This window comes from Streptomyces sp. NPDC002490 (assembly GCF_040296045.1).
Lineage (GTDB): Bacteria > Actinomycetota > Actinomycetes > Streptomycetales > Streptomycetaceae > Streptomyces.
The window spans coordinates 1-43,245 of record NZ_JBEOWM010000047.1; the positions used below are offsets into that span (position 1 = coordinate 1).

Sequence of the window (43,245 nt, forward strand, 5' to 3'; positions counted from 1 at the left end):
GCCCCGCCCCCCGCGCGCCTCAACGCCCCCCCCCCCCGACATACGCGCCCCGGCGGGCCCCCCCCCGCCCCCGCCCCCGCCCCCCGCCGCGCGGTCACCGGTCCCGGGCGGTCAGCAGGGCGGCGGCCGTGGCGATCAGCGTGGCGTCCGTCCGCGCCGAACGGTGGGCGGCGACTCCCGAGCGGAACAGCGAGGCTCCCTCGACGAGCATCACGAAGACCTCGGCGCGGGCCCGGCACTCGTCCGCCGGCAGGTCGGGGCGTCGGCCGCCGAGGTGGGCGGCGACCTGGTCGCGGTAGGCGGTGTAGAAGGCGCGGACGGCGACGGCGACCGTCTCGTCCAGGGCCGCCAGCGCCCACAGTTCGGTGAACAGCCGTACCAGGGCGGGATCGTCCTGGTCCTCCAACAGTGCCGTCACCCATGTGCTCGGATCGGCTCCGGCCGGGTCGGCCGCCGTGGCCAGCAGGGGTTCCAGCCGGTCCAGGGAGCGCCTCAGGACACGGTCGAGGACGGCGGCCACCAGGTCGGACCGGGCCGGGAAGTAGTACTGGAGGTGGCCGAGCCGGACCCCGGCGGCGGTGGCGACGGCTCGCATGGACAGGTCCGCGTAGCCGGAGGCGAGCAGGACGTGTTCGGCCGCGTCGAGGAGTTCGCCGCGTTTGCGTGCGCCCTTGCCGGTGGCGCGGGGAGTCGGAGCGGGTGTGCCCGCTGGAGTGTCCGTCATGCCGCGCGGTCCTGCGTCCCGTGCGCCTCGACGGTCTTCTCCAGGGTGACGCCCTGCGCGGCGAGGCGGTCGGCCAACGCCGCCGGCAGCGGCGTCTGTTCGGGGAAGGCCACCGAGGCGGGGGCGGGCGCGCCGTCGGTGCCGAGCACCCGGTCGAGTGCGAGGAGGCCGCCGACGGCGGTGAGGTGGGCCTGGCCGGCGGGGTCGGTGACGGTGGCGCTCCCGGTGCGCCCGCGGTGGGTGACGTCGACGCGCAGGGCGGCGGTGCCGCCGTTGCCGGGGGCGTGGAGCAGGGAGCGGCGCAGGGGGGTGAAGCGTTCGCCCCGTGCCCAGCGGAAGAACCCGAGGCGCTTGGCGGCGAGCAGTGCCGAGGTGGAGAGGGCGGAGCTGAAGCCGATGCGGGTGGAGGCGGTGACGGTGCCGAGGGTGAGGGGCAGGGTGAACTGTTCCGGGGTGTCGATCCGGGCGACCCGGAGGTCGGTTCCGTCGATGTGTGCGGTGCGGCTGTCGGCGAGCGGCATCACGGTACGGCGCTGCCCGTCCTCGATCACTTCGAAGTCGAGGCCCAACCGGTCCATGAACTCGACCGAGTCGACGCCCGCGCGGTCGTTCTGGTCCCAGCGGATCGCCACGTCCACGCGGTCGGCGCCGCCGAGCGTCCGGGCGAGGTCGGCGACGACGAGGCTCGCCACGCCGCCCATCCACGCCGAGGACAGGAGGACCGGTGCGGTGGGACGCAGCAGCGCGGCGACGGTGGCCGCCCGCTGGAGCCGGGCGGTCCAGCGGGTGAGGTCGACGTAGGGCACTCCGCCGTGGACGGCGGCGCGCAGCACCCGGTCGTCGGGGTCGTTGACGACCGTGACCACGGCGCGGACGCGGGTGGACACGGGGCTGGGGTCGGCGAGGTCCCACGGCAGGAGGGCGGCGCCGGTCCGCCGGGCGAGGTCCTCGCCGCGGGTCACGGTCCGACCGGCCAGCAGCAGCGGCCAGCGGGGGGCCGCCATCCGGGCCAGTTCCGCGCCGACGGTGCCGTAGCCGCCGACGAGGAGGACCGGACCCTCGGGGTCGTGGATCAGTTCGTCTCGGGGTTCTTCGTTCACGCCCCCCACTGTAGGTCACTCGACCTATTTTTGTTCTCGCGCAGCCCGGACCCAGGAACACCGCGGGCAACGGGGCGGGGGCCGCCCCCGCCCGAAGGCGCGGACGACCCCCGTCGGGTCGACGTCGGCGATGGATCAGATGCGGGTCCAGAGCACGTAGACGCCGGGCTTCCCCTCGAAGGGGCGGCAGAGGTACAGCACGCCCCACAGGTGCCGGCCGGCGTCCCCCGCCGCCCTGCACTCGGCGAGCGAGGCGTGGTGGCTGCGCGGGAAGAAGAACGGGTCCGCCGCCGCGGACGGAGCGCTCGCGAAGAGGAGGCCGGCCGTCGCCACGGCGGTACCGACCATCACACCCAGACGCTTCAGCATCGAAACAACTCCCTTGTCACACAACAGAAGTGATGTCTCATCAGAAGAGGAGGCGCACGTCTCCCACGCCTCCTCCGATCAGGGGGAAACGTATCGGCGCCGTTCGAAGCCGCACAAGAGGTCTGGACCAGCAGGGAGTTCGGTCCGACGAAGGGGTGCTCCCCGCCCGGATGTCAGTCGTTCCATGAGGTCGGCCCGAGGTTTGGGGCCCGGATTCCGGTGGAAGGGCGTGCCCGGCACCCGGTCGTGACGGCGGTGTCGAGCGAGCGGGGCCGGGCATCCGGCGGGTCGGGGCGCACGGTGGACCCCGCCTGTGGGAGGGTCAGGCGCCGAGCCCCGCGTCCCGGGCCAGCAGTGCCGCCTGCACCCGGTTGTCACACTCCAGCTTGGCGAGGATGCGGCTCACGTACGTCTTCACGGTGGCCTCGCTCATGTGCAACCGCCGCCCGGTCTCCGCATTGGAGAGCCCCTCGCCGAGCAGGGCGAGCACCTCCCGTTCGCGGTCGCTCAGCGTGGCCACGCGCGCCCGGGCCGCCTCGCCTCGGGCCGCGGCCCGGCCCGAGGCGAGGCGGTCCACGACGTGCCGGGTGGCGGCCGGGGAGAGGTAGGCGTCCCCCGCGGCGGCGCGCACCGCGCCGATCAGCTCGGCCGGCGCGGTGTCCTTCAGCAGGAACCCCGCGCCACCCGACTCCAGGGCGCGCAGCACGTTGTCCCGCTCCCCGAAGGTCGTCAGGACGATGGCCCGGGTCGTGGGGGCAAGCGTGCGGAGCTCACCGAGCGCGCCGAGCCCGTCCAGGACCGGCATCTGGATGTCCAGGAGGACCACGTCGGGTGCGTGGGACAGGGTGAGGTCGACGGCCTCCCGCCCGTTCGACGCCTCCGCCACCACCTCGATCGCCGGATCCGAGGTGAGGATCAGGCGGATGCCCGCCCTGATGAGCGGCTCGTCGTCCGCGATGACGACCCGCACCCCCGACTCCACCATCACCGTCTCCCCCACTGCCGTGCCCCACCGCACTCCGGTGCGGTGGACGACTACAGCTCCACCTCGAACGACTTCTTCTCGATCAGTGTGCCGTCCCGGAAGCAGAACCGGAAAACGGCCTCGGTGCCCCAGGAGCTGCTCGTTCCGGACGAGGAGAGCGTGAGGCAGGTGGCGTCGGCGGGTTCTGCGGGGGCGCCGTCCCTCCCGCCCAGGCCGAGGTGGACGAAGTTGTCCTCGGACGGCAGACGGTCGCGCACCTCCTGTTCGGGCGTCCCCACCCGTATCTGCTGGTAGGTCGAGGGAGTGACCAGTTCCTCGTTGCCGATCCGCACCAGGAGCACGACGCCCACGACGACCGCGGCCAGCCCGGCCACCACGCACGCGACGGATATCCCGCAGCCCAGCCCGAAGCCGCTGAGCCGCCGCGCCGGAGGCGCAACGGGCCACGCCCGCGGGTGCCCGGCGGCCGGCAAGGGCGCCCCCGGGTGGGTCGGGAGGGGGCCGAGGGCCAGAACGCCGGAGGGCGCGTCCGGCTCGGTGGGCTCCGCCGTGCCGTAGGGGAAGACGCCGGCGACCCGGAAGCCGCCCCGGTCGGTGGGGCCCGCGTGCACGATGCCGCCGACCAGCCGCGCCCGCTCCCGCAACCCGGTCAGTCCCTGCCGCCCGCTGACGACCGGATCGGCGGGGGAACGCACGGCGGGCGCGCTGACCACTTCGACGACGAGGGAGTCCGGCTCGAAGCGCAACTCCACCGCGATCGCGGCGCCCGGCGCGTGTTTGAACGCGTTGGTGAGGGCTTCCTGGACGATCCGGTAGGCCGCGTGCCCCACGGCCGGGGCGACCGGGCGCGGTGGTCCGCTGCGCCGCAACCGGACGGTGCTGCCGGTCCGCCCGGCATCCGCCACCAGGGCGTCCAGCCCGGCGATGCCGCGGTTGGCGACGGTGTCGCACGGCGGGGCCTCGACGCCGTCGCGCAGGATGCCCACCACCTCGCGCAGTTCGTGCATCGCGCTCACCGAGGCGTTGCGCAGCACGCCGACCGCCTCCCGTTGCCGCGGGGTGAGTCCGGGATCGACCTCCAGGGCACCGGTGTGCACGGAGATCAGCGCCAGTTGGTGGCCGAGGCTGTCGTGCATGTCCTGCGCGATGCGCTGGCGTTCGAGCAGCCGGGCCTGCCCCGCGACCATCCGGTGCTCCCACAGCAGTTGCGCGTTGCGCTCCTGAAGGGCGTGCAGCAGGGTGCGGCGCTGGCTCCAGTACCGGCTGGCGAGGCCGGGCACGGCCGTGAGCGCGACGAAGGCCAGGGAACCGATGAGGACCAGCGCCACCGGGGACTTGACGGCCAGGACCTCCAGGTCGGTCAGCCCGATGCCGAGGTAGAGGACGTAGGCGAGACAGAAGGCGGCCAGGGCGCGGCCGGCGGCGACGATCCGGCGCCCCGCCGACCAGGCGATCAGGGGTTCCATCGCGGCGAAGCCGCCGAGGAGCGCGGCGAGCCCGGTCAGCACGACCAGGACCGTGGCGGGAAACCGTCGTCTGAGCAGCCACAGGGCGAAGGCGCCGGCCGCCGAGGCGGCCATCACGACCGTGCCGCTGTCCAGGACCTCCTCGACCCCGGCGACGAGCAGGGCCGTCGCCAGGGCGGTGAGCAGTTCCCGGGCGGCGCCCCGTTCCGCCACCTGCAACCCGGTGGACGCCGTCTCCCGCGGTTCGGGCGCGGCCAACCACCTCCAAGCGGCCTGGGCCATCGGTCGGGTCCTGCGCAACGTGTTCACAGCGGCACCCTAGAGCGGCCGCGGCACCGTTCACCTCCCCCTTTCGTTTCGCGCCGCAACGACCAAGGTCGCGCCCCGCCGCCCCGGCACCGGACTCAGTCCCGGAAGAAGTCCGCGTAGAAGGCCATCAGCTCGACGACCTTGTCGGGGACCGGCGGGCAGCGACGGGCGTCCGCGGCCAGGTGGGCGAAGCGCAGGGCGAGCGCGCGGCGGGCGACGTCCGGGCGGGACGGGGGGACGGGCGGGGCGTCCAGTTCGAAGGTGGGCCCGGCGGTGCGACCGTGGCGTCCGGAGTCCAGGGTGACCAGGAGCTCGCCGAGCGGACGCATCATCCCGGTCATGACGTCGATCGAGGCGTTCATGAGCTTGGAGCGGCGCAGGCTGGCGTCGGGGGTCTGGGTGAAGTGCTGCGCCATCAGGTGGAGCGCCAGGTGGTAGGAGCGGTTGAACAGCGTCGCCACGGACCGTGCGGTGGGGTCGGTGATCTCGGTGCGGATGCCGTCTCCGGGGCGCAGGCTGGGGTTGCGCAGGACGGGATAGGCCGGGTCCCAGGGGACGGGACGCCCGTGCGGGCCCGGCACGCGTTCGGAGGTGAGGGCGTCCTCGATGTTGAGGAAGGACTCGAAGTGGGAGGGTTCGGCCCCGTCGGACGGGCTGCCGTCGTCGACGGCGCCCTCCCCCTGTTCGGTGATGACGTCCACGGCGAACAGGGCGCTGCTCAGGTCGTCCACCTCCAACTGGTAGTCGGGGTGGACGGTGTTGGTCCTCTCCCGCAGGAACAGGTGGTGCTCGCCGCCGCCCCGGCCCTTGTCGACCAGGAAGAGGTCCGGGACCCGGGTGAGCCCCTCGCGGATGCCTGCGTACAGTTCGCTGATCGAGCCCCAGGTGAAGTGTGGCGGGCGGGTCCGTCCGGCGGGACCGGGAGCGATCCTCGGGGTGCGTGCCGCTGGTTGTTCGATGGCGAGGAAGCGCTGGACGCTGCCGAGGTTCAGCGGCTCCAGGGCGAAGTCGAGCCGGACCGGCAGTTCGGCGCTGATGGTCGTGAAGTCGATGTCGGGGATCCGGAACGGTTCGCCGATCGCCATGGTGATGTTGTTGACCAGCAGGAAGTGGATCATCTCTTCGCGGGCGACGGCGAGCAGGGTGCCCCGGATGCCGTCGTGGAGCTTCTCCCCGCCGGAGCCGCAGGCGAGGGCGAGTTGCCGGGTGGTCCAGTCCCCGCGTCGGACCAGGGTGAGCCCCGCGCCGTGGGTGGGCACGGAGTAGGCGGCGTAGAGGTACTGGAGCATGACGGAGAGTTCCAGCGCCGCGGCCTGGGCGAGCGCGGCCCGCAACTCGGTGCGGGTGGTGATCGCGGGTTCGGTGGGCAGCACGGCGGGCGCGGTGGGCGGAGGCGTGCTCCCGGCCTGTTGGTTGCGGAGGAAGGCGAGGAACAGCCGGGCCCTCGGATCGGAGAGGTCGCGTGTGGGCGGCATGTAGTAGGTCCGGGAGCGGTTGTCCGGATCGCACATCTGCCAGGCGAGTTGTGCGTAGGTCTCCATCTTGCACCGGTCGCTGAGCGAGAAGACCTCGGTCCGCATGAACGAGGACAGGTGCTCGTAGGGGGCGAGGACCTCGCGGTGGAGCAGGGCGAAGTCGACCTCCTCGCGGGGGATCCGGTCGAGGTGCCAGTCGTCGGGCAGCACCCGCACCGCGAGGTGGTCCACCCCGCCCCAGTACCCGAGGGCGTCCGCGTCGTCGTGGGCCGTCCAGGCGGAGCCGGCTGCCGTCGGATCGACGGGCGGGGCGTCGTCCAGCCGGGTGGCGAGCAGGACGCGACAGGTTCCGGCGCGTTCTCCGCGCAGGGTGAGCCGGCCGTGTCCGGCGGCGTCGGTGGTGACGCTGCACCCGGGCCCGTACGCCCCGTCCCCGCGGGTGCCGAGGAGCACGGCGTCGCCGCAGCGTGCCTGGGGGGCGCCCGCGACGGGGTCGCCGGGCAGGGCGCGCGGGTTGTGGTACTGGCGGACGTGGACGGTGGCGGAGGCCGGCCGCCCCCGGTGGTGGGTGCGCACTTCGACGACCTGCTCGTGGTCCTCCTCCCGGGTCGCGTCGCGGTGGTGCAGCACCAGGAAGGGGTCGTCCACGTGGACGACCGTCTCCCGTTCGGTGAGGAGGACCTCCGCGCCCCGGTCGGTCGCGCGGACGAGGTGCAGGGCCTCCTCGTCCGCGGCCCGCCACTGGTCGGTGGTGGGTACGGTGACCGGACCGTGGTGGTCCCGGGCGGCGTAGGCGGTGGCGGGGACCCGGGCGATGAGCCGGCCGGTCACGGCCGTGCGCAGTTCGAGGTCGCCGGCGTCGAGACGGGGGCCGGGGCGCCGTGTGCCGTCGGGGTGCGCGCTCCGCGAGGCCAGGGGGACCGCCGTGATCACGTTGAGGGCGGCGCGTCCCTCGGACACCTGCACGGTCAGCTGGCGCAGGGGGCCGTTCGGCACCGGGACCAGAAGCCGTCCCGCGGGGTGGGTGCGTGGTTCGTGAGCGCGCCAGGGGGCGATGGTGCCGCGGACCCGCCAGGTGGTGAAGGTGCCCGGACCGTGGGGCGGAACCATGCAGTCCAGGGCGAGTTGGACGACCAGCCCGGCGGTGTCGGAGCGCAGGGCGTGCAGTGCGGCGACGGCCGGCGAGTCCTCGGCCCCGGGGAGCCATGCGAGCGCGTCGTGCGCCACGGCGAACTGGTGCACCGCGCTGTAGCGCAGGTCGGCGGCGAGGTCGGCGAGCACGCCCTCGCCGATGTCCCGGACCTGCCGGAAGCCGACCCAGCGGGGTGGCTGGTAGCCCTCGACGCCGCCGGTGAGCAGGTAGCCCCCGTCGTGGGACCTGCCTCGGCGGCCGAGCCCGAACAGGCCGACCATCAGGGTGGCCGTCCAGCGGGAAGCGGGGTCGAGGTCGAAGATCCGCGCCCGGTTGACGGTGGTCTGGAGGTAGGGGTTGTAGTGGCCCCACAGGTCGACGCTCGTGCCCACGACGGGGTCCTCGGAGGGCTCCACCGGCGGGTGTGCCGGGTCGGCCGGCGCTCCGGTCTCCACGCCGACGACACGGGCGTCCAGCCAGAAGTGCCCGTTGCCGACGAAGTCCCACCCCTCGGCGACGCTGTGGGGGCCCTGCGGGTCGGGGCGGCCGTCCGCGGCGAACCGGGGGCCGCGGGCACGGAGGAAGTCCCGGTACTCGGCGGGCGGACGGTCCGGGGAGAACGGCCCGTCGTCGTCGTGGACCCGGTGCGTGGCGAGGTCGAACAGCCCGCAGCGCGGGCCGGTGGGCAACCGCGTGGTGGCGGTGCCGGCGAAGTGGAGCCGGGGCAGGTCGAACACGCTCATCCGACGGCCTCCGGCAGGGATCGGGGTGTGGGCGGGAGGTTCCCGGGGGCGGCCTCCGTCGGTGGGGACGGCGGTGGTGCCGGGAGCCCGGACGACGGCCGAGGAATGACAGAGGCACTGGTCAACACCCTTGCGCAGGGGCCGAGATGGTCGATCACCCGGGGAGCCTGCCCACACCGGGACGGTCCGCATCATCAGTACTTCTTTCGAGCTATAAGACCGCACCCCGGGCACACGCGCCCCGCCTTCGCCGTTACGTTCGGTAGCGATCCCTGTTCCCGGTTCCGCGAGGCGGGGGCGAGGGAGTGTCCGATCTGTTCTCGTACGCGAGGGACGAGGAGGGGAAGCGATGCGGACCAAGGTGACGGTCCTGGGCCTGGGACCGATGGGCGTGGCCCTGGCGGGCGCGTTCCTGACCACCGGTCATCCGACGACGGTGTGGAACCGCACCCCCGGCCGGGCGATCGACCTGGTCGAGGACGGTGCCCGGGAGGAACCCACGGCGGCGGCGGCCGTCATGACGAGTCCGGTCGTGGTGGTGTGCCTGGCGTCGTACGACGCCGTGGAGGAGGTGGTGAACCCGCTGGTGCCGCAGTTGCGGGGACGCACCGTCGTCAATCTGAGCTCGGGCTCCCCCGTGCAGGCCAGGGAGGTGGCGGCACTGGTCGACCGCGCCGGTGCCGCCTACCTGGACGGCGTGATCCTCACGACTCCCCCCGGGATCGGCCGCGCGGAGTCCCTGTTGCTGTACGGCGGTCCGCCGGAGGTCTTCGACGAGCACCACGAACTGCTCGCCGCGCTGGGCGAGCCCCTCCGGGTCGGTGCCGACCCCGCGTTGCCGTCCGTGTACGACACGGCCCTGCTCAGCCAGATGTGGGGCACGCTGACGGGTTGGCTGCACGCGGTGGCGCTGATCGGGGCGGACGGACCGGGCGGCGGGGTCAGCGCCCAGGCGTACACCAGGGTCGCCGACCGGTGGATGGGCTCGGTGCGGGCGTTCATGAACGCGTACGCCCCCCACATCGACGCGAAGAGCTACCCCGGTGAGGACTTCACCCTCGACCTCCATCTGCGCACGATGGAGGTCCTCACGCACGCGAGCGAGTTGCGCGGTGTCAGATCGGGTCTGCCCGAGGTCTTCGAGGGGCTGGCGCGGCGCGCGGTCGAGGCCGGTCACGGCGACGACAGCTACGCCCGTCTGGTCGAGTTCATCCGAGCGGGCAGCCCGGTGTGAGCGGCGACCCGGACGTGGTGGTGATCGGAGCCGGTCCGACCGGACTGGCGTTGGCGATCGCCCTGCGCACCTACGGCCTCGACACCCTGATCGTGGACAAGGGGGCGGGCACCAAGCACGAGCCGCGGGCCAGCGTGATCTGGCAGCGGGCCCAGGAAGCGCTTCGGGACCTCGGCTGCGCCACCCCGCTGGTGGAGCACGGACTGTGCCTGCGGCAGGGCGAGTTCCGGGTGGGAGGGAGGGTCGCGGGCATCCAGGAGATGGAGATGGAGCACACGGCCTTTCCCGGTCCCCTCGCCATCGAGCAGGACGCCATCGAGCGACTGCTGCGCAGTCGCCTCCAGGAGTTGGGCACCGATGTGCGGTGGTCCACCGAGGGCGTCGGCGTACGCCTGCGCACGGACGGGGCGGAAGTCGACCTCCGGGGCCCGGAGGGCCGGGTCGCCTCCGTGGGGTGCCGGTGGGTGGTGAGCTGTGAGGGCTCCCGAAGCCTGGTCCGCAAGGCACTGGGCATTCCCTTCGAGGGCAAGCGCCGCACCAACCTCCAGTGCGTGCAACTCAACGCCCGCCCCCGGTGGGGCCAGCCGTCCCGGCTCGACGTGACCCAGATCTTCATCAACCACCAGGTCACCCTGGTGGCGGGCCCGGTCCCCGGCGGCACCACCCGCTTCTACGCCTTCCTGCCCGATCCGGATCCCACGGTGGAGACCCCGCCCACCGTCCCGGAGATGGAAGCGGTGGTCGCGGCGGCCACCGGCGAACCGGAGGTGAGCCTGGAGCCCTCGCAACCGCGGTGGGCCAACCGAGCCCGGTTCCACGACCGCATCGCGGGCCGCCTACGGCAGGGGCGCGCCCTCCTGGTCGGTGACAGCGCCCATGTGTGGGCACCGATCGGCGGCCGGGGCCTCAACACCGGTCTGCTGGGCGCCCACAACCTCGGCTGGAAGCTCGCAGCGGTCCACCACGGGTGGGCCCCGGACGCACTGCTGGACAGCTACGACCAGGAGCAACGGCGGACCGCCGAAGCGGTGATGCGTGCCATGCGGCGCAATGTCGTGGAGTTGCCGCCGAACCGGGCGATGCTGGCCGCGATCCGGATGTTGATGCCCCCGTTGATGAGCAGCGACCGGGTGGTGCGCCGCGGAGCCGACCGCCTCAGCGACTTCTCCCGCAACCACCGGGGCAGCCCGCTGTCCACCGGGCGGCGTGGTGTGCTGGGCGGCCCGAGGCCGGGCGACCGCCTTCCCGACCTCCCCGTGACCACCGGCACCGGAGCCCCTCGATCGTTGCACGACCTGTTGTCGTACCGGCGCTGGACGCTGCTGCGCATCGGTCCGCAGGACGGGGGCGACGGCTCGACCGGCGGTCGGTTGCGGGCGCTCACGGACCGGTACGCCCTCCCGCTGGAGCACCACACGGTCTGCGCTGAGGGGCGAGCGCGCCGCACGCTTGCGGAGGGCACGCTGTTGTTGGTGCGGCCCGATGGCCACATCGGGCTGCGGACCGGGGTCGACGAGGTGGCGGTGGTGAGGAGGTACTTGGACCGCTGGTCCCGTCGCGTGTGATGTCCGTCACTTCACCAAGGGGCCAAAGCGGGTCATGAAGGCGGCCGGGACACGGCCACCGCCGGCGCCGGGCGGAGGACCCCCGAGACGCCCCGTCGCGTCGCCTAGGCTGGTGCCGCGCACGTCAGGGAGATGGCCGTCGGGCCACGGAGCGGACCGAGGACGAGGGGAGGGCATCGTGCGGCACTGTTCACCGCGTACGGCACGCATCGCACTCTCCGCCCTCCTGTGGGGCGTCCTGCTCGTCCTCGTCGGGACCGTTCCCGCCACCGCCTCCGGCGCCCCCGTCACCACGGCGGTCGTGGAGACGCGGACCGGCCACGGAGTTCCCGCCCCGGTGCGTTCCGAACCGCTGGACGACCCCGTCACCACCGCACTCCTCGTGGCGGTCGGGGAGCACGGCGGACGGCCCGTCCTGCTGCCGCCGGCGCCCGGGGGCCCCGTGGCCCTCGTCCACGAGCCGCCGGTGCTGTCCGGCGCCGTCCTCGCCGTACGGCGGGAGCGCGGTCCTCCGCCGCCGTCCTCCGACCCGCGCAGCACCCGCGCACCCCCTCCTCCCGGAGCAGTCGACGTCTGAGACGTCCGCCGTCCCGGTCTCCGGCCTGTCCCGGACCGGGGGACGACGTCTCCCGTCCCCGCGTGCGGTGCGGGTCCGTGCCGTGCGTGTCCTGCGTGTCCGCGGGCTCCACCGGTGCCCGTGTGACAGCCCGTGGAGCCTTCATGACCTCTCGTTCCCCCGCGCGGCGTCCCCGCGCCACCCTCTGGCGAGCTCTTGCCGCGTTCGCCGTGGTCGCCCTGTCCCTGCTCGCCGCCCTGACCACCGAGCCACGGCTCGGGCTGGACCTCCGGGGCGGTACGCGCATCGTGCTGGAGACCCGTGACTCCCCCACCGTCAAGGCGGATGCCGCAGCCACGGACCGCGCCCTCGAAGTGCTCCGGCAGCGCGTCGACGCGCTCGGGGTCGCCGAGCCGTCGCTGGCCCGCTCCGGTGAACGTCGGATCGTCGTCGAGCTGCCCGGGGTCCAGGACCCCCGCAAGGCCGCCGAGGTCATCGGCCGCACCGCGCAGCTGACCTTCCACCCGGTGGTGGGCGCGGCGGAGAAGGCATCCGGCGCCCCCGACGCGAGCGGCGCGCGGACCCTGCCGGACCCCGACGCCCCCGGCACCCATCTGGAGCTGGGACCGCAGGCGCTCAGCGGAGCGGGAGTCAAGGACGCCGAGCCCAGTCTCGACACCCAGGGCGCACGGGGCTGGACCGTCGCCCTGTCGTTCCACCGCGGTGCGGGCGAGGACTGGGCGCGGATCACCGGCGAAGCCGCCTGCAAGGCGCCGGGTGATCCGGCGCGCCGGGTGGCGATCGTGCTGGACGACGCGATCGTCTCGGCGCCGCAGATGGACCAGTCGGTGCCGTGCGGGGCGGGGATCACCGGGGGTACGGCGCAGATCACCGGAGGTTTCAGCGCGGACGAGGCACGGGATCTGGCGGCGCTGGTGAAGGGCGGGGCGCTGCCCGTGCCGGTGGCGACGGTGGAGCAGAGCACGGTCGGTCCGACGCTCGGTGCCGACGCGATCCGGGCGAGTGCCATGGCCGCGATCATCGGCCTGGTGTGCACGGGCGTGTTCATCACGGTCGTCTACCGGCTCCTGGGCTTCCTCGCGACGGTGGCCCTCGGCTTGTACGGCCTGATCTCGTACGCCGCGGTGGTGACGTTGGGGGCCACCCTCACCCTGCCGGGGCTGGCCGGATTCGTGCTCGCGATCGGCATCGCCGTGGATGCGAACGTGCTGGTCTTCGAGCGGGCGCGGGAGGAGTACCTGCGGCCCACCTCCCGGAAGTCCGATCTGCGCCGTCCGTTGCAGATCGGGTTCAGCAAGGCGTGGAGCGCGGTCACGGACTCCCATGTGACGACCCTGCTCGCGGCCGGGCTGCTGTTCGCCTTCGCGACGGGGCCGGTGAAGGGCTTCGGGGTGACCCTCGCCATCGGTGTGCTGGCCTCCCTGGTCTCGGCCATGCTCATCACCCGCTTGCTCGCCGATTGGGCGCTGGAGCGGGGGGCGGTGCGGCGGCGGCCCGGTTGGACGGGCATGACGCTGAAGGGCAGGGTCCGCACGCGCTTGGAGAAGCACCCGCCGCGGCTGATGCACCGCAGGCGCCGGTGGTTGGGCGTCTGCGGCGGGTTGCTGTTGGTGGCCCTCGCCGGGATCGGGGTGCGCGGCCTGGAGTTCGGGGTCGAGTTCACGGGCGGTCGCCTCGTGCAGTACGCCACCGAACGCACGGTGGACGCGGACACCGCGCGGCAGGCGGTCGCGGACGCCGGCTTCCCCCGGGCGGTGGTGCAGACCTCGGGCGACAGCGACATCACCGTGCGGACCGGGGAGTTGAGCGATGACGAGCAGCAGGAGGTGAAGGCGGCGCTCGCCGAGGTCGGTGGGGGTGCGGACGTGGTGCGCGACGACCAGATCGGCCCCAGCCTCGGGAGCGAGTTGCGCACCCATGCGTTGATCGCCCTGGCCGTCGCCGTCGCGGCTCAGCTCCTGTACCTCGCCGTGCGGTTCCGTTGGACGTTCGCGGTGGCGGCGGTCGCGTCGATGGTGCAGGACGTCCTGCTGGTGATCGGGCTGTTCGCCTGGCTCGGCAAGCCGGTGGACAGCGTGTTCCTGGCCGCGCTGTTGACCGTGGTCGGCTACTCGGTGAACGACACCGTGGTGGTGCTCGACCGGCTGCGGGAGTTGCGCCGTGCCGAACCCCGGGGGGCGTGGCCGGACCTGGCCGACCGGGCGGTGGCTCAGACCCTGCCGCGGACGGTGAACACCGGTATGGGTGCGCTGTTCGTGCTGGTCGCCCTCGCCGTGCTCGGAGGGGACTCGCTCGCCGACTTCTCCGTGGCGCTGCTCGCCGGGGTGATACTCGGGATCGGCTCGACGGTGTTCACCGCACTGCCCCTGTCGGTGATCCTCCAGACCCGACGCCCCGAGCAGCGGCGGGAACCGAGGGCGCGGCCACGGGACCGGGACCGCTCGGGCGCGGTGGTCTGAGCCGCCCCGGGCGCCGGGCTCCCCCGTGGGGCCCGGCGCCCGGCGTTCCCGGGCGGTGGGCGCCCGGGAACGGCGGGGACGCCGGGATGGCCAGATGCGCACTGGCCGGATTTGATGTTCACCCTACAAAGACTTAGGGTCCCCTTAGTTCCCCCGGCCCCGGACCGGGCGCGTCCGCGAGCCGTCGTTCCTCGACGCCGTGCCGGCGCGTCCGTCGCCGCGCCCTGCCGTCCGACAAGAGGAATCCCCCATGCTCTCCACCTCCGCCCGCTCGGGCCTGCGGGCGCTCGCCCTCGTCCCGGCCGCCGCCCTCGTCCTCGCCCTCACCGGGTGCTCCTCCTCCGAGGAGGAGGAGCCGAAGGCGTCCGGAGGGAAGCAGGGCGAGGGGGCGTTCCCGGTCAGCATCAAGAACGCGCTGGGCACCGCCGAGATCACCGAACGGCCCCGCCGGATCGTCACCCTCGGGCACGGTTCCACGGAGACGGCCATCGCCCTGGGCCACACCCCGGTCGGCATGGAACGGTACGAGTGGGGCAGCGACGGGACCGGGTACATGCCCTGGATCCACGAGGCCGTCAAGAAGAAGGGCGACACGCTCCCGAAGCAGTTCACCGGCGGGGAGAACCTCGACATCGAGGCCATCGCCGAGTTGGAGCCGGACGTGATCCTGGCGCCTTGGTCCGGGGTGACGCAGAAGCAGTACGACGTGCTCAAGGACATCGCCCCGACCGTCGCCTACCCGGGCAAGGCGTGGAGCACCAACTGGGACGAGCAGATCGAGATCGTCGCCCGGGCGCTCGGCGCGCCCGAGCGGAGCAAGGACCTCATCGGCGACATCGAGAAGACGTTCGCGAAGGCGGCGGCGAGCCGCCCGGAGTACAAGGACCACACCTTCTCGTACGTCTACAACACCGGCCCCGGCACGCTCGGCGTGTTCCGCACCGAGGAGCAGCGGGTCGCCGTGGTCTCCTCGCTGGGCCTGAAGGCCGACCCGGTGGCGGACACCTTCAAGGAGGTCGAGGGGACCGACTCCGCGCTCATCGGGTTGGAGAACGGGCACCAGCTGGCCGAGAGCGACCTGATCTTCACGTTCTACTCCGATGCGAAGAACCGCAAGGAGATCGAGGCGCAGAAGTTGTACCGGGCGATTCCGGCGATCAAGAAGGGTGCGGTCGTCGCGGGGGTGGACAACCCGTTCGTGACGGCCTCCTCGATGATCAACCCGCTGACCGTGCCGTGGAGCATCGAGCGCTACCTGCCGCTGATCGACGAGGCCATCGAGAAGTCCGGCAAGTAGGGCCGACTCGATGACGACCACGGCCCGACCTCCGGTCCGCCGTGCGGGCGCCCTGCGGTTGGCGTCCTGCTTGGTGGCGGGCGCTCTGCTGCTGGTGGCCGCGATGGCGGCCAGTGTGATGTTCGGCAGCATGCACACCAGTGCCGGCGACGTCCTCGACGTGCTGTCCGGGGACGCCGGGGAGCACGTGACGACCGTCGTGGAGAGCCGCTATCCGCGCACCCTGCTCGGGGTGCTGGTCGGGGTGTGCCTGGCGGTGTGCGGCACGCTGATGCAGGGCATCACCCGCAATCCGCTGGCGGAGCCGGGGTTGCTCGGGGTCAACACGGGGGCCGCGGCCGGGGTCGTCACCGCCACGGCCTTCCTCGGTGCCACGGGGGCCGCCTCCGCGATGTGGTGGGCGCTGCCCGGGGCCTTGGTGGCCGGACTGCTGGTGCACGCCATCGGCTTCAGCGGGGCGTCCGCCAGTCCGGTGCGCCTGGTGCTCGCCGGTGCGGTGCTCACCGCGGTGCTGATGGCGTACGTCCAGGCGATCACCCTGAGTCGGCCGGAGACCTTCGACGACTACCGCTACTGGGTGGTCGGGGCGCTCGGCGGCCGGGACTACGAGGTGCTGTGGACGGTGCTGCCGTTCGCGGGGGTCGGCCTGCTGATCGCGGTCCTGGTCGCACCCGGGCTCAACGCCCTGGCCCTCGGCGACGAGTCGGCCACCTCCCTGGGCGCCAACCCGGCGCTGACCCGGGCGTTCGGTTGGGGGGCCGCGGTGCTGCTCGCCGCGGCGGCCACGGCCGCGGCGGGGCCGATCGCGTTCGTGGGGCTCGCGGTCCCGCACGTGGTGCGGGGGTTGGTGGGAGCCGACCACCGCGGACAGATCGCACTCGCCGTGCTGGTGGGGCCGACGCTGCTGCTGGTGGCGGACGTGGTGGGCCGCGTGCTGCTGCGCCCCCAGGAGTTGATGGTCGGCGTGGTCACCGCGTTCGTGGGGGCGCCCGCGCTGCTGGTGACCCTGCGTCGGACGAGGCACGCGCTGTGAGCGGTCGGACGGACCTGCCGCACCCGCCCGGTCGTCCCGGGGCGGACGCGGGCACCGACGAGGAGTGGACGATGAAGGCCGATGGTCTGCCGAACGCGCCGGCCGGTCCGGTGAGCGTCGCGCCCGCGGCGCGCCCGACCGGTCTGCTCCGGGTCGGGCGGGTCGTCGCCCTCCCGGTGGACGGACGTGCGGTGCTGGTGGTGGCGGGCCTGTTGGCCCTGCTGGTGGTGGCGGGCACCGCGACGCTCTGCCTCGGGCGGCTCGGCATCCCCCTGGCGGACCTGCCGGCCGCGGTCACCGGCGGGGCCGAGGGCATGGACGGGTTGGTCGTGAACCGGCTGCGCGGGCCGCGGCTGGTGACCGCGATCGGTGCGGGAGCGGCGTTCGCGGTCGCGGGCACCCTGTTCCAGTCCGTGACCCGCAATCCCCTGGGCAGTCCCGATGTGATCGGGGTGAGCGGCGGCGCCGGGGCGGGAGCCGCGACCGTGGCGCTGTTGGCTCCCGCGACCCCGGTGTCGCTCGGTGCGTTGGTCGGCGCGGTGCTGGCCATGGTGGTGGTGTACCTGGCGACCGGGACGGGCTTCCGTGACCCGGGCCGTCTGGTGGTGGCCGGCATCGGGGTCGCGGCGCTGACGGCGGCCCTGACCCAGTACGTGGTGTACGCGGTGGAGCGCGACCAGGCGACGGTCCTGACTGCCTACCTCAACGGCAGCCTGGCCACTCGGAGTTGGACCGACGCCGGCACGGTGTGGGCCTTGCTGCTGGTGGTGGTCCCGGGGGCGCTGTTCCTCTCCCGGGGGCTCACCCTCGGGGAGATGGGCGACGAGTTGTCCACCGCCCTGGGCGCCGAACCGCGGCGCACCCGCACCGCCGCCGCCGTGTTGTCCACCGCCCTGGCCGCCGGCGCGGTGACCGTCGCGGGACCCATCGCGTTCATCGCGTTGACCGCCCCGCAGATCGCCCGCAGACTGGCGCCCGCACCAGGGCCCCGGATCGTGGTGTCCGCCGTCACCGGAGCGACCCTGCTGGTGCTGGCCGACCTCGCGGCCCAGCAACTGCCGCTCACCGACGACCTGCCCGTCGGCATCTACACCATGGCCCTGGGCGGGATCTACCTCGGCTACCTGCTCGTCCGCGAATGGAAGAAGGGCACCCTGTGACCTCCCAGCCCGCCGTCTCCGGGGCCACCGGGCCGGCCGCGACGTCCGTTCCCGGGCTGTCGGCCCGCGACCTCACCCTGTCCTACGAGGGCCGCCCCGTGGTGCGCGGAGTCGACGTGGACCTGCCGACCGACGGGCTGACCGCGATCATCGGGCCCAACGGGTCCGGCAAGTCGACGCTGCTCAAGGCCTTCGCGCGGGTCCTCAAGCCGGAGAGCGGCCGTCTCACCCTCGACGGGGTCGACGTCGGGGGCATGCGCGGCAAGCGGTTCGCGCGCCAGGTCGCCCTGCTGCCGCAGAACCCGCAGACACCGGCCGGGATCACGGTGCGGGCGCTCGTCCAACGGGGTCGCCATCCGCACCACACGCTGTTGCGCCAGTGGACGCCGGACGACGACCGGCACATCGAGGCGGCCTTGCGGGACACCGGGCTGACGGAGTTGGCGGACAGCCCGGCGGCGGCCCTCTCCGGTGGGCAGCGTCAACGGGCGTGGATCGCGATGATCCTGGCCCAGGACACCCGGCACGTCCTGCTGGACGAGCCGACGACGTATCTGGACGTGGCCCACCAGTACGACCTGTTGGAGCTGTGCGCCCGGCTCCATCGGCAGGGGCGAGCGATCACCGCCGTGCTGCACGACCTCAACCAAGCCGCGCACTACGCCACCCATCTGATCGTGCTCAAGGAAGGCGCGATCGTGGCGCAGGGTCCTCCCGGCGAGGTCCTCGACCCGGGCCTGGTCGCGGATGTGTTCGGCCTGACCTGCGACGTCATCCCGCACCCGCACACCGGCGCCCCGCACCTGATCCCCCGTCCACGACCGCGCACCGACGGGTGACGGCCCCACCGCGATGACCCGGCGGGTCATCGCGGCGCCGCTCGCGGCCGGACAGACTCCGTTCGGGGGCCGGGGAGTCGACCGTCCTCGGCCCCGACCGGATCCGTACGACCGATCGGAGTGCCCCGTGCCGCGCATGCGTTCCCTGCTCGTCGCCACCGCCGCCGCCACCCTGCTGTCCCTGGGCCCGGGGGCGGCCCACGCCTCCGCCCCCGAGTCGGCCTGCCCCGCCGTCACCGCCGCCGGCACGGCACGGGAGGCGCCCCTTCCCGCCGACGCCGAACGGTTCCTGCGGGCGTACTGCGCCTGGGGGGAGGACACCTCCGACATCGAGGCGTACATGAACCTGTTCGCCGAGGGCGGCACCCTGATGGACTCGGGTCTGGACCGACCGCTCACCGCGGTGGCCATCCGCGCGCAGATCACCCGGGTCACCCAGGTGGTCGACCGGTACCGCTTCGTCCCCGTCGACGCGCACGCCTCGGCGGACGGCCGGGTCCTGTTCGTGAAGGCCCGCAACACCGGGTACGTGGGTCCGTCCAGGACCCGGATCGACTACGTCACCACCCACCGGCTGGTCCTCCGGGGGGCCCTGGTGGCGGAGGGGCGACGGTTCTGGGACCAGTCCGAGCTGTTCCGTCCGCTGGAGCCGACGCTGCCCGACCTGTTCGCGGGCTTCGACACCGCGCCGACCACCGCGAGGGGCCCGCGGCACGGGCGACCGCTCTCCCCCGGGGAGCGGGCCCGGGCGTGGAACACCAGGGACGCGCATCGCCTCGTCGACGACGTGCGGGGTCCGCTGCGCCTGACGGGCCCCGGGCTCACGGCGCCCCTGACGGGGAGGGCCGAAGCCAGGGCCTACCTGGAGAGGTTCTTCAGCCGGGTGCACCGACTGGACCTCGCGCCGGGCGAGACCGTGCACCGTGGCGGCGCCACCTACCGCGAGTGGGTGGGTACGGCCCGGGTGAGCCCGGACGGGAGCGAGCCCGTGCCGATGACGTACGGGATCGTGGAGCGGTTCAGCCGCAACGCCACGGGCGGCACGGACTGGAACCTCGCGTTCGAGACGCTGGACCTGGTCGCCACCCAGGACCGGATCAGGGCGCTGCGGGGGCGCATCTTCGGCTGATCACCCGGATGTGCGCAGGGGGCTGCGGTCGGAGGGGCCCGGATCCCGGGCCGCACGCCGAAGACCCGGCGGCACGGAACGGGTCCGTGCCGCCGGGTCCGGTCGAACGGCGATCAGTCGGTGATCAGCAGGCGCCCAGGTCCTGCCAGACGCCCCACTGGCCGGTGGTGCCGGGCTCGTCGCCCTTCGTCCACCACTTGGACTTCCACTGCTTGCCCTGGTGGCTGACGGTGGTGCCGGTTCCGTACTCGGAGGCGGCGCTCCAGGCGGGAGCGGTGCAGGTGCCGCCGGTGGTGCTGCCACCGGTGCCGCCCGTGCCCCCAGTGCCACCCGTGCCACCGGTACCCCCGGTACCCCCGGTGCCGCCCGTGGTGGTACCGGTGCTCGGCTCGACGACCGTGGTGCCGCGGTTCAGGTCGCTCGCGATGCCGTAGGTCTTGTCACCGATCTTCACCGTCCAGTTGGACGGGGTGGAGACGGGGAGGTAGTACGTGAAGTCCAGCTCGACCGAGGCGCCCGGGGCCAGGGACTGCCAGGCCGGGAGCTTCATGGCGACCCGGTGGAAGTCGCCCTTGAGGCCGCCGACGTTCGGACCCGTGTGGTCGCTGCGGACGATCGAGGTGTTGAACCCGGACTGGTCCTTGGCGTTGTTCGGCGCCGAGGTCGCGTAGTCGAACTGGAACTCGGTGCCACCCGGCAGGGTCGCCGTGGTGTTGTTGGTGATCTTCACCTTGGGGGTGATGGGGTAGTTCTGGTCACCCAGCTTGAACCCGCCGAAGTCCACGTCCACCTTGACGGCCTCGGTGGGCATCGCGATGTTCGACTTCTTGGCGCCGTAGCCGCTGGCGGCCTTGAACTTGTTGTAGAGCAGGTTGGTCAGCGTGGAGCCCGGCTCGTACTGGCCCTTGGTGGCGTTCCAGTCGTAGTCGCCGGCCAGCTCCCAGATCATCGTGCCGCCGAGGCCCTTGTCGACCACGTAGTCGGCCTTCGCACCCACGGACTGCTCGTCCTCGGTGGAGATGAAGACCTTCTTCTCGGCGTTCCACAGCCACGGCGCGACGAGCGTCGAGTCGTACTTGCGGACGTACTGACCGGTGAGCTTGGTGTCGGCCGGGAGACCGAACTTGGAGAGGTAGTCCGGGACGATGCCCTTCTCCAGGTTCTTGGCGTGCCACATCGGGTTGAACCCGGCGGGCGACTCCTTGCCGTTGGTGTCCTTGTCGTGCCAGACGTTGTCGACGCCGACGGCGCCGTCACCGCACTTGGTCAGACCCGAACCGGGCGGGCAGGAGGTGGCGGCCGACTTGCCCCAGAGCCCGTCGGTGCCGCCCTGGACGTTCTTCCAACCGCGCGTGTAGTACGGCAGGCCGATGTTGATCCGGCCGGCCGGCATCGAGCCGCGGAAGTAGTGGTAGGCCCAGTCGGTGTTCAGGTAGCCGATGCCGCCGTACTGGGCGGTGCCGTAGATGTTGGCGCCGGCCAGCTCGGAGTCCTTGCCGTCGTCGTACAGGGCGGCCTGGGGACCGACGTGCTCGTTCCAGGTGCCGTGCAGGTCGTACGACATGATGTTCAGGTAGTCCAGGTACTTCTGCACCTGGAAGGTCTCCATGCCGCGCAGCAGGTAGCCGGAGGAGGGGGCGGCCACGGTCAGCATGTAGTGCTTGCCGTCCGCCGCGCCCGCGCGGTCCAGCTTCTCGCGCAGGACCTTCATGAGGACGGCGTAGCCCTTCATGAGGCCGGCGCGCCGGGCGTTGGCCTCGGGCCAGTCGCTCGGGTTGCCCGCGTCCTTCATCGAGGTCGGGTACTCGTAGTCGACGTCGACGCCGTTGAACCCGTACTTCTTGATGAAGTCGACGGCCGAGTCGGCGAAGGTGTTGATGCCCGCCTCGTTGACCGAACCGTCCGCGTTGGTCGCCGTCTTGTAGAAGCCGCCCGTGTCGGTCCAACCGCCCACGGAGATCAGCGTCTTCACGTTGGGGTGCAGCTTCTTGTACTTGTTGAGCAGGTTGAAGTGGCCCTTGTAGGGAAGCGACGGGTCCATCTCGGCACCCGCGACGCCCGGCCAGGTCATCCCGGTGGAGGAGTTCTCGGGTCCGTCGGCGCCCACGCTGATCTTGTTGTTGGCGTCGATGGCCGCGAAGGCGTAGTTGATGTGGGTGATCTTGTCCCACGGAATCTGGTGGGCGAGGAAGGCGGGTCGCCCGTCCTTGCCGGTACGCCAGTTGGCGAAGTAGCCGATGATGCGGCGCTGGTGGTCCGCGCCCATCTTCTCGCGGCCTTCGGTGTCGTACACCGAGCAGTACGGGACGTCCACGCCGGGCGTGGAGTACAGCCCCTCGGGGCGACAGTTCTCCTGGGAGGCGGCCTGCGAAACACCGGAAGTGAGGGTTCCGGCCAGCATGGCGCCGATCGCGACCGCACCGGCGGCGAACATCGCCGGTTTGGCCCGCTGGGAAGACAGCACGTTCAGATCCTCCTGGTGGGGGTCCGCGGCCGACGGGGGCCGCGGTCATGCGCAAAGCGCGTCTGGGGTGGACGCGTCGACCCCGTGACTGGATGTCACGGAGCCGGAGAAGAACGGAGGGAGTGCGTCGTTGGAAGCTGGGGTGACGCAGTGGCCAGACCTTAAAAGGACTAGACCAGGAGGGTCAATAGGTCTGGACCTTTATGGCGGTTTTGCTCAGGAGCACACCGGCCGAACACGGCGGTCCGGTGCGCGACCCCGGCACGGCGCTTCCCCTCCCCCATCCGTTCGACGGGCACCGCGCGGTGTGGCCTCGGTGACCATAACCCCGATGATCACTCCACGGAACACCGGCTGAGAGAAGTCTCATCGCGGGCGGCCCCACCGACCGGTGGGGCCGGCACCGGGAACCCACCCGGAATGCGGGCGCGGACCGGGGCCCGGGGGTGAGAACATGCGCGGGGAACCGTGCCCACCCCGTACCACTTTGAGGAAGCGGACCACACGCGCATGAACAGCCACCGTCACTGGACCACCCGCGTCGAGACCGAGGCGGACGCGGCCGCCGTCCGCGGAATCAACCTCGCGGCCTTCGAGACCTCCGCCGAGGCGGACCTCGTGGACGCGTTGCGCAACGACCCCGCCTGGATCGACGGGCTGTCGCTGGTCGCCGCGGAGGCCGACGGCCCGCCGGTCGGGCACGCACTGCTGACGCGGTGTCACATCGGGGCGGCCCCCGCCCTCTGCCTCGGCCCGGTGGCCGTGCTCCCCGACCTCCAGCGGAGCGGGGCGGGCGCCGCCGCGGTCCGTGCCGCACTGGCCGCTGCGGCCCGTCTGGACGAACGGTTCGTGGTGGTCCTCGGCCATCCGGAGTACTACCCGAGGTTCGGCTTCGAGCGGGCCTCCGCCCACGGGATCAGCGTGTCGATCGACGTTCCGGACGAGGCCCTGATGGCGCTCGCCCTCACCCCCGGCGACCCGCTGCCCGGCGGAGTGGTCCGCTATGCGGAGCCCTTCGGCATCTGAGGCCGATCGCTGCCGACCGCCACGGGCCGCGCCATCACCACGCGCGGCCACCGGTCGAGTCCCTGGGCGGTCTCGTGGGCCCGGATCTCCCGCAGACCGGGAGTCAACTCGTGCTCGGCGAGCACCCGGAAGCCGATCCTGGCGTAGTAGGGGGCGTTCCAGGGCACCTCGGCGAAGGTGGTCAGGGTCAGCGTCACGGCGCCCGAGACGGCGGCACGGGCCGCCGCATGGTCGATCAGGGCCCGGCCCACGCCCCGCCGCGCCGCCCTCGGATGGACGGACACCTGCTCGACGTGGAACAGACGGCCGTCCACCGGCTCCGCGATCAGGTACGCCACGGGGTCCCCGGTGCCGCGGGCGACCGCCACCCAGCAGGTGCCGCGCGCGGCGTGGCGGGCGAGGTCGTCGAGGGCCGGCGGGTCGTCCTCGGCGACCTCCGGCATGCCGACCTCCGCGAAGGGACGGCCGGCAGCGCGTTCGATCTCCTGGAGCGCCGGCAGTTCCGTCGACCGCACCGGTCGGATCGTGAAGGAGGACTCGTCGAAGGCGGGGAAGGCAGACATGCGGCGATCATCCGGCGGGGGCACCGGAGCCGGCAACCGGCTTCCCGGAGCGCCTCTGTCCCCGGGCGCCCCGTTCCCCCGAACCACGGCGTTCCGGTTGGCCGGCCCCGACGGGCCAACTACCCTGACCCGGGGACATCACCCGCTCGGAGGGGGAACGGTGGGCGCGCCCGGTGACATCATCGACGATCGGTTCGAACTGCTCGAACGCCTCGGCGCCGGCGGCATGGGAACCGTCTGGCGGGCGCGGGACGCGGTCCTGGGGCGCGAGGTCGCGCTGAAGGAGGTCCGGGCCTCCTCCCCGACCCTCTCCGCCCAGGGCAGCGCGGTGTCGCGCGAGCGGGTCCTGCGGGAGGCCCGGGCGCTCGCCCGCGTCCGCCATCCCCACGTGGTGACGATCCACCAGATCGTGCAACCCCTTCCAGCGCCCGGTACGGACGAGCTTCCGCAGCCGTGGCTGGTGATGGAACTCGTGCCGGGTCGGACCCTCCAGGACCGGACGGCGGACCGTCCGCTGGCCCCGGCCGAAGCCGCCCGCCTGGGCCGTCAGGTGCTGTCGGCCCTGTGCGCCGCGCATGCCGTCGGCATCCACCACCGGGACGTCAAGCCGGCGAACGTCATGCTGCGCGAGGACGGTTCGGCGGTGCTGACCGACTTCGGCATCGCCGCCCTGCCGGACGCGGGGACGCTCACCCTCACCGGTGAGGTCGTCGGCTCGCCCGAGTACATGGCCCCCGAACGCATCCGCGGCGCCGAGGACGCTCCGGCCGCCGACCTGTGGTCGCTGGGGCTGGTGCTGTACACGGCGGTGGAGGGAACGAGTCCGCTGCGTCGGACGACCACCCTCGCCACGCTCACCGCCGTGCTGGAGGACCCGGTGCCGCCGCCCGCGCGCGCCGGTCACCTGGCCCCGGTGCTCTCCGCGTTGTTGGTCCGTGACCCCGCCGAACGCCCCGACCCGACCCGTTTGGACGCCCTGCTCGCCGAGGTGGAGCGGGGTCGGGAGCCCCAGTGGGCGCAGGCCACCGTCACCGCCCGGCGGCCTGCCGACGTCTCGACGGTGGGCGGCCGGGAGGGGGCGACGGCGGCCCGGCACGAACCCCGCCCCGCCCGACGCTCCCGGGTGCCGCTGGTGGTGGCCACCGTGTCCCTGGGCGTGGCAGTGGCGGCCACCGCGGCCCTGGTGGTCGGCCTGCGCCCGGAGGACGGAGGGCGGCCCGAAGCGGCGGCGCGCCCGTCCGCCACCGCCGACGACGACCGCGTCCCCGCGCAGAACACGGTGCCGCCGCCCCGGACCCCGGCCCCCACCTCACCCCCCTCGCTGGGGTCGGGGCCGGCCGACACCTGGGTGGCGCAGCTCGCCTCGGTCGAGAAGACCCTCGGTGAGCAGGCCCGTGACCGACAGGCGGCCGAGTTGCGGGCCAAGGGGGTCACCGACGTCCGGTTCCTCGACAGCGACGCCTTCGCCTCGCTGCGCCCCGGCTACTGGGTGTTCTACCGGCCGGGCTTCGCCGACGGCCGGGAGGCGGTCGCCTACTGCCGGGAGAAGGGGCTCGTCACCCGGGACACCTGCGTGGGGCGGTACGTCAGCGACCGCACCTCGGACTTCGTCCTCCAGTGCTACCCGACCGACCGGGGCGTCCAACCGGGCAGCCGGTGCACCCGTGACCGAGCGGGGACGGGTCGTCAGTAGCGCAGGGCCCGCTCGACCCGGGTGCGCACCTCACCGGACAGGGTGCGGTTGCTGCGTGCGGTGGCCTCCCCGGTACCGCCGGCGGGCACGTCCGACACGGTGACCGCGACGGTGTCGAGGAGGTTGCCGTTCGCGTCGTCGAAGGTCACCTGCACCACGAAGGACCTCGTGCTCTGGGTGGTGTTGCGGGCGGTGACCCGTACGGTGGTGCGGCCGTCCGCGTCGGTGGCCTGGCCGGCGAGGTCCACCTCGTCGCGGGCGTCCACCCCGTCGGCGATCTCGTCGAACTGCCGCTCGACCGCGGCGCCCGCCGAAGCGGCGGCCTCGGCGGCCCGGGAGGCGAGGTCCGCCCCGGCGGAGGCCGCCTGGGAGACGGTGCTGGACGGTGAGCCCCCGTCCGAACAGCCGGCCGCGCCGCCGAGGACGCACCCGACCAGCAGGGCGGTTCCGATGACGCTCCGTCCGACGTGCCCGTTCACCTGTCGCCTCCCGACCGTGGGGGTGGTCCCGTCCCGTACACGGACAGTGAAGGCGGCGGGGGGTCGCCCCGCACCTCCACGGCCGCCGTACGGGCGAACGGGAGGCCGGCCGGGGCGGCGCGTCAGGGCTTGCGGCCGATTCCCCCGTAGGCGTCGATCCGCGGGTCCCCGTTGCTGCCGGGTTCCGGGCGCCAGCGGGTCACCGGCACGACGCCGGGTTCCAGCACCTCCAAGCCGTCGAAGTAGCCGGTGAGCTCCTCGGCGGACCGCACGTGGTAGGGCACGGCGCCGCTCGCGTTGTACGCCTCGGAGGCCGCGATCATGCCCGGGCTGGTGGCCGTGCTGTCGCAGATCACCAGATGGCTGCCGGAGGGCAGTCCGGCCAGCAGTCTGGTGACCAGGGACCGCGCCTCGTCGTACTCGGTGACGTGGCCGAGGGTGTTGAGGATCATCAGCGCGACCGGCTGGTCGAGGTCCAGCGTGGCCCGGGCCGCCTCCAGGACGGCCTCGGGCCGGTGGAGGTCGGCGTCGAGGTAGTCGGTGCGGCCCTCCTCGGTGCTGGTCAGCAGGGCACGGGCGTGCGTGAGCACCAGCGGGTCGTTGTCGACGTAGACGATCCGGGCCTCGGGGGCGACCCGCTGGGCCACCTCGTGGGTGTTGTTGGCGGTCGGCAGCCCGGTGCCGATGTCGAGGAACTGGCGCATCCCCAGCTCCCCGGCCAGATGGTGCACGGCCCGCTGGAGGAAGTGCCGGCTGGTGCGGGCCACGTCCTCCAGCTCCGGGAAGATGCCCTTGATCTGGTCGCCGATCTGCCGATCGACCTCGTAGTTGTCCTTGCCGCCCACGAAGTAGTTCCAGAAGCGTGCCGAGTGCGGCTTGGTGGTGTCGATCCGCGCACGTATCTCCGCTGCGGCGCGCATCGAATCACGGTCGGGCACGAAGTCCCCCTCCAGGAACGTGAGTCGACCGGTGAGGCGTTCGGCGCCGCCGCGCCGGGTGGGACACCGGCGTTCCACCGATCAAGTGGGCGTACGGGCTTGCGATTTGGCCAGTATGGCACGGTGCCGGGTCGTTCGCCGGTTCCGTGTGCGGGCCGGACCGCCCCCGGCGGGTGCGGATGGCGCCGGTCGGGGGCGTGGCAGGGTGAGGGCATGTCCTCCGCTTCTCCGGGCGGCCGAGCCGCCCCGTTCCGGTTGCACCCCGGCGCGCCGTCCTCGCCGGTGGTCCTGCACGTCCCGCACTCCTCGCGGGCGGTGCCGCCGGACGTCCGCGCGGACCTCCTCCTGGACGACGCGGAACTCGCGCGGGAACTCGACCGCATCACGGACGCGCACACGGCACGGATCGCGGCCCGCGCCGTGGCCGCCGGCGCCACCGCTCCGTGGCGGTTCGTGAACGGGCTGTCCCGGCTGGTGGTGGACCCGGAGCGGTTCCCCGACGAACGCGAGGAGATGGCGGCGGTCGGCATGGGCGCGGTCTACACCCGGACCACCCACCGCGCCGCGCTACGGGCCGAGGGGTTCGACCCGGCGCCGCTCCTCGACCGGTACTTCCACCCGTACGCGGAGGCGATGCGGGCCGCCGTGGCGGACCGGCTCGCCGCCACCGGCCGGGCCGTGATCATCGACGTCCACTCGTACCCGACCGCCGCGCTCCCCTACGAGTTGCACGGCGAGGGGCGGCGTCCGCCGGTCTGTCTGGGCACCGACGCCTTCCACACCCCGGGCGCCCTGACCGCGCTGGCCGGGACGGCTTTCGCGGGATTCGGCGGGTGCGGCCTGAACAGCCCCTTCGCCGGGACGTACGTGCCGATGGCGCACTACGGGCGGGACGCCCGGGTGAGCGCGCTCATGGTGGAGATCCGGCGGGACCTGTACATGACGGAGCCCGGGGGTGCGGCGGGCCCCGGGCTCGATGCGCTGGGCGGTGCGTTGGCCGCGTTGGTCGACGGGGTCCACGCGTGGGTCGCGGCCGGCGGCACTCAACTGCCGGGGGCTACCGGCGGTGCGTAGGAGGTGGGTCCGGGGCTGGTGCGGTCGTTGAAGATGACCCCCGGGGTGGCCGGTGCGTGGTTGAGCACCCACAACCCGGCCAGGGTGGCGAGCGCGAACACCACGGCGATCAGGACCGCGAGCAGCAGTCGGCGCCTTCGCTCGCGGCGCAGCCACGCGCCGCGCACGGTGCGGTAGGCGTCCGGGGCGGGGCGCACCTCGCGCGCCACGGCCTCCAGGGCCTCCCGCAGTCGCCGCTCGGTGTCGGGACCACTCATCTGCGGGCCTCCATGGCCTTGGTGAGGGCGGCGATCCCCCGTGCCGTGTGGGTCTTGACCGAACCCGGCGAGATGCCCATGGCGTCGGCGATCTCCGTCTCCTTCAACCCCATCCAGTGGCGCAGCACGAGTGCTTCGCGCTGACGGGTCGGCAGTTGCCGCACCGCGGCGATGAGCACGCGTTGGTCGTCCTGGAGCAGTGCGTGGTGTTCGGCCGAGGCCACCGGGTCCTTGCCGGGCACCGGGGTCTCGGTGTGCCTGCGCACGGTCTGGAGGTGCCGGATGCGCATCCGGGTGAGGTTGCAGACGACCGACCGCAGGTACGCCTCGGCGCGGTCCGCGTGGCGGAGCCGGCGCCAGCGGCGGTACAGCTGGTAGTACGCCTCCGCGACGATGTTCTCCGGGTCGTCGGCGCCCAGCAGGGTGGCCAGCCGCAGCATGGCGGTGTAGTGCTCCCCGAAGAGTCCGGCCAGGGCGAGGTCCCGGTCGCCGTCCCCGGGGTCGCCGCCGGGCGGCCCCGGTGGGCCGGACGCTGCCGGGCCGGCGGGTGGCACGGCCGGGTCCCTGCCCGTGGGCACCGCGGGCGGCGAAGCCGCGGTGGGGACCTCGACGGCCGGTCCGGGCTCGGCGAGGGTCAGGGCACGGTCGGATCGTCTCGTCCGTCTCATGGGCTAGCTCGCTCCTGTTCCGGGGCGGCGCCTGGAGGCCAGGCCGGGCGGGAGTGCGGTGGTGTCGCTGCCACGGGCGGCGCCGGACCGCTGGAGGACGCAGGTGGCCGCCACGGCGACCACCAGGTTGGGCAGGAGCGCGGCGAGGCCCGCGTAGATCTCCAGGGTGTGTCCGGTGGGGCCGAGCGGCACGACCGGGGAGAAGCCCTGGTCGACCACCAGCCAGGTGCCGAGGACCATGCCGACCGCCCAGCCGGTGAGCAGGGCCCGCGGATGGAGCCGGTTGGTGTACAGGCCCACCGCGACGGCGGGGAAGGTCTGGACGATCCACACGCCGCCGAGGAGTTGCAGGTTGACCGCGGCCTGGTCGCGCAGCCCGAAGACGAAGGCGACGGCCGCCACCTTGGCGATGAGGGAGACCCAACGGGCGATCCGCACTTGGCGTTTGGGGGTCGCGGTGGGGTGGACGTACTCCACGTACACGTTGCGGACGAAGGAGGTCGCCGCGGCGACCGACATCACCGCGGCCGGCACCAGGGCGCCCACGGTGAGGGCGCCGAAGACGAGCCCCGCGACCGGGGGTGGCATCAGCCGGTCCACCAGCAGGGGCACGGCCGCCTCGGCTCCCCCCGCGGTCACCCGGATCCGCTCGGCGGCGGCGGCGAGGCCCAGCAGCCCGAAGAGGGCGAGGACCGCGATCCACGCGGGCAGGGCGAGGGTCACCCGGCGCAGGGTGCCGGGGCTGCGGGCGGCGAAGACGGCGGTCAGCAGGTGCGGGTACATCAGGGCGGAGCAGGCGGAGCCGAGGGCGAGCGAGGCGAAGGCCGCCTGCTGGTGCGGGGCGAGGAGCAGGGCCGTGCTCCCGGTGCCCGGGGTCGGTTCCATGAAGCGGGCGGCCCGCTCGAAGAGTCCTCGCGGACCGCCGAGGTCGGCGAGGACCAGCCACACCGCGAGGACGACCGAAACGAAGACGGCGACCCCCTTCAGAGCGGCGATGACGGTCGGTGCGCGCAGCCCGTACCGGAAGGTGGCGAGGGCCAGCCCGGCGAAGAGGGCCACCATCACGAGGTCGACGGCGGGGTGCTCGGTGTCCACCCCGGTGGCGGCCAGGACGGCGCGGATGCCGAGGAGTTGCAGTGCCAGGTACGGCATGGTCGCGAGGATGCCGGTGAGGGCGACGGCGAGGGCAAGTCCGGGGGAACCGTACCGACCGCGGACGAAGTCGGCGACCGTGACGTACCCGTTGCGGGCGCACACGGCCCACAGGCGGGGCAGCAGCACGAAGGCGAGGGGGCAGGCGATGAGGGTGTAGGGCAGCGCGAAGAAGGCCGCCGCACCGTTGCCGTAGGCGAGTCCGGGCACCGCGGTGAAGGTGTAGGCGGTGAAGAAGGTGCCGCCGATCAGCAGCCAGGACCAACCGGTCCCCAAGCCCCGGTCGGCGAGCGCCCAGCCCTCCAGCGAGGGCAGCCGTCCCGAGGGACGGAAGCGGCGGGCGACGACGGCGAGCGACGAGGAGGCGCCGACGACGGCGAGGAACGCGACGAGCGTGCCGCCTTCCACCATCGTCCCTCGTTCCTGCCGAAATGCCGCACCCGTTCCCGGGAGGGGTGCGGTCGTCGTCGATCCCGGAACGCGGCGGGTCGCTGTGCCCCGGTTCCGTGCCGGCCGGTCCGCCCCTTCGCGTGCGCCGGTCCCCCGTCGCGGCGTTCGAACGATGTGCATGGCGGAAAATCGCGAGGGGAATCCGACCGAGATCCACCGCCGACAGCTGTCAACCGAACCGGGGGTGCCGGCAACTCTTCCACAGACCGACGCGGTACGGGAGCGGGGAACCGGGGGAACGAGGAGGAACCCGTGACAGACGAGGGACGGACGCAGCTTTCCGGCCGGGGCACGGCACGACGGGTCGTGGCGGCTTTCTGTCTCCTCGCTCCGGTCGTCGCATTGGTCTGGGTGCCCTGGTACGCGGGTGCGCAGCCGATGTGGGCGGGCGTGCCGTTCTTCTACTGGTACCAGTTGGCGTGGATCCCGGGATGCGCGGTGGCGTTGTCGATCGCTCACCTGTTGACCAGGGGCAGCCGCGGTTCGCCCGGGTCGTGAGCGACCCCGGGGGCGGACTCGGAGGTCGCATCGGTGGCGGTGCGCGGGGTGTTGTGTGAGTGCTTCACGCACGTTCCGTGAAATCCGTGACCGATGGGCCGGTTGCCCGGTACCCGTACGACTCGTTGTGTTCTCTCCCGCGAACCGAAGGATTCATCGTGTCCGGAACCCTCGCACCGCCGTCCCGGCTCCGCTGGAAATCCGTCTTCATCTGGTCCCTCGTCGCTCTGGCGGGTGCTGTCTCCTGGGGGGTGCTCGCCCTCTCCCGGGGTGAAGAGGTCTCCGCCGTCTGGCTGTTGGCCGCCGCACTCGGCTCCTTCGCGATCGCGTACCGCTTCTACGCGCGGTTCATCGCCCGCAAGGTGCTGCGCCTCGACGACACCCGGGCCACCCCGGCCGAACGCCTCGATGACGGCGTGGACTTCCAACCCACCGACCGCAGAGTGCTGTTGGGGCACCACTTCGCCGCCATCGCGGGCGCCGGGCCGTTGGTCGGCCCGGTGCTCGCCATGCAGATGGGCTATCTGCCGGGGACCCTGTGGATCGTCGCGGGCGTGATCTTCGCGGGGGCGGTGCAGGACATGGTGGTGCTGTTCCTGTCGATGCGACGCGACGGGAAGAGCCTGGGGCAGATGGCCCGGGAACAGTTGGGCCGGGTGGGCGGAACCGCGGCGCTGCTCGCGGTGTTCAGCATCATGATCATTCTGTTGGCGGTGCTGGCACTGGTCGTCGTGGGGGCGTTGGCGGAGTCGCCGTGGGGCACCTTCTCCGTGGCGATGACGATCCCCATCGCCCTGTTCATGGGCCTCTACCTGCACGTCCTGCGGCCGGGGCGGGTGTTGGAGACCAGTGTGATCGGGGTGGCACTGCTCCTGCTCGCGATCGTGGGCGGCGGCTGGATCGAGCACTCCTCCCTCGCGGAGGTCTTCACCCTGAGCCCGACCACGCTCGTCTTCTGTCTGGTGGGCTACGGGTTCGTGGCGTCGGTGCTGCCGGTGTGGATGCTGCTGGCGCCCCGTGACTACCTGTCGACGTTCATGAAGATCGGCACCATCGTGCTGCTGGCGGCCGGTGTGGTGATCGCCGCCCCTCGGTTGCAGGCCGACGCGGTGACGGAGTTCGCCTCCTCGGGGGCCGGACCGGTCTTCGCGGGCTCGCTGTTCCCGTTCCTGTTCATCACCATCGCGTGCGGCGCGCTGTCGGGGTTCCACGCCCTGGTGTCCTCGGGGACGACTCCGAAGCTGATCCAGAAGGAGTCGCAGGTCCGGATGATCGGGTACGGGGCGATGCTGATGGAGGCGTTCGTCGCCGTCATGGCGCTGATCGCCGCGGCGGTGCTCGATCCGGGGTTGTACTACGCGATGAACGCGCCGGCCGGTCTGCTGGGTCCGACCGTGGAGTCCGCCGCGCAGGCGGTCTCCGGCCTGGGCTTCACCATCTCGCCGGAGGAACTCGCCGCAGCCGCCAAGTCGGTGGAGGAGAGCAGCCTGGTCGCCCGCACCGGGGGCGCCCCGACCCTGGCGGTGGGGATGGCGCAGATCTTCTCGGAGGTGGTGGGCGGCGAGGGCATGAAGGCGTTCTGGTACCACTTCGCCATCATGTTCGAGGCCCTGTTCATCCTGACGACCGTGGACGCCGGCACCCGGGTCGGCCGGTTCATGCTCCAGGACATGCTGGGCAACGTGTGGAAGCCCATGGGCCGGGTGAACTGGAAGCCCGGCGCCTGGCTCGCCAGTGCCGCGGTCGTCGCCGGCTGGGGCTACTTCCTGTACGCCGGCGCCACCGACCCCTTGGGCGGGATCAACCAGCTCTTCCCCCTGTTCGGCATCGCCAACCAGTTGCTCGCCGCGGTGGCCCTCACCGTCGCGACGACCCTGCTCGTCACCTCGGGCCGGCTGCGCTGGGCCTGGGTGACCGGGGTGCCGCTCGCCTGGATCGTGACGGTCACCTTCACGGCGAGTTGGCAGAAGGTCTTCTCCGACGACCCCCGGGTCGGCTTCTTCGCCCAGCGCGAGCGGTTCGCCGACGCGATCGACGCCGGGGAGGTGCTGCGGCCCGCCACCTCGATGGACGACATGCACACCGTGGTCACCAACTCCACCGTCGACGGCGTGCTGATCGTGCTGTTCGTGCTCCTGGTGCTCACGGTGATCGGCAATGCCGGCGTGGTGTGCTTCAGGGCGGTCCGCCGTCCCGAACGCGTCGTCTCCACGGAGACCCCGCACGTCCCGTCCGCCATCGTCGCACCGCCGCGCCGCGAGAAGACCCCTGCGGGCACCGGTCCGGCCGCAGGACCGGGGAACGGCTCGTGAGCGCGGGCGGAACCGTCCTGCGGGCCCTGCGCTGGACCCTGTGGTACCTCAGGGAGGTGACCGGGGACTCCGCCTACGAGCAGTACTGCGCCCGGCACCGCGAACGACATCCCGGGGAGCCCGTGCCCACCGCGCGGCAGTACCAACGGCTCCGGGCCGAACGCGGGGAGGCCGCCTCCCCGTCCAGGTGCTGCTGACGACGTCCCCCTCACCCTCACCGCCCCGATCAGTACGGGCGCCGCGCGCCACGCGCGGCGCCCTCCCTCCCCCACAGAGGACGTGTGATGATGCGAAGAAGCACAACGGTGCGCATCCGCCCGGAGTTGGACGACCGCGAGCTGCGCCAAGTGATCACCGACATCCGCCCCATCCCCCCGTTCCCGGCGCTCGGAGTGGACCGCATCCGCCCCGCCTGGCAACCGGTCGCCGACCTGCTGGACGCCACCGGCCCGGACTGGGACCGCCGCACCCATCGGGTGTCGGTGCTCTCCCGCGTGCTGTCCCCGGCCGCTGCGGACCACTGGGTCGACTACGCACCGGACAGCCCGGACGCCGTGGTGATGCAGGCGTGCGTGGAGGCCTTGCGCGCCGCCTCGGGAACGCACCGGGTGGTGGACCGGGCGCAGACCCTCTGCGTGCGGGCCGCGCACGCCCATCCCCGGGACCCCACGCCGCTGATCGCCCTCCTGGACCTGATGCGGGCCTGCCGGGTCCCGTCCCGACGGGCGGCCGCCATCTGGCGGGAGATCATCAGCCGGGACCCGGACAACCGCGCGGCCCATCACGTGGTGCTGCGCTACCTGTCCCCCCGCGGCTACGGTTCGGTGAGCGACATGACCACCTTCGCCTGGCACTCCGCCTCCCGGGCCCCGGTGGGTTCACCGCTGGTGCTGCTGCCGCTGACCGCCCGTGCCGAGCACTTCGCCCACGTCGTCGAGGCCGGCGGCACCAGGGCGCTCGGTGCCCATCGCATCTGGCACGAGAAGGCGGCGGCCAGCGAACTGGAACTCGCCCTGAACAACTGGTTCCACACCTCGGCGCCACCGCACGCCGAGGCCATCTCGGACCTCAACCTCCTGGCGTTCGCGCTGGTCCGGGCGCGTTGGCTGACCGAGGCCACCGAGGTCTTCCAGCGCATCGGGCGGCACATGACGATGTTCCCCTGGGACGCGTTGGAGGATCCGGTGAAGGCCTTCACCTACTGGCGCGACCGAACGGGCGCGGCCTGATCGACCCGTTCCCGGACCATGACGGCGGTGGGACCACGACCCCGCCGCTCCCCCGTCACCGTCCGCGGACCCCACCGGCGACTCGGAACCGCTCCCGCCGACCGGTTCCCCCCACCTCGCCCTCCCGCCGGCGCGAGCGCCGCGACCCGCCCGTGCACGGGTCAGAATCCCCGCCCCGTCCCGCCGTGATCCGGGGCGACAGCCGTGCACCGCCGTGTCAGTGGCCTCTCCTAGGCTCGCGCCATGAGTTCTTCCCTGAGCCTCTACCTGCTCGACGCGACGGCCACCCGCGCCCTGATCGGATGCCGCGACGACCGATTGCTGGACGTGCTGCGCGAGCGCTTCGCCCACGACCTGACCCGCGACGACGAGTACCACCGCGACGCGATCGAGCGGGGCGCCCCGACGGCGGAGGCGGCGCTGCACGCGGTCGTCCACGGCGGACCCTTCAGCAAGGACCGCAGCCATGCCTTCCAGTACGGCTACGCCTACGAGCGGCTGTGCTCGTTCGACGGCGCCTTCCTGCCCAACGACTGGTTCACGCCGCACCGCGGCGACTGGCTGTCCGTCGTCGACCGGGGACTGGGCGCGCTGGGCATCACCGCCGTGTCCGTGGAGTCCTTCGGCCACGGCGGACCGCCCGCTCCGCTGCCGTCCTCCTTCACCCCGGCCTGCGGCGAGTGGACGCCCGACGACATCGCCCGGGCCCTGGAGCAGTACGAGGCCGCCGGGTCGCACCGGACGCCCCCGCAGGATCCGGAGGTCGCACAGGCCGTCGCACAGTGCCTCGGCTGGATGCGGCGCGCGAAGGCGCTGCCCGGCTTCGGCGTGGTCGGCTTCCGGTCCTGATCGAGGACCGGGCGGACGGAAGCCGCTCCGGCCCCGGGACGACGCCCGCCCGAGGGGTGCTCGCCGTGGACGGGTGGGGCCGGGGCGCTCATGCGAACTCCCCTTCGGTCAGCCGGGCCAGGGTGCGCCGCCCCCGTGCGACGATCTCGGCATCTCCCTGCTGGGCGCCCCACACCAGGGCTCCGGCGGCGTCGAGGGCGGCGAAGCAGCGCAGTGCGTGGCGCTCGACGGGGCCGGGCCGCCGGCCGTAGCCGGCCAGGAACGCGGACCGCAGTGCCGGACGGTCGGCCCAGGGGCCGGCGGCCAGGCGGACGAAGTCCTGGACGGCGGGGGCGAACCGAGCCCGCTCGAAGTCGATCCAGGCGGCGCGCCCCGCGGCGGACCACATCAGGTTGCGGGGCTGGGCGTCTCCGTGCACGAAGGCGATCGGCAGCGGCCCGAGGTGCGGGAGCTCCGCCACCAGGGCCCGCAGCAGAGCGCGTTCGCGGCTGCCGACACGGTCCCCGCAGACGTGGAGGAGGCGTTCCAGCCGCTGCGGCGCCCGGTCCAGGACCTCCTGCACCGCCGCCCGGCGTTGGGGCGTCAACTCCCCCGCCGTGTGGATCCGTGCCAGGAGGGCGCCCGCACGCCGGTACGCCTCCCGCTCCTCGGTCGGGGGCAGCCGCAGCTCCCGCAGGGGGTGGCCGGGCACGGCGGTGAGCAGCAGGGCGAGGTGGGCGGGTTCGGAGTCCAGCAACAGCGGAGCGCCCCCCACCGGGACGGCGGGCACGGCGTGGCGGTAGGCGAAGGTCTCGGTGCGGTAGGCGGTGGCGTTGCGGGCGACCTTGACGATGAAGCGGGTGGACCGGTCCGGCCGGGTCAGTTCCCACACCCGGCAGGTGCCCGGTGCCCGCCGGCCGTGGACCTCCCGGACCGTGTCGAAGGCACCGACGGCCCCGCGTGCCCAGGCGTCGATGGTGTCGGGCAGGTGGTTCAGCAGCCGCATGCCCACCGCCCCGGGGCTCGTCGTGGCGACGGGGCGGAGGTCTTCGACGCCCCGTCAAGGGGGCGCGGGAAGCACGCCGCAGGGGCGGTCCGGCAGTCGAACACCACATGACGGCGAAAGGGCGCGGGAACAGGATGCACGGGATCTCCCGATTCGAGGGTGGGGTCTTGACGCAAGCACAACGCACCAGATCACGGGCACGTCACGCTCACTTCCGGACGAATCTTCGATGGAGGGTTCGACGGCGCTTCCCGAGGGCCGGTACGGCACGCTCGCCGACCTGTGACGCGGCGTTCGATTCACTCGGGAGGGTCCCTTCGCCTGTTCGAGGGATGGCCGCGCTGCGGCACGCACGAGGGGTCACCTCCCCGCGGGCTGGGTGAGGCCGGCCTCGGCGACCGGTGGGGGCGGTGGGACCGCGACGCCTTCGCCGGGATCGGCCTCGTCCCCGTGGGTGGCCAGGTGCGAGGTGAGGCCGCCGTCCACCGAGATGGTGGTGCCGGTGATGTACCCGGCCTCGTCCGACACCAGGAAGGCCACCAGGTAGGCGACGTCCTCGGGCACGCCGGCCCGCGGGGTGAGGATGTGCCGGGTGAGCGCGCGCTGTTCCTCGGGGGTGAGGTTGTCCACCAGGGCGGGCGTGAGCACCGGCCCCGGGGCGATGCCCACCGCACGGACCCCCTGCTTCCCGTACTGGGCGGCGATGCTGCGGGTGAGGCCGAGGATCGCCGCCTTGGAGGTGCCGTACAAGGGGCGCACGAACTCGGCGAGGAGCCCCGCCGCGGAACCGGTGTTGATGACGACCCCACCACCGCGCACGATCATGTGCGGTATCGCGTGCTTGGCGGCGAGCATGTAGCCGAGCACGTTCACGCGCAGCACCCGGGCGAACAGTTCGGCGTCGATGTCGGTGATGCGCCGGTCCCGCCCGAGGACGTCCGGGGAAAGCAGGGCCGCGTTGTTGTGCAGGACGTCCAGTCCTCCGAAGGCCGCCACCGTGGTGGCGATCATCGCCCGGACCTGTTCCTCCTCGCCCACGTCCACCACCACCGGGAGGGCGGACAGTCCGCGTGCGGTCAGCGCGACGGCGACGTCGGCCGCGGCGGCCCCGTCGACGTCGGCCACCACGACGCTGGCCCCGCGTTCGGCCAGGACGGTGGCGGTGGCCCGGCCGATACCGGAACCCCCGCCGGTGACGACGGCCACCTTGTGCCCCAGGTTCGACGGACTGGTGGGACTCGACGGGTTCAGCGGGTGCGGAACGTTCTGTTTCGTCATGAGACTTCCTGGTCCGGCGCCGGTGGAGGGCGCTTGGTACGGGTAGGTCACACGAGCGATTTTCTTGTTCGAAAAGGGACTTGTTCGTCGGAACCCCGAGGATGGCCGGCAATGAGCGCTGGCTCCGCGTCGTCACGGCGCGCGGGGGCATCCGGAACACCGGCCCCACCCGCCCCCTTCGGGTCGACCGGTCGCCTCCACGGGCGGGCGGGAGGCGAGGCTACGCCTTGCGCCCGGGGAACGGAAGTTGACCGAAGCCCTTCGTTCCGGTCGGGCCGTGTGCCCGGAACGTGGTGGGGTCCGCGGCCGTGGCGTGTTGCGGGAGTGTTGCAGGCTCGTGGCCACCTGGGAGGCGTACTACCGAACCGGTCCGCCCCCGACTACTTTGCGGTGCGCCGGGTGTTTTGGGTCCTTCTCCCCGAATCCGCGGCAGGGAGGCGGTACGGGTCCGACCCGGTACCGCCTCCGTACCCCTCCCGACCCTCGCACGAAGGAACCGCATGAGCCAGCCCCTCGACTCGGTGGCCGCCGGCCACACCCCCGACGACGCGGTGGAGCCCGGTGCCGGGTGGTCGTTCGAGACGCGCCAGATCCACGCCGGGGCGGAGCCCGACCCGGCGACCGGCGCCCGGGCGGTGCCGATCTACCAGACCACTTCCTTCGTCTTCCGGGACACCCAGCACGCAGCGGACCTCTTCTCGCTCGCGGAGCCCGGGAACATCTACACCCGCATCCACAATCCGACGCAGGACGTCTTCGAGCAGCGGATCGCCTCCCTGGAGGGCGGAGCGGCCGCCGTGGCCCTGGCGTCGGGTCAGGCGGCCGAGACCCTCGCGCTCCTCACCCTCGCCGGTGCCGGCGACCACATCGTGTCCAGCACCTCCCTCTACGGCGGAACCTACAACCTGCTGCGGCACACCCTGCCCCGGTTCGGCATCGAGGTCAGCTTCGTGGACGACCCCGACGACCTGGACGCCTGGCGGGCCGCGATCCGCCCGCACACCAAGGCGCTGTTCGCCGAGAGCCTCGGCAACCCCCGGGGCAACGTGCTGGACGTGCGGGGCGTCGCCGACGTGGCGCACGCGGCGGGCGTGCCGCTGATCGTCGACAACACCCTGGCCACCCCCTTCCTGCTCCGCCCGATCGAGCACGGCGCGGACATCGTGGTGCACTCCGCGACGAAGTTCCTCGGCGGCCACGGCACCACCATCGCGGGCGTCGTGGTGGACGGCGGCACCTTCGACTTCGGCAGCCGCCCCGAGCGCTTCCCCGACTTCGTCGAGCCCGACCCGAGTTACCACGGCCTGCGCTACTGGCCGGACTTGGGCGCGGGGGCCTTCGCGGTGAAGCTGCGGGTGCAGTTGCTGCGCGACATCGGACCCGCGCTCTCCCCGCACTCCGCCTTCCTGTTGCTCCAGGGCGTCGAGACGCTCAGCCTGCGCATCGAACGGCACTCGGCGAACGCGCTCGCCCTCGCGGAGTGGCTGGAACAGCGGGAGGACGTGGCGGCGGTGCACTACCCGGGGCTGGCGTCGAACCGCTGGCACCGGGCGGCGCGGCACTACCTTCCGCGCGGGGCCGGCGCGGTGCTGGCGTTCGAGCTCAAGGACGGGGTGGAGGCGGGCAAGCGGTTCGTCGACGCCGTCTCCCTGTTCAGTCACCTCGCCAACATCGGGGACGTCCGGTCGTTGATCATCCACCCGGCCTCCACCACGCACAGCCAGCTGGATCCCGAGGCGCTGGCCGCCACGGGCACGGCGCCCGGGCTGGTGCGGCTGTCGGTGGGGATCGAGCACGTCGACGACCTCAAGGCCGACCTGGCGGCGGGGTTCCGCGCGGCCAAGGAGGCGTCCTGACCGGGGCACCGCCCCACGCCCCGGCGGGTCCGCTCACCGTCCCCCTCCCGCCGGCCTCCGGGGCCTGGCGGGAGGGGGACCCGCCCGGGGAACGCCGCTGGGTCTCGCTGCTCGCGCCCTTGCGGTTGGAGGCCGGCGGCGAGTTGCCCGGCGTGCGCCTGGCGTACGAGGCCTGGGGCCGGCTCGCCCCCGACGCCTCCAACGCCGTGCTGGTGCTGCACGCCCTGACCGGTGACAGTCACGTCAGCGGCCCCGCGGGGCCGGGTCACCCGACTCCCGGGTGGTGGGACCCGCTCGTGGGTCCCGGCCTGGCCCTGGACACCGATAGGTGGTTCGTGGTGGCGCCGAACGTCCTGGGCGGCTGTCAGGGCAGCACCGGCCCCTCGTCGGTGCGTGCCGACGGCGTGCGCTGGGGCGGCACCTTCCCCTTCCTCACCCCACGTGACCAGGTGGCCGCCGAAGTGGCCCTGGCCGACGCGCTCGGCATCGACCGCTGGGCCCTGGTGGTGGGCGGTTCGATGGGCGGCATGCGGGCGTTGGAATGGGCCGTGGGTCATCCGCAGCGGGTCGCTTCGCTGCTGGTGCTGGCCTGCCCGGCCGCCTCGGACGCCGAGCAGATCGCCTGGTCCCACGTCCAACTCCGGGCGATCCGCGACGACGAGCGGTGGCGGGGCGGCCACTACCACGACGCCCCCGTCGGCGAGGGCCCGCACCGGGGGCTCGGCACCGCCCGCCGACTGGCCCACGTCACCTACCGCACCGGGGCCGAACTGGGCTCCCGGTTCGGGCGGGCGCCCCAGAGCGGCGAGGATCCGTGGCGGGGCGGCCGGTACGCGGTGGAGTCGTACCTGGACCACCACGCCGACAAGCTGGCGCACCGGTTCGACGCGGGCAGCTACGTCACCCTGACCGAGGCGATGAGCAGCCACGACGTGGGGAGGGGACGCGGCGGGACGGCCGTCGCCCTGCGCCGGGTCACCGCCCGGTGCCTGGTCGCCGGCGTGGATTCGGACCGGCTGTACCCGTTGGCCCGACAGCGCGAACTCGCGGCCGGGCTGCCGCACTCCGACGCCCTGCGGGTTCTCGCATCGCCCTACGGGCACGACGGTTTCCTCCTGGAGACCGAGCAGGTGGGCCCGCTGGTGCGTGAGCTGCTCGGAGGAGTCTGACCGCCGCGCCCGGCCGGTGCCTACAGCGTGGCCCCGCCGTGTTTGGCGTAGTTCTCGATCAACCGGGCGCGGGCGCCGGCCAGCCGATGGGCGAGGACCTCGGCGACCGCGCGCAGCAGCACCAGCCCGAGCGCGGGTTCCTCCTCGCACAGGGCCCGCACCTTGGGCGCGTCGAACTCGTAGGCGCGCACCGGGCTGAACGCCTCCGCCCCGAAGTCCCACTCGTGCGGGGGGAACAGCCAGGACCATCCCAGGAGGTCACCGGGGTGCAGGGTCTCCACGACGACCCCGCGCCGGTCGGGCACCCGCAGATCGAGGGCGACCGTGCCGGAGCGGATCACCCACAGCCGGTCCGCGGTTCCGCCCTCTTCGAAGATCCGGGCGTCCTGGGGGAAGGACACCTCCTGGGCCAGGTCCATGAGGCGCTGGCGATGATCGGCGGGCAGCGTCGTGAGCAGCCTCTTCACGGTCGTCATGCCGGGCCTCCTCGTGTGCGGTCGCGCACGTGCCGCCCGCACACGGGGACCTCCCCGCTCGATGGGCGCCGCGCGCGGGGTGCGTGCGATTCTCTTACCCCGATTCATCCCTTTCGTCACTCCTTTGGGGGAGAGAAATCGGCGCCCGGAGCCCTTCCCGCCTCAGATCGACCACGATTCGTCACCCCACGGTCACGCAGGACGTCCGGTGTGGCACAGGGCCTCAGCCGGCGTCCTCCACCGCCCGCAGCGCCAGGTGCTGGAGGAGGGCGAAGCCGCCGACCGTCACGGCCTGGAGCACGGTCCACACCGCCCCCGCCGTCGTGGGCGAGAGCCAGAGGGCCAGGGCCACCGCGCTCAGCAGGGTCCACGCCGCATTGACCTCGACCACGGCGCGCACGCCCGTCCTCCACGGCTCTCCGCGCCTCGCCAACGCCCCCACCCCGAGCCCGTACAGGGCGAGGAAGGCGCCGAGCCCCGTCAGCAGTCCCGAATCGACGCCCAGCAGGCGGCCGAGCGGCCCGGCGGCCGCGAGGTAGGCGAGGCCGTTGGCGCCGGTGACGACGGCGTCGAGGGCGAGGAAGCGCCGCACCACCGCCACCGGTTCGGCGGTGCGGGCGAGGACGGCGAGCGGAAGCGCGACGGACACGGGGAATCACCCTCCAAGGGGGAACGGGCCTGGCAGGCCGGCTCCCGGGGCGGAGTGCGCCGCCCCGGACGCCGGTGGCTCCACCCTGCCCGGGCTTCGGCGGCGGGTCGATGACCTCCGACGTCATGACCCGTCCCACGTCCCGGCCCCACGGCGGGAAGGACCGGCCGCGTTCGGCATCGCATGCCCCCCTTGGGTATCGTCAGGGGTGGGCACCACCACTCGGGGCGCCCTTACCGTGCGATGCCATGAGGACGGACCACGTGCGAGCGAGCCGGACCCTGCGGGCGGCGGGTGCCTGGGGGCACCTCCTGCTCGTGACGGTGCTGGTGCTCGGCGTGTTCATGATGCACACGGTGGGCCACCCGGACACCCCGTCCGACAACGCCTCCGGTGCCCGGACCGGGCACGCGGCAGCCGTCTCGACGCCCGGGACCGCCGTGGTCGCGTCCGTTGCGGCGTTCCCGGCGGCGGACGCCGGGAACGCCCCGTCGGGCCACGGGGAAGACTCCTCGCACGGCTCCGGCGCGGCGATGGACCTGATCTCCCTGTGCGTGGCGGTGCTCGGCGCCTTCGTCCTCCTGGCGCTGCTACGGGCTGCGCTGCACGGTCGGCGCGAGTGGCTCGTCCGGCTCCGCGCGGGCGCCCTGCGCACGCTCCTGCCGCTGCCCCCGCCGCGCGGCCCCGACCTCGCACAGCTGTCGATCCTGCGGATTTAGGCCGACGTCACCACGGGCCCGCGCGCTGCCCTCGCAGCGCGGCGCGTCCGTGCCCCCGTCTGCCCTCCGTCGACACCGACAGCTTCCAGAGGTTGTGACATGACTGCCTTCACGCGCGCTCAGCGCCGTACCCCCGCCCGCCGTTTCGCCCTCGCCGCCGCCGTCGCGGCCGCGAGCCTCGTGCTCGCCGCGTGCGGCAGCGACGACGACATGGACGGCATGGACCACGGCGGCAAGGGCTCCGCCCCGGCCAGTGCCAGTGCCTCCACCGCACCCACCGCGCCCACCGGCGAGAACCCGGCGCCGGGCGCCTTCAACGACGCGGACGTGATGTTCGCGCAGATGATGATCCCCCATCACGAGCAGGCCCTCCAGATGTCCGCGCTCGCTCCCGGGCGGGTGAAGGACTCCGAGGTCAAGGAGCTCACCGAGGCGATCTCCGAGGCTCAGGACCCCGAGATCCAGAAGATGAGGTCCTGGCTCGGGGCGTGGGGCAAGCCCGAGTCCGCGGAGGACGCCGGCGGCCATGCCGGGCACTCGGGCGGCTCGGGGGAGATGTCCGGAATGATGACGGACGAGGAGATGGCGTCCCTCAAGGACGCCGAGGGCACCGCCTTCGACAAGAAGTTCGCCGAGCTGATGATCGCCCATCACGAGGGTGCGGTCGAGATGGCCGAGGACGAGTTGAAGAACGGCAGGAACGCGACGGCCAAGGCGCTCGCCGATGACGTGGTGAAGGCCCAGACCGACGAGATCGACCAGCTGAAGAAGATCCTCGACCGGCTCTGAGCCGTGACGGGACGGGCCCGGGGCACCCGGGTGCCCCCGGGCCCGGCCCCCCCCCCCCCCCCCCCGCCCGCGCACC

Annotated in this window: 38 protein-coding genes; 21 read left to right on the forward strand and 17 right to left on the reverse strand. The window is 73.0% G+C overall.

The window, feature by feature from the left end:
* Positions 1-94: 94 nt before the first annotated feature.
* The 6 genes from ABT092_RS24885 to ABT092_RS24910 form a co-directional block, all read right to left on the reverse strand.
* Entirely contained in the window at positions 95-724 is a 630-nt protein-coding gene (locus ABT092_RS24885) for a TetR/AcrR family transcriptional regulator (RefSeq protein WP_351247523.1), read from the reverse strand.
* The gene (locus tag ABT092_RS24890; RefSeq protein WP_351247587.1) at positions 721-1,728 is read right to left on the reverse strand and encodes a saccharopine dehydrogenase family protein; all 1,008 of its coding nucleotides are present in this window, start codon (positions 1,726-1,728) and stop codon (positions 721-723) included. The genes ABT092_RS24885 and ABT092_RS24890 overlap by 4 nt, the downstream gene beginning before the upstream one ends.
* Positions 1,729-1,959: 231 nt before the next feature.
* Entirely contained in the window at positions 1,960-2,193 is a 234-nt protein-coding gene (locus ABT092_RS24895; protein ID WP_351247525.1) for a hypothetical protein, read from the reverse strand.
* A gap of 322 nt (positions 2,194-2,515) precedes the next feature.
* Positions 2,516-3,178: a response regulator gene (locus tag ABT092_RS24900; protein ID WP_351247589.1), complete on the reverse strand. Its 663-nt coding sequence runs from the start codon at positions 3,176-3,178 to the stop codon at positions 2,516-2,518.
* Between the two features lie 50 nt (positions 3,179-3,228).
* Positions 3,229-4,926, reverse strand: a complete 1,698-nt coding sequence (locus ABT092_RS24905) for a sensor histidine kinase (protein ID WP_351247527.1) — start codon at positions 4,924-4,926, stop codon at positions 3,229-3,231.
* Between the two features lie 122 nt (positions 4,927-5,048).
* Positions 5,049-8,303: a ferritin-like domain-containing protein gene (locus tag ABT092_RS24910; RefSeq protein WP_351247529.1), complete on the reverse strand. Its 3,255-nt coding sequence runs from the start codon at positions 8,301-8,303 to the stop codon at positions 5,049-5,051.
* Between the two features lie 349 nt (positions 8,304-8,652).
* Between ABT092_RS24910 and ABT092_RS24915 the strand changes: the two genes are divergently transcribed.
* The 9 genes from ABT092_RS24915 (at position 8,653) to ABT092_RS24955 (ending at position 19,596) form a co-directional block, all read left to right on the forward strand.
* Positions 8,653-9,537, forward strand: coding sequence for an NAD(P)-dependent oxidoreductase (locus ABT092_RS24915; RefSeq protein ID WP_351247531.1), 885 nt, complete (start codon positions 8,653-8,655; stop codon positions 9,535-9,537).
* Complete coding sequence (locus ABT092_RS24920) at positions 9,534-11,102, forward strand: FAD-dependent monooxygenase (protein ID WP_351247533.1); 1,569 nt, start codon at positions 9,534-9,536, stop codon at positions 11,100-11,102. The genes ABT092_RS24915 and ABT092_RS24920 overlap by 4 nt, the downstream gene beginning before the upstream one ends.
* 178 nt (positions 11,103-11,280) lie before the next feature.
* Positions 11,281-11,679 (forward strand): hypothetical protein, encoded by a 399-nt coding sequence (locus ABT092_RS24925; protein WP_351247535.1) that lies wholly within the window; start codon positions 11,281-11,283, stop codon positions 11,677-11,679.
* 143 nt (positions 11,680-11,822) lie between these two features.
* Positions 11,823-14,138 (forward strand): protein translocase subunit SecD, encoded by a 2,316-nt coding sequence (gene secD / locus ABT092_RS24930; protein ID WP_351247537.1) that lies wholly within the window; start codon positions 11,823-11,825, stop codon positions 14,136-14,138.
* A gap of 250 nt (positions 14,139-14,388) precedes the next feature.
* The gene (locus tag ABT092_RS24935) at positions 14,389-15,435 is read left to right on the forward strand and encodes an iron-siderophore ABC transporter substrate-binding protein (protein WP_351247539.1); all 1,047 of its coding nucleotides are present in this window, start codon (positions 14,389-14,391) and stop codon (positions 15,433-15,435) included.
* Positions 15,436-15,445: 10 nt separating this feature from the next.
* Entirely contained in the window at positions 15,446-16,468 is a 1,023-nt protein-coding gene (locus ABT092_RS24940) for a FecCD family ABC transporter permease (protein ID WP_351247541.1), read from the forward strand.
* A 71-nt stretch (positions 16,469-16,539) separates the two neighbouring features.
* Complete coding sequence (locus ABT092_RS24945) at positions 16,540-17,628, forward strand: FecCD family ABC transporter permease (RefSeq protein ID WP_351247591.1); 1,089 nt, start codon at positions 16,540-16,542, stop codon at positions 17,626-17,628.
* Positions 17,625-18,467: an ABC transporter ATP-binding protein gene (locus ABT092_RS24950; protein ID WP_351247543.1), complete on the forward strand. Its 843-nt coding sequence runs from the start codon at positions 17,625-17,627 to the stop codon at positions 18,465-18,467. Before ABT092_RS24945 ends, ABT092_RS24950 begins: the two co-directional genes overlap by 4 nt.
* Positions 18,468-18,603: 136 nt before the next feature.
* Positions 18,604-19,596 (forward strand): nuclear transport factor 2 family protein, encoded by a 993-nt coding sequence (locus tag ABT092_RS24955; RefSeq protein ID WP_351247545.1) that lies wholly within the window; start codon positions 18,604-18,606, stop codon positions 19,594-19,596.
* Between the two features lie 124 nt (positions 19,597-19,720).
* On the opposite strand, the gene ABT092_RS24960 is transcribed toward ABT092_RS24955, so the two are convergent.
* Positions 19,721-22,030: a chitinase C-terminal domain-containing protein gene (locus ABT092_RS24960; RefSeq protein ID WP_351247592.1), complete on the reverse strand. Its 2,310-nt coding sequence runs from the start codon at positions 22,028-22,030 to the stop codon at positions 19,721-19,723.
* A 540-nt stretch (positions 22,031-22,570) separates the two neighbouring features.
* On the opposite strand from ABT092_RS24960, the gene ABT092_RS24965 reads away from it, so the two are divergent.
* Positions 22,571-23,086, forward strand: coding sequence for a GNAT family N-acetyltransferase (locus tag ABT092_RS24965; protein ID WP_351247547.1), 516 nt, complete (start codon positions 22,571-22,573; stop codon positions 23,084-23,086).
* Here ABT092_RS24965 and ABT092_RS24970 read toward each other — a convergent pair.
* Positions 23,062-23,649: a GNAT family N-acetyltransferase gene (locus tag ABT092_RS24970; protein WP_351247549.1), complete on the reverse strand. Its 588-nt coding sequence runs from the start codon at positions 23,647-23,649 to the stop codon at positions 23,062-23,064. The genes ABT092_RS24965 and ABT092_RS24970 overlap by 25 nt on opposite strands.
* Before the next feature lie 160 nt (positions 23,650-23,809).
* Between ABT092_RS24970 and ABT092_RS24975 the strand changes: the two genes are divergently transcribed.
* Positions 23,810-25,342 (forward strand): serine/threonine-protein kinase, encoded by a 1,533-nt coding sequence (locus tag ABT092_RS24975; protein ID WP_351247551.1) that lies wholly within the window; start codon positions 23,810-23,812, stop codon positions 25,340-25,342.
* Here ABT092_RS24975 and ABT092_RS24980 read toward each other — a convergent pair.
* Positions 25,336-25,821, reverse strand: coding sequence for an FxLYD domain-containing protein (locus tag ABT092_RS24980; protein WP_351247553.1), 486 nt, complete (start codon positions 25,819-25,821; stop codon positions 25,336-25,338). The two genes, ABT092_RS24975 and ABT092_RS24980, sit on opposite strands and share 7 nt — an antisense overlap.
* A 122-nt stretch (positions 25,822-25,943) precedes the next feature.
* The gene (locus ABT092_RS24985) at positions 25,944-26,741 is read right to left on the reverse strand and encodes an SAM-dependent methyltransferase (protein ID WP_351247593.1); all 798 of its coding nucleotides are present in this window, start codon (positions 26,739-26,741) and stop codon (positions 25,944-25,946) included.
* Positions 26,742-26,972: 231 nt separating this feature from the next.
* Between ABT092_RS24985 and ABT092_RS24990 the strand changes: the two genes are divergently transcribed.
* Positions 26,973-27,833 carry an N-formylglutamate amidohydrolase gene (locus ABT092_RS24990; protein WP_351247555.1) on the forward strand — a complete coding sequence of 287 codons (861 nt, stop codon included), beginning with the start codon at positions 26,973-26,975 and terminating at the stop codon, positions 27,831-27,833.
* Here ABT092_RS24990 and ABT092_RS24995 read toward each other — a convergent pair.
* From ABT092_RS24995 to ABT092_RS25005, 3 genes are read right to left on the reverse strand one after another with little or no spacing between them, the layout of a single operon-like run.
* On the reverse strand, positions 27,803-28,090 hold the full coding sequence (locus tag ABT092_RS24995) for a hypothetical protein (protein ID WP_351247557.1): 288 nt from the start codon (positions 28,088-28,090) through the stop codon (positions 27,803-27,805). The two genes, ABT092_RS24990 and ABT092_RS24995, sit on opposite strands and share 31 nt — an antisense overlap.
* The gene (locus tag ABT092_RS25000; protein ID WP_351247559.1) at positions 28,087-28,758 is read right to left on the reverse strand and encodes a sigma-70 family RNA polymerase sigma factor; all 672 of its coding nucleotides are present in this window, start codon (positions 28,756-28,758) and stop codon (positions 28,087-28,089) included. Before ABT092_RS25000 ends, ABT092_RS24995 begins: the two co-directional genes overlap by 4 nt.
* Positions 28,759-28,761: 3 nt before the next feature.
* Positions 28,762-30,321 (reverse strand): sodium:solute symporter family protein, encoded by a 1,560-nt coding sequence (locus tag ABT092_RS25005; RefSeq protein WP_351247561.1) that lies wholly within the window; start codon positions 30,319-30,321, stop codon positions 28,762-28,764.
* A 291-nt stretch (positions 30,322-30,612) separates the two neighbouring features.
* On the opposite strand from ABT092_RS25005, the gene ABT092_RS25010 reads away from it, so the two are divergent.
* The 5 genes from ABT092_RS25010 to ABT092_RS25030 all read left to right on the forward strand — a co-directional run bounded on the left by ABT092_RS25010 (position 30,613) and on the right by ABT092_RS25030 (position 35,248).
* Positions 30,613-30,858, forward strand: a complete 246-nt coding sequence (locus ABT092_RS25010) for a DUF3311 domain-containing protein (RefSeq protein ID WP_351247563.1) — start codon at positions 30,613-30,615, stop codon at positions 30,856-30,858.
* 158 nt (positions 30,859-31,016) lie between these two features.
* Positions 31,017-33,170, forward strand: coding sequence for a carbon starvation CstA family protein (locus ABT092_RS25015; protein WP_351247565.1), 2,154 nt, complete (start codon positions 31,017-31,019; stop codon positions 33,168-33,170).
* Positions 33,167-33,367 (forward strand): YbdD/YjiX family protein, encoded by a 201-nt coding sequence (locus ABT092_RS25020; RefSeq protein WP_351247567.1) that lies wholly within the window; start codon positions 33,167-33,169, stop codon positions 33,365-33,367. Before ABT092_RS25015 ends, ABT092_RS25020 begins: the two co-directional genes overlap by 4 nt.
* A 108-nt stretch (positions 33,368-33,475) precedes the next feature.
* On the forward strand, positions 33,476-34,399 hold the full coding sequence (locus ABT092_RS25025; RefSeq protein ID WP_351247569.1) for a hypothetical protein: 924 nt from the start codon (positions 33,476-33,478) through the stop codon (positions 34,397-34,399).
* A 243-nt stretch (positions 34,400-34,642) separates the two neighbouring features.
* On the forward strand, positions 34,643-35,248 hold the full coding sequence (locus ABT092_RS25030; RefSeq protein WP_351247571.1) for a DUF7691 family protein: 606 nt from the start codon (positions 34,643-34,645) through the stop codon (positions 35,246-35,248).
* A gap of 88 nt (positions 35,249-35,336) precedes the next feature.
* Here ABT092_RS25030 and ABT092_RS25035 read toward each other — a convergent pair whose 3' ends face one another.
* Positions 35,337-36,233, reverse strand: a complete 897-nt coding sequence (locus tag ABT092_RS25035; protein ID WP_351247573.1) for a phosphotransferase enzyme family protein — start codon at positions 36,231-36,233, stop codon at positions 35,337-35,339.
* 360 nt (positions 36,234-36,593) lie between these two features.
* A complete protein-coding gene (locus ABT092_RS25040; RefSeq protein WP_351247575.1) occupies positions 36,594-37,511 on the reverse strand; it encodes an SDR family NAD(P)-dependent oxidoreductase in 918 nt (305 codons plus the stop codon).
* A gap of 500 nt (positions 37,512-38,011) precedes the next feature.
* On the opposite strand from ABT092_RS25040, the gene ABT092_RS25045 reads away from it, so the two are divergent.
* Together ABT092_RS25045 and metX are read left to right on the forward strand one after the other, a co-directional pair.
* The gene (locus ABT092_RS25045) at positions 38,012-39,367 is read left to right on the forward strand and encodes a bifunctional o-acetylhomoserine/o-acetylserine sulfhydrylase (protein WP_351247577.1); all 1,356 of its coding nucleotides are present in this window, start codon (positions 38,012-38,014) and stop codon (positions 39,365-39,367) included.
* Positions 39,364-40,536: a homoserine O-acetyltransferase MetX gene (gene metX / locus ABT092_RS25050; protein WP_351247595.1), complete on the forward strand. Its 1,173-nt coding sequence runs from the start codon at positions 39,364-39,366 to the stop codon at positions 40,534-40,536. Before ABT092_RS25045 ends, metX begins: the two co-directional genes overlap by 4 nt.
* Before the next feature lie 20 nt (positions 40,537-40,556).
* On the opposite strand, the gene ABT092_RS25055 is transcribed toward metX, so the two are convergent.
* Together ABT092_RS25055 and ABT092_RS25060 are read right to left on the reverse strand one after the other, a co-directional pair.
* Positions 40,557-41,012, reverse strand: coding sequence for a cyclic nucleotide-binding domain-containing protein (locus ABT092_RS25055; protein WP_351247579.1), 456 nt, complete (start codon positions 41,010-41,012; stop codon positions 40,557-40,559).
* 223 nt (positions 41,013-41,235) lie between these two features.
* Positions 41,236-41,661: a hypothetical protein gene (locus ABT092_RS25060; RefSeq protein WP_351247581.1), complete on the reverse strand. Its 426-nt coding sequence runs from the start codon at positions 41,659-41,661 to the stop codon at positions 41,236-41,238.
* A gap of 248 nt (positions 41,662-41,909) precedes the next feature.
* Here ABT092_RS25060 and ABT092_RS25065 point away from each other — a divergent pair, with 248 nt between their 5' ends.
* Together ABT092_RS25065 and ABT092_RS25070 are read left to right on the forward strand one after the other, a co-directional pair.
* Entirely contained in the window at positions 41,910-42,380 is a 471-nt protein-coding gene (locus ABT092_RS25065; protein WP_351247583.1) for a DUF6153 family protein, read from the forward strand.
* 99 nt (positions 42,381-42,479) lie between these two features.
* Complete coding sequence (locus ABT092_RS25070) at positions 42,480-43,169, forward strand: DUF305 domain-containing protein (protein WP_351247585.1); 690 nt, start codon at positions 42,480-42,482, stop codon at positions 43,167-43,169.
* Positions 43,170-43,245 lie beyond the last annotated feature (76 nt).

Excerpts from the sequence above, each read along its gene's own strand:
- ABT092_RS25055 (WP_351247579.1), bottom strand. The coding sequence starts at position 41,012 with ATGACGACCGTGAAGAGGCTGCTCACGACGCTGCCCGCCGATCATCGC.
- ABT092_RS24915 (WP_351247531.1), top strand. The coding sequence starts at position 8,653 with ATGCGGACCAAGGTGACGGTCCTGGGCCTGGGACCGATGGGCGTGGCC.
- ABT092_RS25045 (WP_351247577.1), top strand. The coding sequence starts at position 38,012 with ATGAGCCAGCCCCTCGACTCGGTGGCCGCCGGCCACACCCCCGACGAC.
- ABT092_RS25035 (WP_351247573.1), bottom strand. The coding sequence starts at position 36,233 with ATGCGGCTGCTGAACCACCTGCCCGACACCATCGACGCCTGGGCACGC.
- ABT092_RS25065 (WP_351247583.1), top strand. The coding sequence starts at position 41,910 with ATGAGGACGGACCACGTGCGAGCGAGCCGGACCCTGCGGGCGGCGGGT.
- ABT092_RS25070 (WP_351247585.1), top strand. The coding sequence starts at position 42,480 with ATGACTGCCTTCACGCGCGCTCAGCGCCGTACCCCCGCCCGCCGTTTC.
- ABT092_RS24885 (WP_351247523.1), bottom strand. The coding sequence starts at position 724 with ATGACGGACACTCCAGCGGGCACACCCGCTCCGACTCCCCGCGCCACC.
- ABT092_RS25000 (WP_351247559.1), bottom strand. The coding sequence starts at position 28,758 with ATGAGACGGACGAGACGATCCGACCGTGCCCTGACCCTCGCCGAGCCC.
- ABT092_RS24955 (WP_351247545.1), top strand. The coding sequence starts at position 18,604 with ATGCGTTCCCTGCTCGTCGCCACCGCCGCCGCCACCCTGCTGTCCCTG.
- ABT092_RS24970 (WP_351247549.1), bottom strand. The coding sequence starts at position 23,649 with ATGTCTGCCTTCCCCGCCTTCGACGAGTCCTCCTTCACGATCCGACCG.
- ABT092_RS24945 (WP_351247591.1), top strand. The coding sequence starts at position 16,540 with ATGAAGGCCGATGGTCTGCCGAACGCGCCGGCCGGTCCGGTGAGCGTC.
- ABT092_RS24990 (WP_351247555.1), top strand. The coding sequence starts at position 26,973 with ATGTCCTCCGCTTCTCCGGGCGGCCGAGCCGCCCCGTTCCGGTTGCAC.
- ABT092_RS24985 (WP_351247593.1), bottom strand. The coding sequence starts at position 26,741 with ATGCGCGCCGCAGCGGAGATACGTGCGCGGATCGACACCACCAAGCCG.
- ABT092_RS24995 (WP_351247557.1), bottom strand. The coding sequence starts at position 28,090 with ATGAGTGGTCCCGACACCGAGCGGCGACTGCGGGAGGCCCTGGAGGCC.
- ABT092_RS24900 (WP_351247589.1), bottom strand. The coding sequence starts at position 3,178 with ATGGTGGAGTCGGGGGTGCGGGTCGTCATCGCGGACGACGAGCCGCTC.
- ABT092_RS24890 (WP_351247587.1), bottom strand. The coding sequence starts at position 1,728 with ATGGCGGCCCCCCGCTGGCCGCTGCTGCTGGCCGGTCGGACCGTGACC.
- ABT092_RS24935 (WP_351247539.1), top strand. The coding sequence starts at position 14,389 with ATGCTCTCCACCTCCGCCCGCTCGGGCCTGCGGGCGCTCGCCCTCGTC.
- ABT092_RS24965 (WP_351247547.1), top strand. The coding sequence starts at position 22,571 with ATGAACAGCCACCGTCACTGGACCACCCGCGTCGAGACCGAGGCGGAC.
- ABT092_RS24940 (WP_351247541.1), top strand. The coding sequence starts at position 15,446 with ATGACGACCACGGCCCGACCTCCGGTCCGCCGTGCGGGCGCCCTGCGG.
- ABT092_RS24895 (WP_351247525.1), bottom strand. The coding sequence starts at position 2,193 with ATGCTGAAGCGTCTGGGTGTGATGGTCGGTACCGCCGTGGCGACGGCC.
- secD (WP_351247537.1), top strand. The coding sequence starts at position 11,823 with ATGACCTCTCGTTCCCCCGCGCGGCGTCCCCGCGCCACCCTCTGGCGA.
- ABT092_RS25005 (WP_351247561.1), bottom strand. The coding sequence starts at position 30,321 with ATGGTGGAAGGCGGCACGCTCGTCGCGTTCCTCGCCGTCGTCGGCGCC.
- ABT092_RS25040 (WP_351247575.1), bottom strand. The coding sequence starts at position 37,511 with ATGACGAAACAGAACGTTCCGCACCCGCTGAACCCGTCGAGTCCCACC.
- ABT092_RS24910 (WP_351247529.1), bottom strand. The coding sequence starts at position 8,303 with ATGAGCGTGTTCGACCTGCCCCGGCTCCACTTCGCCGGCACCGCCACC.
- ABT092_RS25030 (WP_351247571.1), top strand. The coding sequence starts at position 34,643 with ATGAGTTCTTCCCTGAGCCTCTACCTGCTCGACGCGACGGCCACCCGC.
- ABT092_RS24905 (WP_351247527.1), bottom strand. The coding sequence starts at position 4,926 with ATGGCCCAGGCCGCTTGGAGGTGGTTGGCCGCGCCCGAACCGCGGGAG.
- ABT092_RS24960 (WP_351247592.1), bottom strand. The coding sequence starts at position 22,030 with ATGTTCGCCGCCGGTGCGGTCGCGATCGGCGCCATGCTGGCCGGAACC.